The sequence below is a fragment of the Cytophagaceae bacterium genome, assembly GCA_016722655.1.
In the GTDB taxonomy this organism is placed as follows: domain Bacteria; phylum Bacteroidota; class Bacteroidia; order Cytophagales; family Spirosomataceae; genus Leadbetterella.
Genome location: JADKIR010000004.1, coordinates 1,499,461 through 1,557,131, shown reverse-complemented (window position 1 = coordinate 1,557,131; position 57,671 = coordinate 1,499,461). Strand labels below are relative to the sequence as shown.

At 36.4% G+C, this 57,671-nt stretch carries 44 protein-coding genes (2 of these 44 only partly in view); 19 read left to right on the top strand and 25 right to left on the bottom strand.

Going from position 1 to position 57,671, the window contains the following annotated elements:
• On the top strand, positions 1-1,786 hold the 3' portion of the coding sequence (locus IPP61_07165) for a hypothetical protein (GenBank protein MBL0324946.1). The gene continues 80 nt to the left of window position 1, outside the view; the window shows 1,786 of its 1,866 coding nt (coding positions 81-1,866); its start codon lies beyond the left edge, outside the window; the stop codon is at positions 1,784-1,786.
• Between the two features lie 69 nt (positions 1,787-1,855).
• Here IPP61_07165 and IPP61_07160 read toward each other — a convergent pair whose 3' ends face one another.
• The 5 genes from IPP61_07160 to IPP61_07140 all read right to left on the bottom strand — a co-directional run bounded on the left by IPP61_07160 (position 1,856) and on the right by IPP61_07140 (position 6,631).
• Complete coding sequence (locus IPP61_07160) at positions 1,856-2,236, bottom strand: hypothetical protein (GenBank protein MBL0324945.1); 381 nt, start codon at positions 2,234-2,236, stop codon at positions 1,856-1,858.
• 195 nt (positions 2,237-2,431) lie between these two features.
• The gene (locus IPP61_07155; protein ID MBL0324944.1) at positions 2,432-3,052 is read right to left on the bottom strand and encodes a cupin domain-containing protein; all 621 of its coding nucleotides are present in this window, start codon (positions 3,050-3,052) and stop codon (positions 2,432-2,434) included.
• A 72-nt stretch (positions 3,053-3,124) separates the two neighbouring features.
• Positions 3,125-3,970 carry a helix-turn-helix transcriptional regulator gene (locus IPP61_07150; GenBank protein ID MBL0324943.1) on the bottom strand — a complete coding sequence of 282 codons (846 nt, stop codon included), beginning with the start codon at positions 3,968-3,970 and terminating at the stop codon, positions 3,125-3,127.
• Positions 3,971-4,041: 71 nt separating this feature from the next.
• Positions 4,042-5,886: a sensor histidine kinase gene (locus IPP61_07145; GenBank protein ID MBL0324942.1), complete on the bottom strand. Its 1,845-nt coding sequence runs from the start codon at positions 5,884-5,886 to the stop codon at positions 4,042-4,044.
• Positions 5,887-5,977: 91 nt separating this feature from the next.
• Complete coding sequence (locus IPP61_07140; protein ID MBL0324941.1) at positions 5,978-6,631, bottom strand: response regulator transcription factor; 654 nt, start codon at positions 6,629-6,631, stop codon at positions 5,978-5,980.
• Between the two features lie 205 nt (positions 6,632-6,836).
• Here IPP61_07140 and IPP61_07135 point away from each other — a divergent pair, with 205 nt between their 5' ends.
• The 3 genes from IPP61_07135 to IPP61_07125 all read left to right on the top strand — a co-directional run bounded on the left by IPP61_07135 (position 6,837) and on the right by IPP61_07125 (position 9,819).
• On the top strand, positions 6,837-7,853 hold the full coding sequence (locus tag IPP61_07135; protein MBL0324940.1) for an RHS repeat protein: 1,017 nt from the start codon (positions 6,837-6,839) through the stop codon (positions 7,851-7,853).
• A gap of 517 nt (positions 7,854-8,370) precedes the next feature.
• Positions 8,371-9,345 carry a ThuA domain-containing protein gene (locus IPP61_07130; protein ID MBL0324939.1) on the top strand — a complete coding sequence of 325 codons (975 nt, stop codon included), beginning with the start codon at positions 8,371-8,373 and terminating at the stop codon, positions 9,343-9,345.
• 12 nt (positions 9,346-9,357) lie between these two features.
• The gene (locus tag IPP61_07125) at positions 9,358-9,819 is read left to right on the top strand and encodes a hypothetical protein (protein ID MBL0324938.1); all 462 of its coding nucleotides are present in this window, start codon (positions 9,358-9,360) and stop codon (positions 9,817-9,819) included.
• Here IPP61_07125 and IPP61_07120 read toward each other — a convergent pair.
• The 8 genes from IPP61_07120 to IPP61_07085 form a co-directional block, all read right to left on the bottom strand.
• Positions 9,813-11,951: a hypothetical protein gene (locus IPP61_07120; protein ID MBL0324937.1), complete on the bottom strand. Its 2,139-nt coding sequence runs from the start codon at positions 11,949-11,951 to the stop codon at positions 9,813-9,815. The two genes, IPP61_07125 and IPP61_07120, sit on opposite strands and share 7 nt — an antisense overlap.
• 192 nt (positions 11,952-12,143) lie before the next feature.
• Complete coding sequence (locus tag IPP61_07115; protein MBL0324936.1) at positions 12,144-12,776, bottom strand: peroxiredoxin; 633 nt, start codon at positions 12,774-12,776, stop codon at positions 12,144-12,146.
• A gap of 222 nt (positions 12,777-12,998) precedes the next feature.
• Entirely contained in the window at positions 12,999-13,547 is a 549-nt protein-coding gene (locus tag IPP61_07110; protein MBL0324935.1) for a hypothetical protein, read from the bottom strand.
• Between the two features lie 260 nt (positions 13,548-13,807).
• Positions 13,808-14,425 carry a hypothetical protein gene (locus IPP61_07105; protein MBL0324934.1) on the bottom strand — a complete coding sequence of 206 codons (618 nt, stop codon included), beginning with the start codon at positions 14,423-14,425 and terminating at the stop codon, positions 13,808-13,810.
• Positions 14,426-14,455: 30 nt separating this feature from the next.
• A complete protein-coding gene (locus tag IPP61_07100; GenBank protein ID MBL0324933.1) occupies positions 14,456-14,785 on the bottom strand; it encodes a DUF5615 family PIN-like protein in 330 nt (109 codons plus the stop codon).
• An 11-nt stretch (positions 14,786-14,796) separates the two neighbouring features.
• Positions 14,797-15,024, bottom strand: a complete 228-nt coding sequence (locus IPP61_07095; GenBank protein ID MBL0324932.1) for a DUF433 domain-containing protein — start codon at positions 15,022-15,024, stop codon at positions 14,797-14,799.
• Between the two features lie 113 nt (positions 15,025-15,137).
• A complete protein-coding gene (gene metG, locus IPP61_07090) occupies positions 15,138-17,204 on the bottom strand; it encodes a methionine--tRNA ligase (protein MBL0324931.1) in 2,067 nt (688 codons plus the stop codon).
• Positions 17,205-17,562: 358 nt separating this feature from the next.
• Positions 17,563-18,372 carry a PKD domain-containing protein gene (locus IPP61_07085; protein ID MBL0324930.1) on the bottom strand — a complete coding sequence of 270 codons (810 nt, stop codon included), beginning with the start codon at positions 18,370-18,372 and terminating at the stop codon, positions 17,563-17,565.
• Between the two features lie 494 nt (positions 18,373-18,866).
• Between IPP61_07085 and IPP61_07080 the strand changes: the two genes are divergently transcribed.
• Complete coding sequence (locus IPP61_07080; protein MBL0324929.1) at positions 18,867-21,944, top strand: hypothetical protein; 3,078 nt, start codon at positions 18,867-18,869, stop codon at positions 21,942-21,944.
• Between the two features lie 686 nt (positions 21,945-22,630).
• Positions 22,631-23,155, top strand: coding sequence for a hypothetical protein (locus IPP61_07075; protein MBL0324928.1), 525 nt, complete (start codon positions 22,631-22,633; stop codon positions 23,153-23,155).
• A gap of 75 nt (positions 23,156-23,230) precedes the next feature.
• On the opposite strand, the gene IPP61_07070 is transcribed toward IPP61_07075, so the two are convergent.
• On the bottom strand, positions 23,231-23,890 hold the full coding sequence (locus IPP61_07070; GenBank protein ID MBL0324927.1) for a phosphatidylserine decarboxylase family protein: 660 nt from the start codon (positions 23,888-23,890) through the stop codon (positions 23,231-23,233).
• 89 nt (positions 23,891-23,979) lie between these two features.
• Between IPP61_07070 and IPP61_07065 the strand changes: the two genes are divergently transcribed.
• The 3 genes from IPP61_07065 (at position 23,980) to IPP61_07055 (ending at position 29,367) form a co-directional block, all read left to right on the top strand.
• The gene (locus tag IPP61_07065) at positions 23,980-26,532 is read left to right on the top strand and encodes a hypothetical protein (GenBank protein MBL0324926.1); all 2,553 of its coding nucleotides are present in this window, start codon (positions 23,980-23,982) and stop codon (positions 26,530-26,532) included.
• A gap of 112 nt (positions 26,533-26,644) precedes the next feature.
• Complete coding sequence (gene dnaN / locus IPP61_07060) at positions 26,645-27,769, top strand: DNA polymerase III subunit beta (protein ID MBL0324925.1); 1,125 nt, start codon at positions 26,645-26,647, stop codon at positions 27,767-27,769.
• Positions 27,770-27,996: 227 nt separating this feature from the next.
• On the top strand, positions 27,997-29,367 hold the full coding sequence (locus tag IPP61_07055; protein ID MBL0324924.1) for a DEAD/DEAH box helicase: 1,371 nt from the start codon (positions 27,997-27,999) through the stop codon (positions 29,365-29,367).
• Between the two features lie 55 nt (positions 29,368-29,422).
• On the opposite strand, the gene IPP61_07050 is transcribed toward IPP61_07055, so the two are convergent.
• The 6 genes from IPP61_07050 to IPP61_07025 form a co-directional block, all read right to left on the bottom strand.
• The gene (locus IPP61_07050) at positions 29,423-30,544 is read right to left on the bottom strand and encodes an ATP-binding protein (protein ID MBL0324923.1); all 1,122 of its coding nucleotides are present in this window, start codon (positions 30,542-30,544) and stop codon (positions 29,423-29,425) included.
• A gap of 154 nt (positions 30,545-30,698) precedes the next feature.
• The gene (locus IPP61_07045) at positions 30,699-31,487 is read right to left on the bottom strand and encodes a 2,4-dihydroxyhept-2-ene-1,7-dioic acid aldolase (GenBank protein MBL0324922.1); all 789 of its coding nucleotides are present in this window, start codon (positions 31,485-31,487) and stop codon (positions 30,699-30,701) included.
• 1 nt (position 31,488) lies between these two features.
• Positions 31,489-32,985: a glycerol kinase GlpK gene (glpK, locus tag IPP61_07040; protein MBL0324921.1), complete on the bottom strand. Its 1,497-nt coding sequence runs from the start codon at positions 32,983-32,985 to the stop codon at positions 31,489-31,491.
• A gap of 92 nt (positions 32,986-33,077) precedes the next feature.
• Complete coding sequence (locus tag IPP61_07035; GenBank protein ID MBL0324920.1) at positions 33,078-33,494, bottom strand: putative toxin-antitoxin system toxin component, PIN family; 417 nt, start codon at positions 33,492-33,494, stop codon at positions 33,078-33,080.
• A complete protein-coding gene (locus IPP61_07030) occupies positions 33,478-33,729 on the bottom strand; it encodes a hypothetical protein (protein ID MBL0324919.1) in 252 nt (83 codons plus the stop codon). Before IPP61_07030 ends, IPP61_07035 begins: the two co-directional genes overlap by 17 nt.
• Positions 33,730-33,770: 41 nt before the next feature.
• Positions 33,771-34,616 (bottom strand): DUF1080 domain-containing protein, encoded by an 846-nt coding sequence (locus IPP61_07025; GenBank protein MBL0324918.1) that lies wholly within the window; start codon positions 34,614-34,616, stop codon positions 33,771-33,773.
• Positions 34,617-34,791: 175 nt separating this feature from the next.
• On the opposite strand from IPP61_07025, the gene IPP61_07020 reads away from it, so the two are divergent.
• A complete protein-coding gene (locus IPP61_07020) occupies positions 34,792-35,313 on the top strand; it encodes a gluconate 2-dehydrogenase subunit 3 family protein (GenBank protein ID MBL0324917.1) in 522 nt (173 codons plus the stop codon).
• Between the two features lie 2 nt (positions 35,314-35,315).
• Complete coding sequence (locus IPP61_07015; GenBank protein ID MBL0324916.1) at positions 35,316-37,022, top strand: GMC family oxidoreductase; 1,707 nt, start codon at positions 35,316-35,318, stop codon at positions 37,020-37,022.
• A gap of 81 nt (positions 37,023-37,103) precedes the next feature.
• Here the strand turns inward: IPP61_07015 and IPP61_07010 are convergent, their stop codons facing one another.
• Together IPP61_07010 and IPP61_07005 are read right to left on the bottom strand one after the other, a co-directional pair.
• Complete coding sequence (locus tag IPP61_07010) at positions 37,104-38,099, bottom strand: glycoside hydrolase family 43 protein (protein MBL0324915.1); 996 nt, start codon at positions 38,097-38,099, stop codon at positions 37,104-37,106.
• A gap of 169 nt (positions 38,100-38,268) precedes the next feature.
• A complete protein-coding gene (locus tag IPP61_07005) occupies positions 38,269-39,027 on the bottom strand; it encodes a hypothetical protein (GenBank protein ID MBL0324914.1) in 759 nt (252 codons plus the stop codon).
• 388 nt (positions 39,028-39,415) lie between these two features.
• Here IPP61_07005 and IPP61_07000 point away from each other — a divergent pair, with 388 nt between their 5' ends.
• The gene (locus IPP61_07000) at positions 39,416-39,889 is read left to right on the top strand and encodes a YkgJ family cysteine cluster protein (GenBank protein MBL0324913.1); all 474 of its coding nucleotides are present in this window, start codon (positions 39,416-39,418) and stop codon (positions 39,887-39,889) included.
• Between the two features lie 5 nt (positions 39,890-39,894).
• On the opposite strand, the gene IPP61_06995 is transcribed toward IPP61_07000, so the two are convergent.
• Together IPP61_06995 and IPP61_06990 are read right to left on the bottom strand one after the other, a co-directional pair.
• Complete coding sequence (locus IPP61_06995; GenBank protein MBL0324912.1) at positions 39,895-40,461, bottom strand: hypothetical protein; 567 nt, start codon at positions 40,459-40,461, stop codon at positions 39,895-39,897.
• 729 nt (positions 40,462-41,190) lie between these two features.
• Positions 41,191-42,252: an alpha/beta hydrolase gene (locus tag IPP61_06990; protein MBL0324911.1), complete on the bottom strand. Its 1,062-nt coding sequence runs from the start codon at positions 42,250-42,252 to the stop codon at positions 41,191-41,193.
• A 334-nt stretch (positions 42,253-42,586) separates the two neighbouring features.
• Here IPP61_06990 and IPP61_06985 point away from each other — a divergent pair, with 334 nt between their 5' ends.
• Entirely contained in the window at positions 42,587-42,931 is a 345-nt protein-coding gene (locus IPP61_06985) for a hypothetical protein (GenBank protein ID MBL0324910.1), read from the top strand.
• A gap of 176 nt (positions 42,932-43,107) precedes the next feature.
• Here the strand turns inward: IPP61_06985 and IPP61_06980 are convergent, their stop codons facing one another.
• On the bottom strand, positions 43,108-46,047 hold the full coding sequence (locus IPP61_06980; protein ID MBL0324909.1) for an FAD-binding protein: 2,940 nt from the start codon (positions 46,045-46,047) through the stop codon (positions 43,108-43,110).
• Positions 46,048-46,333: 286 nt separating this feature from the next.
• Between IPP61_06980 and IPP61_06975 the strand changes: the two genes are divergently transcribed.
• From IPP61_06975 to IPP61_06950, 6 genes are all read left to right on the top strand, one after another.
• A complete protein-coding gene (locus IPP61_06975; GenBank protein ID MBL0324908.1) occupies positions 46,334-49,357 on the top strand; it encodes a TonB-dependent receptor in 3,024 nt (1,007 codons plus the stop codon).
• Between the two features lie 27 nt (positions 49,358-49,384).
• Positions 49,385-50,923, top strand: a complete 1,539-nt coding sequence (locus IPP61_06970) for a RagB/SusD family nutrient uptake outer membrane protein (protein MBL0324907.1) — start codon at positions 49,385-49,387, stop codon at positions 50,921-50,923.
• A 199-nt stretch (positions 50,924-51,122) separates the two neighbouring features.
• Positions 51,123-51,662: a hypothetical protein gene (locus tag IPP61_06965; GenBank protein ID MBL0324906.1), complete on the top strand. Its 540-nt coding sequence runs from the start codon at positions 51,123-51,125 to the stop codon at positions 51,660-51,662.
• Positions 51,663-51,742: 80 nt separating this feature from the next.
• Positions 51,743-54,046, top strand: coding sequence for a TonB-dependent receptor (locus tag IPP61_06960; GenBank protein ID MBL0324905.1), 2,304 nt, complete (start codon positions 51,743-51,745; stop codon positions 54,044-54,046).
• Positions 54,047-54,056: 10 nt separating this feature from the next.
• Positions 54,057-55,199, top strand: a complete 1,143-nt coding sequence (locus tag IPP61_06955; GenBank protein ID MBL0324904.1) for a DUF4249 domain-containing protein — start codon at positions 54,057-54,059, stop codon at positions 55,197-55,199.
• 69 nt (positions 55,200-55,268) lie between these two features.
• Positions 55,269-57,671 carry the 5' portion of a VCBS repeat-containing protein gene (locus IPP61_06950; protein ID MBL0324903.1) on the top strand. The gene runs 816 nt beyond the window's last position, so 2,403 of the gene's 3,219 nt are visible here — the first part of the coding sequence; it begins with the start codon at positions 55,269-55,271; its stop codon lies beyond the right edge, outside the window.

Below are 57,671 nucleotides of genomic sequence, written 5' to 3'. Positions count from 1 at the left end.
GGTATTTTATGTAAAAGATTCCAATGCCAACTTCACGATTGATAGCCTGGAAGCAAAAAGTAAAGCGTTTAATGTTTTTGAAAACTCCCGGCTGAGCTATGGTCATGAAAATAAACCTCATTGGCTCAGGATTACAGTCACCAATACTGACACGATAGCTCAAAAGAAACTGCTTGAAGTGGATTATGCTTTTATTGAAGAAGTAAACTTGTTTTTGGTACAAAATGGCAAAATCATCTATAAATCAGATACCATCGGCTGGAAATATCCGTATCGGGACCGATTTTTCAAGCATCACAATCCTGTTTTTCCTATAAGTCTGGATGCCAAAAGCTCTCTGAATGTGTATGTTAGAATCTATCGAAGGTATATTTCGGTGATACCTCCGGTAAGGCTTTGGGATGAGCCGGATTTTTATCAAAACGAAATCAACCGGAAGTTTAATTGGGGAGTTTTTGCCGGCATTTTGCTGATTACCATCACCTTTGGATTTATCACTTTTCTGTTTTTAAAAGAAAGGGTTTACCTTTTGTTCTCTCTCTATGTCTTGATGGCATTGATTTATGCACTGATAGACAAGGGGTTTTTCTTTGAATATTATAATGACGGTTTTCTGGGTCTTTACAAAAAAAACGTGCGGCAGTTTTTCATGAATCTAAATATTCTTTTTACCCTTCTTTACGTAAAAGAGTATTTATTTCCCCGATACAAGTTTCGGTCCTGGTTGCTTTATATGTATAGGTTATGCATATTTTTATGTTTTTTGGCCATGTCATTTCTTTGGTATGAAAGATATGCTGCAGAAAACAACATTCCTATTACCGAACCCTCCAGTCTCATTTATCCTTTCTCCTTTTTATCGCCGATTATTTTCAGTTTCTTTCTGGTTTTTTATAGTTATTTCAAAAAAATCGACCGGGTTGCAAGCAAATTTTACATGATTGGAGCTACTCCTATCGTACTTTTTTCGGTTTTAACCAATGTCAGGCATTACGGATTAATTCCTAATTTCTGGTTTCTGGATACGGAGGGTGCCATGGTCTCTTTTGTTTTTGATGTAGTAATCTTATCGGTGGGTTTGGGTTACAGGTATAAAATTTTGAGGGTTGAAAAGGAAAAATTGCTGGATGAGAAAAAACAAAGTCAGCTTTTGGTGTTTGAAAAAGGGCTAGAATTGCAAAATCAGGAACGTAGCAGACTGGCCAAAGAATTGCACGACGGCCTGGGAATAGATATTTCCATCATAAAAATGAAACTGGAAGCCCTGGGCTTGGATCTGGAGAAAAAAGGCGTAAAGGCAAGAGCGTTTGACGAAACCATTGCCAATCTCGACAGCGTAGCCAGCAATGTCAGGAGTTTTTCACATAGCATAATGCCTCCTGATTTGGAAAAAAATGGGATTGTGTACGTGCTGGAAAGTCTGGTGCAAAGTCTGCAAAAGCTAAACACCAACATTGAGATTAACTTTACATCCAATATCACCAAAAAACTTAAGGATGACCTTTCTCAAAATCTGTATTTTATAGCTAAAGAATTGATAAACAATGCCATAAAACACTCTGGTGCGAGTATAATTGATGTGGAATTAATGCACGAAAATCTCCAGATTGAGTTGATTGTTTCTGATAATGGTGGCGGCTATGATTTTGACACTTCAATTATGAAAGATGGATTAGGATTGGAAAGTATCAAATCGAGGGTAAGTTTACTAAATGCGGCACTTACCGTGGTAAGAAAACCGGGAGGTGGAGTTATGCACAAAATCAGGATTTCTGAAAACATTTAAATTGAATTTAAAAAAATGACCCCGAAAATCACTTTCGGAGCCATTATTACCCTACCATTATAAAAAATATCATTTACAAATCTCCAGGTCCATTTTCACATTAAATGCACTCCAGTTCATTTTGAGAGAGGTTTCGGTATAACTCTCAATGTCATATTCCCAGCCTGTTTTTGACTTTTTGTTGTAGTCAAGCACATTCGTTAAAACTATTTTCTTTTTATTTGAAGAAATAGCCCATTTACCGGTATCGTTAAATTTCCCTCCTTTTGATCCTTGCTCCCAGGTGCCATCAGATTTGAAATATTGAGAAGCAATAGAACCGGTTCCGGCCTTGGCACACCACCATTTATCAGCAATTTGTGAGCTTGGGTCTGGGGTGCTTTCCTCTTTGCTGCATGCTGACATTGAAAGAATTAGAATAATGCTAAAAAGCTTAATTAGGGTTTTCATGAGGTTATTATTAAATTTAATTTGTTCAAAAAACGTAAAGAATTGAGCTTAAACAATTGAAATTTTATTAAAAGGAAAACATTTTTATTGAGAATAAACCAGTGGTTGATTTTAATAAAATGATTCACTTAAATTTGGAAATTATCAGATAAAAATTATATATTTTATTTATTATTAACAAGTTACGAACTAATTTTAGAGAAAGACATGTGCCGGTGGTTTCAAGATCCATCGAATGGCTTTTTGCGAAAACAATGGTGCATCAGCCAGCCAGGTATCAAAACTTGGTCCCAATCTGGCCAATTGAAAAAGCACTTTGGGCGATTTGGAACCATACTCATCAATAACCGGATACAACTGACTTAATCCATAGGCAAAATATGCAGGCATGGTGGGTTGCCTTTCATTTTTATCGTTTAGAATTACCTCCTGAGCGGTCTCATTAAAGGGTTTATGAGGCGTACCTTTCGGTATCAATATACTTTCCCCGGCTTTTAAAATTCGCTTTTGACCATTTATAAGTAAACTCAATGTTCCTTTTTCTATGACAAAATATTCATCAAAATTTTGGTGAATATGCTCAAGGGGACCTGCGGCAAATGGCTTTAGAGTTACCCTAAGATAAACATTGTCTTTACTGAGTTTTTTTACTTCAATCTCCATTCCTTCTTCCATACTAGAAAAGTGCTTGTTTTTTGAAAAATAGGATTGAAAATCAATGGTTTTTGCGGGAAGAAGCTCATTAAAAAGCAGGCCTCCTCCTATAAAGAAAATCAAAATACCGGCAGCAACGTAAAGGATAAATTTTTGAATCATGGCTATAAAATTGTAACTTTTATACTACAAAATTATGGCTCTTAATTGCTCAAATATTGTAAAAAATGAAACTCATAAATAAATAACTCTGGAGGTGATCGGTAGAGAAAGGTCTTTAAATTCCTTAGGAGTAAAGCCGGTCATTTTCTTTATTTGGTGTATAAAGTGCGGTTGATCAAAGTAATCTAAATCATGTGCCAGAGCCGCAAAATTTTCGATTTTTGAATCGCCCTGAAGCATTTTTATGGCCCGACTCACTTTGAATATAGTCTGCAGACTTTTTAAATTTACACCGGCATGAGCTCTTAAAATTTTGTTGACATATTGTTGAGAGTATCCTGTTTTATCAACCAGTTCATTGACCTTAAGGTTATTTCGGAATTTTATCAGATTTATAAAATCTTGAGGTAAGGTATGAAAATCAAATTTCGATTGCATTTCCAGAAATATTTTCTCCAGCATCATAATTCTACTCTCGCAGGAATCGGCCTCTCCCAACTGGTCATAAATTTTTTCAAAAACACTTTTATTGATTAATTCGGCATCTATAGCCTGGTTTTTAAATTCCTCAATGGGCATTCTTATAAATGGATAAGCTCCGCCAGGTTTAAAAATTACGCCTACCTGCTGGTGAATATCTTCAAAGGAGTCGTATTTCATAGAAATGAAGTTGGTAAATACCCCGGTAAATATGCAGCGTTTGACAGGTAAATGAAAATTGCCACTATTGCTCGACACGGGCTTTCCAAAGTTGAATAGCAAAAGGCAGGATCCATCTGGAATGATGCGTTCTTCTCTAAAGTCAGGATTGCCGTTGCTTGCCCAAAACAAATCTATGTACGAATCAAGCGATGGTGCGGGTTTCTTAACAAAGAAATCCATACCATTATTAATCCTTATTTTGGCGGGAAAATCCATTTTGCAATACTTTGAATTTCTGCAATTTAAGGGATTTTTATTTTTAGAAATTGTAAAAAATGAAACTCCGGTTAATATTCCTTAAAAATTTTAATAGCGGTACCTTCAGAGCCTGAAGAAATACTTAACTCGCCACCAATCTCTTCTGCACGGGTTTTCATGTTATTGAGACCATAAGATTCAGTGACTTTATTTTGCTGTAAATCAAAGCCTTGGCCATTGTCAGATATTTTCAATTGATAGTTTTTTTCAGAAAATTCACCTGTAATTTTAACTAAATTTGCTTGGGCGTACTTCTGCGTATTATTGAGTGCTTCCTGCAGAATTCGGAAAAGATTCAGGCCCTCAATCGGTGTTAAGACGGTATCATCACCACTGATTTCCATATCCACCTTAAAGCTGTTTTCATCAGTAAATTTCTTGACAAATTCCTGAATTCTGGATTTCAAATTAGCTACCGAAATTTCGGTGTTATAGGTAGCCCATATCGTATCTCGTAAACTCTGGGCAGCCAGCCGTACTTCCTCCGAGATGTTCTCTAATTTTTCAGGTTTAAGTTTTTGATTTTCAAATAAATAAAAGGCATTGTCGAGGCTGGTACTTACCACCGTTAGCTGACTTCCCACACTGTCGTGCAGTTCTTTTGCGATACGTTGGCGTTCTATTTCTTTAGCAGAAAGCAGTTTCTTCTGGTTTTCTATTTCAATGTTTTTGAGTTTTTCGGTTTCTGTTGCTTTCGATTTTATGGACGATATCCGCCACAAAAGTCCACCCGTTATAAGTATACCTAAAAAGCCCAAACTTAGTGCGATGATCCAGTTCTGTTTTTGTGCTATTTCCAATTGTGCTTCATTCAGTTTGGCTTCTTTTTCGGAGGTTTTAAATTTTGCTTCATACTCAGCCATTTTTAAATTGTTTTCGGCAGAATATAGCGAGTCACTCAATCGGTGACTTTCATTTTGATAAAAATCTCCTTTAAGAAACTCGTGTTTTGCAATATTATATCTAGATAAGGAGCTATTAACTAGCATTTTGGCATACCTGTCATTTATCCTATCAGCGTATTTTAATGCCTCGAATAAATAATATTCGGCTTTTTTATAATCTGCCTTTTCGGTATAAAGTAAGCCTAGGTATCTATTATTGTCTATTAAATTTTCATAATAATTGTTTTGTTTAGAAAGTTCAATAGATCTTTTAAGACTAGTTTCTGCTTCATTTACTAACCCTAATTTTTTTTGCAGATGACCTCGAATCATCAGGCTATACGCATAACGTCTTATTTCGTTAATTTTCAAATAGGCCTCTGGTAAATTCTTCGAATACCGATAAGCATTTTTTATGTCATTTAAAGCAATGTAATTATTTGACAATAAATCTTTAATATCAAGACTTTTCATACTTCCCTTTGGATAAAAGTCAATGATGGTCATCAATACTTCGTTTGACTTAGGGATATTACCCACTAAATAGTAAATAACAGCATGATGCCTTTTACAATCAGCAATACCAATCTCATTTTTAACTTTTTGGTAGTAAATCGTGGCACTATCTAAATAAGTCTTACCAGTCGTGAAATCGCTCAAAAAGCTATATTTTATCACGCCAATTTGCTTATAAACATTGGCTAGTTCTTCAAATTCTTTTAAGGACTTAAAACCAGTTTTGGCTTTTTCTAGTACAAAAATAGCTGAATCATACTGAGCTACGGCTGTATAATAAATAGAATAATAATAATCTGAAAGAGATACTTCATGACTTGTTTTGGCTGACTTTTTTAAGATTTGAAGCGAATTAATATTTTCGGGAAACTCCGAATTCTTAAGTCTTTCCACCTTACTGAGATTACTTGTGAAATCATTTTGACTCCAAACGTAATTGCTAATAAAAAACATTAGAAAAAGCTTCCATCTCATATCGATAATTACTTTTGAAGGATTAGATGTAAAAACGAAATTTAATTAATTCAATGATTATATATAATCTGCGATACATTATTGGCTCATATTATACCCACTTATTTTTTTGTGCCACAGCTACCGCTTCCAATTTTGAATGCACCTGAAGCTTGTGATATATATTTTCAATATGTTTTCTAGCAGTTTTAGCGGAGATAAAAAGCTGGTCGGCTATCTGGTTATAATTGTTGCCTGCTGCTACTTTCTCAAGTATTTCTATTTCTCTTTTCGACAAATTATAAGATTCGGGACTTAGATAAGATTCGGTTTTTTGACCCACAACTTCCTGACTACGAAGCATTTTAAGGGTTTTCATGGCTATAGTGGGTGACATCGGGGCTCCGCCTTCCATCAGTTCTTCTATGGCTGCTACTATTTTTGAGGGTTTCTCGTCTTTGGTCAAGTATCCAGATGCCCCTGCTTTTATGGCCTCAAATATTTTGTCTTCACGATCCAGCACGCTCAACATCATGATTTTGATACTTGGGAAAAGCTCTTTTATTCGCCTGGTGGTTTCAATGCCGTCAATTTCTGGCATTTCTATGTCCATCAGGAGCATATCAGGTTGGTGATTGTTGAGTTTATCCAATGCATCATGACCACTGTTGGCTTTAAACAATATCTGCACTTCATCAAATATCGAGAGATTTTGACTGATGTTTCGCAGCAAAGTAGGGTTGTCGTCAACCAGGCCGATAGTAATCATGGAATAAGTTTTTTACAAAAATACAAGATTACAAATATTACAATCAATAAGGCAAATGTCGTATTTAGAAATTTATCCAATGGTAACCAGTAACAAAAAAATAGGGCAAATGCCTTATTGAAGTGGTAGTTACGTAAAACTAATTTTGAAACCAAAATGAGATTAAGAAAATTTTCTAAACAACCAAATCTTGGATATAACCATGAAACAATTATTTAGCATAATTCGGAATGCCAAATTTTCTATTTATTCAGTTTGCCTTTTATTGGTTTTTTCTGCTTGCGAAGAAGAAGAAAAAACGCCTTTGAATACAAATGAGATTCCTGTTGTCAATACTGCTAAAGACCCATGCCAAGTTAGCATAGCGAAAAGTACCTCAATAATAAATGGAGTTGAAGGTGAGGTTGAAGAAACAGATTATGCATTTAATAAAGCAACCAACAAACTTACAGCCACAAAAAAAAGTAAAAAATTTGGTACCACGACGGCTACTACCTATAGTTTTGATGCTAAAAATCGACTAATCGAAGAAAATGGTGCTTTGGGTTATCGAAAATATTCTTACAATAATGACGGGAAGCTTTCGGAATTTGCTATTGATATGCAAGGAAGCGGTGGTTTGAAAATCTATAAGTATAATTATAAGAATGCCACAACTATCGAAAAACATGAATACGGGAATTCTGTAACAGATGCTAATTTGAAGCAAACATGGATTTTTACAATAGATGCAAATGATAACGCAACAAAAGTTGATTATTTAGTTTTTGCCAATGGGAAATACTCGAGAAGCTCTTTAAGTAATTACAATTATAATGACAAAGGGCAATTGCTTTCATATACCGTTCAGACTGGCCCCACAACTTCTTATTCCTATCGGTATGAATATGACGCCGCCGGGAATAACACCAAAGTATTTTCTAAATTAAATGATGCTGCTGAAATTATTACAGAGGAATACTCTGAATTTTCGAATATTCCTATACCAAAAGTGAGTTTTGCAGAATGGGAGTTATTAGTAAAAGAGCCATTTAGTTATGGCAAAATCCTTTCAAATACAGGTCTTATTATAAGTTATTCAAACGGTTTGAAAACCAGTGAGTTTTCAAGAAAATATGAATATAATTCCAATAATATTTTGATAAAAACTACCGAAAAATATACCTATAAAGGTGAGATAGAAGAAAAAATCAAAGAACGAACCATTAAGTGTCAATAAATAGAATTTGAAGTGAATTCTCAACAAATCCTTGAAAATTTAAACAAGGACAAATTAAATATCTGTTTGAGAACATTTTGATTGCCAGAATTGAATAATAAAGTAAAAATATTTTATAAAATCTTATTAATGAGCTTATTGTAGAAATGTTTATTAATCAATTTCAAAAAAAATATAGTTAAAATGAAAATAATTTTGCTCATATGTAGCGTAATTTTATTTACCTCCAGTGAGGAGTTCAAAAATATAGTTAAGCCCCATTGAAATGGCAGTCGAAATATTGATAAAAATACTAAGAGTCTAATTTTCAATTATAACATCTCTTCTTTCATTTTTGAAGACATCTTTCTTTTTTGCTTAATGGATTTTTTTAATAGAGCAATTACCAAAAAAAAGAACTTTTCAATAGATTTTTGAATTTTTACTGCGATTATAAAATTTCGTTTTAATCATTGAACAAGTTCGAATAAATTCTATATTGTAACTTTATTTCAACCAATTTTAAAAAACACTAACGATGAAAATCAAAATCTTCCTTTTCATTTTTGCATCCTTCTTCATATTAAATATTTCTAAGGCCCAAACCAAAAAAAAACCAATCAAAACCCTCATAGTTGACGGTCAAAACAACCATAATCATTGGCCAAAAATTACCTATATGATGAAAAAAGACCTGGAAAAAACCGGTCTTTTTAAAGTAGATGTGATGCGTAGTGCTTACACTTGGGGCGAAGATACATTGATGATAAAAGAATTTACAATAAATGGTATGCCTGCCACTGAACCCAACAAAAAGCCCATTCCGGATCCTAATTTTGCTCCTGATTTTTCTAGATATGACTTGGTAATCGTAAACTTCGGTTGGAATGCCGCTCCATGGCCCGATGCCACAAATAGACGTTTTGAAAGCTTTGTCAAAAAAGGAGGTGGCGTAGTGATCGTTCATGCCGCCGATAATTCATTTCCTGCATGGCCTGCCTACAACCAAATGATTGGCTTAGGAGGCTGGGGCGACCGTACCGAAAAAGATGGGCCTTATGTATATTATAATGACAAAGCCGAATTGGTAATAGACAACTCGCCGGGAAAAGCGGGTTCGCATGGTCCGCAACACGAATATACCATACAAATCAGAGACCCGGAGCATCCTGTCACCAAAGGAATGCCCACAAATTGGCTGCACGCCAAAGACGAATTGTACGACAAGCTTCGTGGTCCTGCCCAAAATATGAAGATTTTGGCCACAGCCTACTCTGGTAAAGAGCAAAAAGGCACAGGCCGGCACGAGCCCATGCTCATGGCCATCGACTATGGCAAGGGAAGGATTTTCCACACACCTATGGGTCATGCCGATTATTCGGTTGAATGTGTGGGTTTTATAACCTGTTTGCTGCGTGGCTCGCAATGGGCTGCAACTGGCAAGGTAAGCATACCCATTCCGTCTGATTTTCCAACAGAAACTAAAACAAGCTCGAAGGCTTTTGTGAAATAAATTAATAAAAAAATGGTATTTGACGACGACGATTTTGAAGAAATGGATGATGAGGAAATGGAAAGGGAAATGGAAGAAGAGCGAAATCGAAAAGCCAACCTGCCCATCGTAAAAAAAGCAAAAGAAATTTTCAGAACTGTTCATAGTCTGATTGCCACCATCGACTATGAAAAAGATACTATGGCTTACAGAGATATTTTGTTTGAAGACATTGCTATCATCAATGCAAAGATCTCCGGGGCTGAAGCCATGACCCTATATTCCTTGAAAATGGAAAATGCGGTTTTGATTAAAATACATGCCCGAAGTATCATTACGACCACTTCAGGAATGAAAATGATGAAATTGGGCCATGAAGACTATCTCAATGTATTACGGGGCGAAATGGAGGAATTTCGGAAACTGTTTGTAGAATGGATCAACACTTTTGACAAAACTAACGACATCCCTGATGATTGGGGGCTGTTTTATTGAAATTGTTTAGTTAAATTAATAAAATCCGGATCAGAAAGTAGTGATTCCCAATCTTTATCACTTAAAACATGGTTTATTGATACAATTTTGTTCCTAAATGACCTTTCTAGAAAATTTAGAGCATTTGATTTTTCATTTAATAATGCATAAACACAGGATAAATCATAGGTTTTTGTAGAGTCTAATTGGAATGCTTTTATACATTTATCAAGTGCTTGATTTAAAATGCTATTATCTTTAGTAAGATGAAATTTTGAAATTAATGCATATCCCCAAGTACCAAAAGTATCCGAATAATCTGGATTAATCTTTAGTGATTCTTTTATTAACTCAACGCATTCTTCAAACATTTTAACTTCTTGCTTATTTGTTGCCAAATTTGCCAAGGATGTTGCTAAATTATTCAAATAAATGGCGTTAATTGGATTGTTACTAATAAGTTTTTTAAAGTACTCAATACTCTGTTCAAAAAATATGTTCTCTTTTTTTAACAGACCTAATTCATTCAATGCTAAGCCTAAATTATTTAGACCGTCTCTGTATGAAGGGTTTACTTTTATTGTAATTTTGAATTTTTCAATACATTCAAATAAATAATCTTCTACTTTAGTCAATTTATATAAATTGAAAAGTGAAGCACCCCAATTTAAATTAATTGTAGGGTTATTAGGGAACCATACTGAAGCAGTTTTAAAATCTTCAATGCTTTCGAGGTATAAACTGGAATCAAGATTCATCTTTGCTATCCCAAATTTTGTAGTACCAATTCCACTTAGAGCTGATAAATTGTTTGGTTTTAGTTCAAGGGATTTTCGATGAAATGTAAATGCCATTTTAAAACTACTTAAACTAGAATCTAATTCACCGAGTTGACTCCAAACATTTCCAATGCCACTATAAGTTGGTGAACTATTTGGCGAAAGCTCTATTGCTATTTTGTATTTTTCTAACGATTTAAGATATTCATTTTTAGATCTTTTTTCTTTTCCCAATTGATAAAAATGATTTCCCCAATTATGATATAAATTCGCTATAGGCTCATTTAAAATAATTGCATTTAATACTTTAGATTTTTTTAGAAACTCCTCTGCTTTAGAAAAATCATTCTTTGCTATAGCCTCTAAAATCTCTTGCTCAAGTTTATTAACGGGTTCATTTTCAAGTATTAAAATAGCTTTCTCTACCATTTCTTTACTTTTGTCTAACCGTTCTCCTAAAAAGACAAATTTTTCTAAGTATTTTTCTTCTCTACCATATTCTTCTATGTCTTTTATTTTTAACATCATCGTTTTTATAAAAGAAAATGGTTTGTTAAATATTTGAGGTGTTTCTAAATTTAATCCTGAGTGCAATTCAAGAAAAAAGGCATCGGAATCATACCCAGAAACAGTGAAAGCGTTCTTTAACTCTACATCTAAGAGATTTTGTTTGACTTTTTCAATAGGTTCGGTATTTTTATTTGTAACCCAATATAAATCATTATCAAAACTTTCAAATTTCGAAATTTCATCAAGTATTTCATCTGAACCACTATACCCAACTATTATCCATGTTCTTTTGTTACATACTCTGTTAAAAAGTTTTGGCAAAATATCCTTAGTTTTTGCCAACTCTCCTTTGGCATTTAATAACCATTGACCATGATGCTGTCCATGTAAATAGGTAATTGAACCCTTTTGAAAATCAGTTGTAGTGAAATCATTTAAGTTTGATAAATCATAAATTGGGGGAATTTTATTAAACAAGGCACATGCCTTTATTAATAAATCATCAAAATTGGGAGTAAAAACGAAATCAACATAATCTTCGATTAGTAATTGGGCAAGATAAATATGTGAAAGATTGATTTTAACCCTATCATGGTTATTATAAAAGGAAAAAATGCCCCTCCTTTCATCAGCGGAAAGAGCATCCATTAGGGTGTAATAGTCTTTTTTGCCAGCTTCGTCCAGATTTCTAATGGATGGTTTTTCGCTAAAATCTTCTAAAATTTTTTCTACAATGGAATTAGTTCCAGGAATACCTGCAGTAATAGAGACCCCAGCTCCTATAAGAATTATAGGTTTAGGTAGATTATTTTTTTTAGCATTTTCAATAATATATACAATATCTTCAATACTTCTGTGCTTCATTGTCTTATTATAAATATTTTACAAAAATATGTATTGTAAAGACTTTATCAAGTAAATGTTTTATTAGTCTTTTGAAGCCTATATTTAATAATACCCGACCAAAGAGGGCTGTTTTATTGATACATTTCAAAAAAAAGAGACCGAACGTTCTGAGTTCAGTCTCTTAAAAAATCTATTTTGTTAATTTCCCTTTCAGTTTTGAGAAAAATAGCTCGCAACCCCCTCATTGGTAGCTGTCATGGCCAGTTCACCCTCTTTCCAGTTGGCAGGGCACACTTCGCCGTATTCTTCTACATGCTGAAGTGCATCCAATAGTCTCAAATATTCATCTACGCTACGACCCAATGGCAGATCGTTGATCGATTCGTGCCGTACAACTCCTTCTTTATCAATCAAAAAAGTACCTCTGAAAGCAATTGGATTTCCCTCAAATGACCACGATTTTGTTTCAGCATTGAATACATATTCGCCACCCAACACTCCAAAATTCATTGAGATGGTTTTTGCGGTATCAGCAACAATCGGGTATTTCACACCTTCGATTCCTCCCTTTTTCTTTGGAGTAGTCAACCAGGCAAGATGAGTTTCTTCGGTGTCAGTCGAACAAGCTACCACAGCACAATTTCTTTTTTCAAATTCTTCCAGTTTAGCCTGGAAAGCGTGAAGCTCAGTAGGGCATACAAATGTGAAATCCTTTGGATAAAAGAAGAAAATCACATGTTTTTCTCCCAAATATTGGTCTAAACTAAAGTTCTCAACGATTTCGTAACCTTTTACTACTGCTCCCGCTGAGAATGATGGATATTTTTTTCCTACCAGTGACATTTTATATTATTTTTAATTGATGTATTCTTATTTAAATACAAAAATACGAATTGTTTGGGTAGATTTTTTTATTCTAAAAATGTTATAAAAAATTCTTTAAATATTTCAATAACATTGTTTTAGCTCAAAATAAAATTCAAACCTATACTTTCGAAAGAATTGGAAAAATACAAGAAACGGGAAATGTTAAAACTTCTATTTTAACAAATAACCAGAAGAAAATTATCGAATTCTAACACCCACTTTCAGTCCCCAAGTACCAATTTTAGAAGTAATTTTTTGGCCTAAGGCAGGATACGAAGCAATTGCATATTCTGCTTTTGCAAAGAATCTTTTTCCAAACTTTGCCCCACCATCAAAACGAGTTTCGTGGCCAATTACGCGGCCTTCTGTGTCTTGTTTGATCACTTGATTAAACAACAAACTATAGCCAATGAAAGGAATTATCTTTTGGTCTCTTTTGAGTTCGTGGGTAATATGAACGCCATAATAAGATATTCCGTAATTTTTCGTACCTGTTTTTATTGGTGGAATTGCCGTATAACCAATTGGAAATGAAATAAATGCAGCTGGCTTTTTCTTAAATCCCGATACCTGCCATCCATAATCAAACGCAAATGCAAACCCAGTCTTAGAAATATCAGTAAAATTAGATTTTCGTACGCCAGTGTAACCCATCTCAAAAGTCAACCTTTTGGGAGATTTTTCCAAATCTTGAGCAAGTGCAGAAATAGGAATGACGCTGAAAATTATCAGCAAAGCTTTTTTCATCAATTAGTGTTTAGAATTAAACCACAAATATCCGACAATTGGACGAATTGCGAAATTTTATTTGGGATTTTGTGGAGGATTTGGTTGGAACTTTAAAATAAAAAGTATCTAACCGACAGCTTTTATACATCTATTCTTTAGCGATACTTTGAGAAATGTGGTTTAGAAACTTAGATTTCTCCAACTAAAGTATCATTATTTATTTACAAGTATCAGTAAATTAGTGTTTTATATAATTTAGAAAAACAATACTCACGAAATTATTTTTTCTTCAAACTTCCTCTGAATCGGGAATTCATCATTTCTATGTATTCTTCAATGGGAGGAAGTCCCATTTCCAATCGCCTCTGATTGAGATTCTTAGGATCTATACATTTCTTTGGTTGATAAGAAGTCTCATCTTCATTTAATTCCATTTGAGTGCCATAAACCTGTTGTTGTTGTGTGTTTACTTTTACTCTATCAGTTAAATATGCAAAATTGACTTTTGAGGCATTTTCTTTTTTGACCTCATTCTCCATTAAATCCAAAACAAGAATCTGAAAATCAGGATGCTGATCTTGATGTTGCATTAATATCCAAAAACCGCCAGAGCCTTCTTTTCCGACCAAATCAAACCCAGGAAAACCAAACTGCTCTATGATTTTCTTTAATTCAAAATAGTTGGAACTATCAACCTGGGCTGATTTTGCTATGATTTGATCCAACGTAAGATTGGTAGAAACCGCTTCACCGTTTTGAAGCTTTGTAAGTTCATTTCTCCAAAACTGGTCTACTTTTTTGAGGCTGTCTAAGCGAGAAATTAAATTTCCATTTAAGGGTTTCTGTGAGAAAGTTGAAAATGTGATTAGTGTAAAAAAGAGAGTAAATCCTTTCATAAAACCGTGTTTTAAGTTTGAAATAGTAAATCAAAACAACTCTAAAACCCCAAATTCAGATTGGCTCCAAAATTCCCTAATTAAATCTTGTTTTTTTACCAATAAGTTGGCCAGATACTGGGTACTTTGGTTACCTGTTTTCAGAGCTATAACCTTTGGGGGAAAACCATATATGCTTACCAAATCAATAAAATCTTCGTCATTAGTAATAATCGAAAATTGTTTTTCTTTAGCATAATCCCAAATTTCTTGATCTTTTGCTGGTTTGTTTAATTTTGTTTTTGATATATGAAGAAATTCAAAACCATTCAGATTATTTAGTTTTGAAACTATTCTCCAAGAAATATTTTCATCAATCAAGAACTTCATTATTAAGAAACTATTGTCCTTATCATAGATTCACGATTCGCAGAAAAAGCAAGAGCGGCAAAAATGGATTGCTCCGTAAGTTGGGGAAAATCTTCTAATATTTCGCCAGTAGTCATACCTGACGCCAACCAATTGAGTACATCAGAAACTGCAATCCGAGTTCCAGAAATGCATGGTTTCCCAAACCTTATTTGTGGGTCAATACTTATCAAATTTGAGTTTGCTACCATATTGAAAAATATATTTAATCAAATATAAATGTATTTTTTTACCTTTTCATTACTTCGAAAATTAAAATCAAAGATGAAAATAATTAAGGTATTGGAATATCACCAATTCCCCCTCAACTCACCCCAGCACCATTCCAAACCTCCTTATGAGGCTGTAAAAGGCTAAGCGATCCATCTTTGTCTTCAGCCATCAGAATCATGCCTTGCGACTCTATGCCCATCATCATTCTTGGGGCAAGGTTGGCTATAAAAGTTACTTGTTTGCCTACCATTTCTTCTGGCGTAAAATGTTCTGCTATGCCGCTCAAAATCGTGCGTTTTTCAAGGCCGTCATCAATCAAAAACTTAAGCAATTTCTTACTTTTTTTCACTGCCTCGGCTTCCAAAATAGTACCTATTCTGATATCTAGCTTAGCAAAATCATCAAATTGAATATTCTCTTTCAGTGGAGCTACGGTTTTTCCTTCCAGTTCGTTCATGCGTTTAGCGTCCAGTAATTTTTGTACTTGTTTGTCTATCGTTTCGTCTTCTATTTTCTCAAAAAGCAGTGCTCCTGGGCCTATTTCTAGTCCTGCTGGTACCAAATCTGCGTTTCCGGCATCAATCCATTCGTGTTTCGGACCGTTCAAATTCCATTCTGAAAGCTTCAGTTGCTCAAACAATTTCTCCGAAGTAAACGGCAAAAACGGCTCAGCAACCAAGGCCAAAGTAGCCGTAATCTGCATAGCAATGTTCATAATGGTTTTTACACGTTCCGGGTCTTCCTTTATAGCTTTCCATGGCTCGGTTTCAGCCAGATATTTATTGCCTAGTCTGGCTATTTCCATCATGCTGGCCAAGGCATCTCTAAACTTATAATTTTTTATTGCATCCGACACATCGCATGGCAACTGTTTCAGTGCGTCAAGTGTCTGTTGGTCAATATCTTGCAATGCACCTTTTTCGGGTACTTTTCCTTCGTAAAACTTCTGCGTAAGCACCACCGTACGATTTACAAAATTGCCGAAAATCCCAACTAACTCCGAGTTGTTTTTGGTCTGGAAATCCTTCCAAGTAAAGTCATTGTCTTTGCTTTCAGGTGCATTGGCCGCCAAAGCATAACGCAACACATCCTGCTTGCCCGGAAACTCCTCCAGGTATTCATGCAACCACACTGCCCAGTTTCGAGAAGTCGAAATCTTGTCATTTTCCAAGTTCATAAACTCGTTGGCAGGTACATTATCCGGTAAAATAAAGCTTCCTTCCGCCATCAATGTCGCCGGGAAAATAATACAGTGAAACACGATATTATCCTTTCCTATAAAATGCACCAACTTCGTGTCTTCATTTTTCCAATATTCCTCCCAGTTTTTCCCATTGGCTGCTGCCCACTCTTTGGTCATTGAAATGTAGCCAATTGGAGCATCAAACCAAACATATAGCACCTTGCCTTCGGTATCTGGCAATGGTACTTTCACACCCCAATCCAAGTCGCGGGTCATGGCACGCGGTTGCAAACCTTGCTTCAACCACGACTGACACTGCCCAAACACGTTCGGCTTCCATTCTGGGTGGCTGTTTACATATTTTTCTATCTCAGGCTGCATTCTGTCCAGTGGCAGATACCAGTTTTTAGTAGCTTTCATCACTGGTTTATTACCCGAAAGCGAAGACCTAGGATTAATCAAATCCGTAGGCGATAGCGTTGAGCCACATTTTTCACATTGGTCGCCATATGCATCCGGATTATGGCAATTCGGACATTCGCCCACAATATATCTATCTGCCAAAAATGTCTGTGCCGATTCGTCAAAATACTGCTCCGTTTCTACTTCGTCAAAATACCCTTTGTCATAAAGCGTCTTAAAAATCTCCTGCGAGGTCTCATGATGCACAGGATTCGAGGTGCGAGAATAGATGTCAAACGAAATCCCAAACTGCTCAAACGAGTCCTTGATGATTCCATAATACTTGTCTACCACCGCTTGCGGTGTAGTGCCCTCCTTCTTGGCTTTGATTGTAATTGGCACGCCATGCTCATCGGTTCCACTTATAAACGCCACATTTTTGCCCTTCAGCCTCAAATAACGCACATAAATATCAGCAGGTAAGTAGCAACCAGCCAAATGACCAATGTGGATGGGCCCGTTGGCATAAATCAAAGCGGCTGTAACAGTATATCTTTTCGGATTGTTCTTCATCTTGTTTTCTCAAAAAATTCCCACCCAAATCCTTTTCAGGGTGCTTTCGGCTGCAAATTTAGTGAATAATTCTGACAAATAATTTGGGCATGCCCCCGCCACATTCCGCTATCACTACATGTGTCGGGGTCGGGCTCTTTGCTCCCGCTCCACGCTTAGGCGTGGGAGCTCCGCGACGATCCCTCATGCGGAAGGAAATAGAAAGAATTATTTAGGTCAGTACCCCAGGTAAGTCAGGTTAAAAATCATTTAGTAACCAATGTCAAAATCGAAAAACAAAGATTAAGAAAATACTGTAAATATCCCTCTTAGATGGCAAAAAAGGAAATTCATAGGCTTGTTAGTTTTTTGAAATTTCTTATGGTTCTATCGAAAAAAAAAGATTCTCCAATTTTATTTTTACTTTATAATTAGTCCCATCATCAGATCTGAACAAGCCATCATATTCTGCATTTAACCTGTTTTTCGAAAATGAGAATATTTTCCAGTTACCATAGGATTCAAAAATATTTATTAGTTCATTATTTATTATTAAATGAGCTGAAATAAATTTTGGCGAAATATTTAATATTGATTTCTTACTAATTTGAGATTTAATAGGCTTTGGTGCGAAATACACCCTCTCCTTTATATTATATTTTTCATTTTTTTGGTCTATCCAATACGCAAGGCTTATTTCATTTTCTGAGATTGAAATTCTAGGTTTGGATTCAGTTGGATAAGTTGCACCCTTGATGTCATTTATTTCATACCTTATTATCCCAGCTCCCGAAGTTTCGACACTTAAAGGTTTAGAAAAGACACCAGTATATGGGAACATCGATTGGTATTTTGAATTATCAACCAAATCGTTAGAATTTTCAATTACAACTTCTTTGGAAAAAATACTCTTTTTGTTTTCACTCCAACCTGTCAAGGTAACAATATAGGTTTTATTAATAAAGAAATTATGCTCTGGGGACACTTGGCTTGAACTTTCACCATCACCAAAATCCCATAAATATTCCTTCACATTTTTACTTTCATTGATAAAAACAACATCACCATTCTCTCCAATTGTATAAGAAAAAGAAATTTCAGGTTCAGGCATTGAATCATATTTGGAACATCCCAGATTGTGAACTATTACAGAAAAGAAGATAAAGTAAATTGTAAATTTGGATTTCATATTGTAATAGATTTTACTTAAATTAATTCAAACCCTAAAAAACAACCTGTTTAATTTTATTCCCCCCTTAACCAGCAATGTTTCAGATTGTTTACAATTGCAAATTTAGTGAATAATTCTGACAAATATCTTGGGCATGCCCACGCTTTGGCGTGGTCGGGCTCTCTGCTCCCGCTCCACGCTAAGGCATGGGAGCTCCGCGACGATCCCATATGCGGCTTTGTATAAAGTAAAGAAATGTTAAATTGGTAAATCAAAAAGCCATAGTGATTAATAGAAAAATTTCTCTGCAACGAAGGTCAGGCCAGTAATTAAAATAACTGGGGGTTAAGTTAAACTCAAATGCACTGCAATCTAAACCATTTAAAAATTTCACAAATTATTGTATTATAATAATAATGAAACTTCTATATAGACATTAACAAAGCCTTTTTATTTTAAAATCTTTTTTTCAACGTCAAGGATAAGTTAATTTGCGAAAAAAAATTTCACAAATGAGAATTCTCACTTTTGCTTTAATTCTATTTTCTATTAATATTGTTTACAGTCAAACTTTATTAAAAGACATAAATCCAGGGGATGGTAATACTTTTCTAAAACAAACCATCACCACTTCAGATAGAATTTATATCATTCCAGAGTCATCAACTTATCCGGCAAAATGTCATATTTACAATATTGCACAAGATAGTTTATCTTCGGTTCTTTTACCGAATTTTAGAAATAATAATAGTATTTTCATATTTAAGAATGAGGTATATGTACTTGGTTTTCAGAACTTTCAGAATACTATACTGTACAAGATAGATACAGTAGACTATTCTTTGGATGTAGTATATAATTTCGGAACTGAGTCAACCAATCGTGAGATATCAGAAGTAATTGTGGGAGAAAATGTAGTGTATATGCTTTTTGCTTCGCCAAATCAACAATGGGTCACCAAAGGCACCTCTGGAACGACCTCATTAATAGATAGTCACACAAATAGCAACATAAAATTCAAAAAACTAGTCGGCAATAAATTATTCTATGCCCTCCAGACAAGCTGGTATTACAGTTTAATAGGTCTTTATGAGGATACCTATTGGAGTCACTTTTACGGTAATTTTAAACTAGGCTCATTTAATAATATGGAGTCCTTAAATGGGGAGTTGTTTTTCTCAGGATCTTTGGAAACTGAAGGAAACAATTTTGAGCCATGGAAGACTTCACTGAATACTGTGGCTCGAATGCAAGAATTATCCTCCGGGAGTTCTGGTAGTTATCCTTTTAATTTCAGGAAATTTGGAAATAAAGTGCTATTTAATGCAAATGGTAATGAACTTTATGCCACAGATGGTTCAACTACTGATTTTCTTGCGAATGTCACGATGTCTGGTGAGGGTAGTGAAAATAATGGTATTTTCTATTTTAGTGGAAATCAATCCTCTAGTGGGTTTGAACCATGGAAAACTAACGGTAATTCAGCAGGTACGCAACTAATTCAGGAGTTAAAAGTTGGTACTGATAGTGGTATTGAGAATCTTACATTTCCTAAGTCAACTTTTTCATCTGTTGGCGATAAAGCTATATTTAGAGGTGTAAGTGCCATAAATGGGAAGGAGTTATTTCTTACAGACGGTTCTATAGTAAATTTATTAAAAGAATTTAGCCCAGGAACTGCAAATTCTTTTATTGGGGAATTTTATAATATTGGGAATAAAGTTATTTTTCTTGCTGCAAATAGCTTAGAAGAAAACAGGGAGTTATATGTTTCTGATGGAACACCCAATGGAACAGTTCCACTAGCTTCTCTATTCACCTCATTTCCAATTTCCCAAACCTACCCAATCAAAAAGGGAAGCAATTATTTTTTATTTCAAGCATTCAACAACACGATTGGCTATGAACTTTTCATTTATTTCCTTAATACCAACTCCGTTAAACTTTTAAAAAATGTTAATATTAACAAAAGAGGAATAAGCTATAATCCTACAAATCAGAGTTTTGCATTTAAAATTGGTCAGAAGCAGTTATTCTTTGCCAATGATTCGGAGCACGGAAATGAACTTTGGGTAACTGACGGGGATTCCTCTAATACATTTTTATTGAAGGACTTTACCAAACAAGCTTACAAACTTAATGGCCAATTTTTAGAACTTACAGGGGATTATCGAACCAATACTTTCGTCAATTCAATTTATGCTGACGATAATTTTGCAATTTTAGTGATTAATGGAAACGAAGTTTGGAAAATAAACAATAATTTAACTTTAGAAAATTTGTATAAATCTGATATTTTTTCTTCCCCTTTTTTTGAGAATAATAATCCTATTTTTAAAGATAATGGACGATTCTTTTTTCTATTAAACAACAACAATTGGTATACAACAGACGGAACAGCATTGGGTACATATGCCATCGCTAATCAATTTACCGTAAAAAGAATTTTGGGAAAATTAGGCAATGATTTGATTTTTTATGCAAATGATAATTTGGTAGGTGATGAGGTGTTCAAACTAGATTTGACAACACTCGGTATAACTTTGCTAAAAGACATAAATCCTGGTTGGCAATCATCTATTTCCTTCAATTCTTACTCTTCAACTATTGGAAATTCAATAGTTTTCATAGCATTTAACGACACCTATGGACATGAGTTTTGGGTTACTGATGGAACAATTTCTGGAACGCAATTATTGAAAGATATCAATAACTTATCCCAATCTTCTATGGATCAGGGTTTTGTATATGGCCGAATAGGAAATGCAATAATATTCTCAGCCAATACTGAAAATGGACTATCACTTTGGCGAACAGATGGTACTACTAATGGAACATTTATCCTAAAAGATTTAAATTCCACATCAACTTATGAAATATTCAGTTACGTAAATTATAATCTTGATTCTACACACATTATTTTTTTAGCAAATGACTATACTAATGGATATGAGCCATTTATAACAGATGGCACAAGTGAAGGCACTAAAATGATATCTAATTATAGTTCTGGACCAAATTCATCCGAATTGAGTTTTAACAATAATGCGGTAAAGGTTCAAAACGACATATATTTTGTCATAAGCGGAAACAAATTGGTTAGATACAATACAATCACCTCAAGTATTTACACATTCAATACTAACTTCCATTATCCCTTGTATTTTTTTAAAAACAACAATCAGGTTTATGTCATGATAGCTGAGAATTTGATTTACCCAACGCGAATTATTAAACTTTATAAAATCACGGGGAATACATTGGAGCTTGTGAGTTCTGACCAGCTTAATACTTCTGTTAATTACATTCCGGTGGTTAAACCTTTTTTTAACCAAAAGGATAAATTCTTTTTTGCTTTGGATGCGGATAATAATGAAGAAATTTACTTCTATAAATTCTGTAGGGATATTCTTGATATAAATATGTCAAATATAAGTATACAAAATTCTGCCAACGAATATATCACTTCAGGGATGGTTTTGACACAGACTTTAGTAAATTTCTCTGCTGGGAAAGCCATAGATTTAAGTCCTGGTTTCCAAACCAGTATGTCGGGAGTTTTTAAGGCTGAAATAAAAGGGTGTCAATAAAGTTGACATGCCCCGCCCCATTCCGCTATCACTACATGTGGCGGGGTCGGGCTCTCTGCTCCCGCTCCACGCTTAGGCGTGGGAGCTCCGCGACGATCCCTCATGCGGTTTTGATGTTTCATAATTTAATCAAAGTAACATATCTAAAAAAATATAAATTCAGTTCATTTCATTACAATCACTTGATAGTCAAATAAATATACAACGGTTAGATTTGATATAAATAAATAAAAAAAAGTTTGGAATTCTCCCCTCCCCCTACATATTTTGTACCGAAATTATGATTTCGAAATCAATTACACAGGGGCAAATCTGTCCATACAGATAGGTAAATAGCTATTCCACCTGAAAGAGAGTGCTACTAAATTTTTAACAATACTTTCTAAAAAAATGGCATATTTTAAGGTCCTCAATATTTTCTGGAATTTCATGCCAAACACCAAATGGTAATTAATACTCAGTTAATGAATCTAACTCAAGACTCATTGATAAATACACTTTTGATGATATATGTCAAGAACAAATAGATTATATAAATTCAAAACGGGACTTGTTACATTCCAAAAATATTGATTAACATACATATGAGTAATTTCAGAATATGGGCTAGATTATATTGCCGAATGTTGTGGTTTTTGTAATTGTTTTGTCCAGATGGTTGTTCAAGAATAATTTAATAATTCAAAATGAAGTCATTAATTATCATCCCATTTATGATTTTTTCAATGCCTTTGACTTATGGCCAAGGAAAAGTCAATAAAAACGAAATAGGTTTTTCAATATTTGGATCAAGTCTGAGAAATTCTGAAAATAGATTTTTAATCCTGAGTTTTCAAGGAGAAAGAAAGACGAAAATCTTCAAAAACAAACTTGGACTAGGGCTTTCTATTCACAATGTTCAAAACAGACACGATGGAAACAAGGATTTTGCTATAGGACCAACTTCCAATTATCATTTTCTTAAATCAGGAAAACTTGATCCTTATTTGGGACTTAGTGTAATGTATTCAAATCGAGCAGGTGAGAATAATTATACTAGTACCAATGTTCATTTGAAATACCAATATGGAATTCGTTACTTTTTTAATAAAAATTTTGGTTTTTCTTTTGAATTGTCGAACTATAAATTTGATGGAGGCTTATTTCCCACAAATCGACAAAAAAGGACTAGTGGAGTTTATCCTACTCTTGGTCTCAGAGTAAAACTATAAACTTTATCCGGTTTTGAATTTTTAAAACCGGATTTTTTATTTTAGAAATTTCATAATTTAAATTATAGTATATCCTTACACCAGCTCGGCAATCACCATCTCGCCACCACGGGTCTTATCTTCAAGATTTACCAGGATTTTGGCATCCAATGGCAAGAAAATATCAATCCTTGAGCCAAATTTGATAAATCCAAACTCCTCGCCCTGTGTAACTTTCTGACCTTCTGATACATACCATACTATCCTACGGGCCATGGCTCCGGCTATTTGGCGGAAGAGTACTTCGGTGCCGTTTTCGTGGCGGGTCACTACAGTGGTGCGTTCGTTTTCGGTGCTGCTTTTGGGGTGCCAGGCTACCAGATATTTGCCAGGATGATATTTGAAATAAGCAATCACACCCGAAAGGGGGTTAAAGTTGATGTGTACATTGAAAGGAGACATGAATATTGAAATCTGCTTTCTGGGGCCTTTAAAATATTCGGTTTCAACCACCTCTTCAATCACCACTACCTTGCCGTCAGCCGGTGCGATGATGTGCTTTGGGTTTATTGAGGTTTTTCTAGTAGGTTTGCGAAAAAATTGCAGTACAATTAAAAATAAAACGAGGCAAACCACAAATAATAAGGTGTGAACCACGTTCTGACCCGGGGTAAAGTACTTAACAAGACTAAACACCAGAGCAAGCGTAATGGTCGAAACCAACAGTGTTCCAGTACCTTCTTTATGTAATGTCATTCGATTATTTTCAAAAAATTGTTCAAATATACGTCAATTTTTGATTACTTAAAAAAACGGGGCTGACCCACATATTCTGAACTGAGCTTATGAATGAAAATATTAATTTTTGGAGAGTATGGGAAAACAAAGAAAAACTACCCCTTTTCTTTGCATTTTCGGTACTTTTATTAGCGATTGGTGCCACTGTATATGTATATTTCTTTGGCCGGGAAATGGTTTTTGGCTGGAACACAGTGAGTGAATTAAACGAGAAAATAGTGAGTCTTCCAACCTATTTTTTCGGTGATTTCGGTTTTTCTTCTTCCACTCCTGTCTGGTATATCAAAGAACGGTATTTACCTGCTATTGCCCAGATCCCGGTATGGGTTTACTATTTGCTTTTTGCTCAAATATTAACTGGCCTGTCATTTTTGCTTACTGGTTTTGCCCGATTACGTGGAGCGTGGTTTTTGGCTGGGGCTTTGGTGCTTGGAGGCTTTCTGATTAGTTTCAGACTCGAAAACCTTTACCTTTCCAACTCAAATGGACCATTTTTGATATCGTTTGTGGTTTTAGGCGGGGTCTATTATTTAAGTAATTTTTTTGGTACACGACTTCGTCCTTTCCAAATATTGGCTGGTTGGTTATTATCCTGGGCCCTTTTCTGGCTCGTTTCTCTCAAATTTTCGGCAATAAATGCCCCTATCGCCGCCATGGTAGCTTATGCTTTAATCGCCATGGTAGTCATTACGATAATTTTTACGTTTATTTCTTCTCATGAAATCTTCGCCGGATTGGTATGGTTGGTTTCAAAAAACGCTCAAAAAGGAAAAAATTCACTGCCACAATATTTTCTTATTTCGGCTATCTTTTTTGCAAATATTATCTTGATTTATCTCGAAAACTCCAACCGTATCGATGACACGGGATTTTTACTGGCACCAGTTTTTATTTTTATTATCAATGGTTTACTTGGAATCTGGGGTTTTAAACAATTATCTGAGCAAAGACAGTGGTTCAGTTTTCGTCAAACCGGACTTTATATTTATTTCGGTTTATTTTTTATTGGTTTGGCAACTTATGGATTTGCCTATGCTACCGCAAGCGATTCACTGATTGAGCTACTCAATGACCTGGTGAGTATTAGTACTTTGGCATCGAGTGTGAGCTTTTTTGTATATGTGCTTATCAATTTTAATCAGTTGTTTAAAGCCGGTCTTGATGTTCACAAAGTACTCTATAAATCACCTTTTAATCGTCTGATATTTGCCCGTACTGCAGCCGTATTTATTATACTTATATTGTTTTCTTTCAAAAATTATTTCTCCTATTTTCAATTACAATCGGCCTTATCAAGTAGTATCGGGGATTTTTACAAAACCGAAGGAGACCTGAAAACGGCAGAAACTTATTACAAAAACGCTACACATTACGAGCTTTACAATCAGAAAGCCAACCTTTCACTTGCCAGCCTGGCTGCCAGCCAAAACGACAAAATCAACGCGGCTTTTTTTTATAACCAATCATTACAAAAAACTCCGTCTGAGCAAGCATATCTGGGCCTGAGTGCCAATCTTGAAAATGAAAATATGTATTTCGATGCCCTTTTTGCATTGAAGAATGGCCAAAAGGAGTTTCCGGGTTCAAGCAGAATTTTCACAAATATCGCTTACCTACAGGCCAAAGCTAAGGTAACTGACAGTGTATTGCTCAATCTTGACCAGGCTCTGAAATCCTGTAAAAAATGTGATGTAGAAGCCACAAATTTTCTGGCTTTTTGGATAGAAAACGGTAAGTCTGAAAAGCTTCAGGAAATGGTGGATCTCGGAGAAAAGTCAAAGTCAGTATCCTATCTGGCTAATTTGTCAGCAATTGACCGGATAATTTTGAAAAGTTCTGTTGATAATAAGCCGCTTTTACAAAAAGATTCGATATTGAATATGTCAACGGCAGCATTGGTTTTTAATCAATCCGGTAATGCTAAAGTTAAAGCGGAACACAGCCTTTTGGCAAAAGAAATTTCAGGATTACAAAAGCAAAACGCCAATGACCCGGTATTTGAAGAGCTAAGTTGGTCATATGCCAATCAGCAATTCTTGCGGGAATCAAAATTGGCCGGTATTAAACAACTGACCGCCCTTGCCGGAGCCAAAACCAGGTTTAAAAATATTTATAACCAAAATCTGGCACTATGGTTATTGCAGGAAGGTCTTGTAAATCAGGCTATTGAGAGACTAAAAATAGCAGGTGACGAAACCTCAGTTAAAATGCTTTTAGGTTCAGACATCCGCCCAAAAATGGAAAAATCTCAGCAAGAACAAGCCATTAAACTTTCCAAAAATCTAACCCTATCAAACTATACCGAAATTCTGAACAAAGCTCCACTTAACCCTTATTTATTGGTAAAAATCGCAGATTTACTGACCAGCAAAAAGAAAGATTCGGAAGCTTATAATTTGCTATTTTATGCTACCGAAATCAACAATGATTCGCCGGTAATATGGAAGGCTTATATCAAAAAAGCATTGGATTTGAGTCTATGGGAATATGCCACCGATGGCTTAACAAATTTGAAACCCCTTGTGCCAAATTCAGAGTATTTAGCCTTTCAAAACTTGATATCCCAAAGAAAACAAAAAATGATTTCCGGAGATTTTTGATTAAAAATAACCTCAGGATTAATATATTTTTGGCAAAAAAATCAAATTTTAGTGAATTTCACTAACTTTGCCTACTTTTGTATAAAACCAAAATTTTCTAAAATTAAGAGAAATGAAATTAGTTGTTTCGTCGTCAGAACTTGTAAAAAACCTTTCAAATATAAGTGGGGTGATTGCCCCCAACCCGTTGGTCCCCATACTCGAAAATTTCCTTTTCGAACTTGAAAAATCTTCACTGACTATCACTGCTTCTGACATGCAGACAGTTATGGTTTCTGAGGTTACCGTTGATTCTTCTGATACAGTTTCGGTGGCTATCCCTGCCAAACTTTTGATGGACACACTCCGCAGTTTGCCAGATCAGCCAATTACTATCAATATCAGCAAAGATACTTTTGGTGTAGAAATAACCACCAGCAACGGTCGCTTCAAAATTGCCGGTGAAAATCCTTTGGACTTCCCGAAGGCACCACAGGTAAACCGTAATTTCAATATTGAGCTGGACTCACATACATTGGCCTCAGCCATTAATAATACGCTTTTTGCCACCAGTACCGACGACCTCCGTCCGGCTATGACAGGTGTGTTTGTTGATATTCAGGAAGATAGCACCACTTTTGTAGCTACTGACGGTCACAGGTTGATCCGTTATCGCAGAGAAGATATTAAGTCGGCCACGCCCACTACCATGATTCTTCCTCGTAAAGCTCTTAACCTTATCAAGTCGTCGTTGCCTTCTGAGAATGTGCCTGTGGTGACTGAATTCAGCAATTCCAACGCCTTTTTTAGCTTTGGAAATATCAAATTGATTTGCCGTCTGATTGACGAAAGATATCCGGATTACGAAAACGTTATTCCGAAGGCCAATCCTAACAAGATGACGATAGAAAGATCGAAGTTCCTGAGTTCGCTGAAAAGGATTGCGATTTTCTCTAATAAAACAACTCATCAGATCAGACTAAAAATTGCTGCCACTGAGTTGACTATCTCTGCTGAGGATTTGGATTATTCTAACGAGGCCGTAGAAAAAATTGACTGTGAGTTTGTTGGAGAAGATATGGAGATAGGCTTCAACGCCAAGTTTTTGGCTGAAATGTTGAGCAATCTGGGCTCTTCCACCGTTACGCTTGAGCTCTCGATGCCTAACCGTGCCGGTTTGATTATCCCTGCCGACAAAGAAGAAAACGAAGACATCCTGATGCTCGTGATGCCTGTGATGTTGAATTCTTATTCTTAATAAAATTAAAGTATTTTGAAATAATAAAAGCCACTCGAAAGGGTGGCTTTTATGCTTTTTGGTGCATCAACCAAATAGTTTTTTTATTATCCAAAAAAAGTCTAATCTAATAATTCATAACCTTTACCCTAGAAAAAATATATCTCATCCCATCTCTTTTATGTTGAAAATTATGATTTTTAAACAAATAGGCCTTCTCAGCTGTATCTTTGCCAATTATTTAGAATATGGAAGAGAATCCTTTTAAGATATTTGACCTCAACAAACAGCTGCTTATGGCAGTGGAGGAGTTGGGTTATACCGAGCCTACCGAAATCCAGACCAAGGCTATTCCGCTGATTCTTCAGGGACACGATGTGCTGGGAATAGCCCAAACAGGAACCGGGAAAACCGCCGCCTATGCTTTACCTATCTTGATGAAAGTCAAATATGCTCAGGGTCAAAATGCCCGTTGCATGGTCTTTGCTCCTACGCGTGAGCTGGTGATACAGATTGATGCGGCTTTCAGAGAATTAGGTAAATATACTGACCTTCGTTTTGTAGCACTCTATGGTGGTCTGGGGCCGAAAACCCAAATTGAAAACCTCAAAAAGGGAGTTGATATTATTATTGCCACTCCCGGGAGGTTTATGGATTTGTATTTGTTGGGTGAAATCCCCACCAAAAGCCTTCAATATCTTGTGCTAGACGAAGCCGACAAGATGATGGACATGGGATTTATGCCACAAATCCGTAAAATATTGGAGGTGATACCCCGAAAAAGGAAAAATCTTTTATTTTCGGCTACTTTCCAACCCAGAGTTGAGAAACTTTCCGAGGAGTTTTTGGAGGCTCCTTTGAAAATCGAAATTACGCCATCTGCAACTGCAGCAAGCACTATAAGTCAGAAACTATATAAAGTACCCAATTTCAGGACCAAGATTAATCTATTGGGTCACCTGCTTGATTCTGAGGAAATTACCAGAGCAATGGTGTTTTGCAGAACCAAAACCGTAGCCGACAACGTGTTTAAGTTTTTGGAAAGAAAAGTTTTGGGCTCTACACAGGTGCGGGTGATTCACGCCAACAAAGGCCAAAATACCCGTATGAACTCTGTGGATGATTTCAGGGCTGGAAATATCAGGGTGCTTGTGGCAACTGATGTAGCCTCGAGAGGGATTGATATTACAGCGGTATCACATGTGATAAATTTTGATTTGCCGCTGATTTATGAAGACTATATTCACCGTATTGGCCGTACCGGCAGGGCCAAAATGGAGGGGGAAGCTATCACGTTTTTGTTGCCTTCGGAAGATTATCATCTGGAAAAAATACAAAAGATTATCAGGAGCACGATTCCGGTTTTAGAGATTCCTGAAAATGTAAAAATTGAAGAAACTCCTTACGAAGAACAGCAGCAAATGCTGAAAGAACTTGACGACCAACGCAAGAAAGAAGACCCCACTTTCCAGGGAGCTTTTCATGAAAAATCAGAAAGAAATCAACGCATTCTGAAAATGAAAATTGAGGCTTCAGAAAAGAAAAAGGCACTCAGAGAAAAGCGAAACGTCAGGAAACCGAAGGCACAGAAGGGGAAAGTTGGGAAGAAAAAATATTAATTTGGTGATTATAATCACCAAATTAATATAAAAACGGAGGATATAATCCCTGAATTTAAAGAAAAGTATTAAAGTTTTCCCTGTGTATCACTTCAGATTTGGAGGGAGAGTACTCATTTTTAAATGGAAGTGGAAACTTAGTTTTTGCTTTAGGATTCCACTTGAATTCGAATGCCTGCAACTGGCCGTTTGATTCCTCTACATAGTCGATTTCCTGTTGTGCATGTGTACGCCAGAAATAGTTTGACACGATTCGTCTTTCATACTGATTCTTTTTCATTCTTTCGCTAATCAAGAAATTCTCCCATAGTGCCCCGGTATCATTTCTTAGATTTAAAACATTATAGTTTTGAATGATAGCGTTTCTTATTCCATTATCATAAAAATATATCTTTCGACTCGAAGTAATTTCATTTCTTAGATTACGGCTAAATGGTTGTAGTCTAAATATAACAAATGCTTTTTCGAGAAGATCCAGATAGTTTTCTACAGTTGCTTTATCGATTTCCAACATTCTGCCAAGTTCATTCAGTGATACTTCATTGCCTAGTTGTAATGCAAGAGCCTTGAGCAGTTTTTCAAGAATTTGTGGTTTTCTAATACCCGAATATGAAAGTAAATCTTTATAAAGATAAGAAGTGTTGAGCTCAGTCAATATCTCTTCTTCATTACCCTTTTGATTGATGACATCGGGATACATACCATAAATCATGCGATTCTCCAATTGATCGAGTGCTTGCAAATACCCAGTATTTTCCACAAGTTCAGCCCAGCTTACAGGATACATCTTAAATTCAATTTTCCTGCCAGTCAATGGCTCATTTATATCATTGGCCAGCTCAAATGCTGATGAGCCCGTCGCCAGCACCTGCACCTCCGGGAAATTGTCATGCATGATTTTCAGGGTAAGACCTATATTTTTGATTCGTTGAGCTTCATCAATCACCACCAGTCTGTTTGTGCCAATTGTGGCACCAATTTGCTCAAAACCCGCATTGGAAAGCCCTTCTCTAATTATAGGCAGGTCAGCATTTAGGTAAATCCCTTGAACATTAGTCGTTCTGAGAATTTCATTCAAAAGTGTAGTTTTTCCTACTTGCCTTGGGCCAAATATCAGCAAAGTTTTACCTTGAAACAGACGATTTTTTATCAAGCCTTCTATTTTTCTTGTTATCATCCCATAATTTTTTTTGCAAATATATAAAAACGGAGATTATAATCCCCAAATTAATATAAAAACAGAGAATACAATCCCTAAATTTATAAAAAATAAAACAAAAAATATTTTCGAAATGATTTTATCTCTTGTAACTGGCTAATTTTCAAATATATTAATACCCGCTCAATTTGCTTTTTCCATCGTTATTATGAAACTCATCCAAAGTATTTTTTGCAATGGTTTTTAAGGCCGAGGAGTCATTAAACATCGTAAGGAATTTGAATCCCAGGTCAGCAAATAATCTTGCATTTTTTGGGTTTCCGGCATGAATCCCTGTGATGAGATGGTTTTCTTCGGCTACTGCCAATATTTCTTTGAGAATTTTAAGGAAGCCCGGGTCTTCAAAATCAGCCAATTTCTTATAACCCAGAGATGCACTTAAGTCCCATGGACCTATATAAAAACCATTCAGATGTTCAACTTTGGCCATTTCCCGCATATTTTTGAGAGCATCAGGCGTCTCTATCATGGCGAATGTGATGGTGTGCTGGTTGGCGGTTTGCATATAATTTTCTCCAAAAACCACACTGGCTCGGGTTGGACCTATACTTCTATTGCCTTCCGGGTAATATTTGGTTGCTCTCACAAAAGCCTCAGTTTCCTCGGCAGTATTGAGCATAGGGCATATCAACCCTTCTACACCGGCATCTAGCATACGCATAATGTAAGCGGGGTCGTTGGCCGGGAGCCTTACAAATGAAGTGGCTGAGGATGCCTTCATGACCTGAAGCATTTGCACCATAGTGTTGAGGTCTGAGGCAAGGCCATGTTGAGCGTCGATAGTGATTGCATCAAAGCTCGTAGTGGCCAGAATTTCGACATTCCAGGCCGAGGGCGAACTCACCCAGGCATTGGTTACCGGTTGCCCTTCAGCCCATTTCTTTTTTAAGGTATTTTGCATTTTAATCTTCCCAGTTTCGCGAACGTTCTATTGCCTTTTTCCAGCCTTTATGATAGGTTGCTCTTTTCGTTTCATCCATTTGAGGTTGCCATTGTTTATCTACACCCCAGTTTTCTACCAAATCTTCAAGATTTGACCAGAATCCCACTGCCAGGCCTGCAGCATACGCAGCACCAAGTGCGGTGGTTTCAATCATTTCGGGTCTTATTACAGGTACTTTAAGCATGTCAGACTGAAACTGCATGAGCATCTCGTTGACCACCATACCTCCATCAACTCTCAACGAAGAAAGCGAAAGTCCGGCGTCTTTTTCCATCGCTTCCAATACATCAAGAGTCTGATAAGCAGTGGCTTCCAATACCGCTCTCGCAATGTGGCCCTTGTTGACAAATCGGGTAAGGCCTGCGATCACTCCTCGGGCTGAATTCTCCCAATAAGGTGCGTACAGACCGGAGAATGCCGGAACAAAATACGTTCCGCCATTATCCTCAACAGTTGCTGCCAGCCTCTGTACATCTGCTGAGTTTTTTATGATTCCGAGGTTGTCCCTGAGCCATTGAACCAAAGCCCCGGCAATAGCAACGGATCCTTCTAAGGCATAATGAACAGGCTGGTTTTCAAACTGGTAAGCAACAGTTGTCAAGAGTCCAAATTTCGAAGGGATGGGCTTCGGGCCTGTATTCAATAGCATAAAGCAACCGGTACCATAAGTGTTTTTAGCTTCCCCAGGTTTAAAGCAGGTTTGTCCAACCAATGCAGCCTGTTGGTCACCCAAAATTCCGGCAAGTGGTACTCCAGCTAATGGTTCTGACTTAATCTCTCCATATTTCATGCTGCTCGGTTTGATTTCGGGCAACATGGCTTTGGGGATGTTTAGTAAAGTGAGAATTTCATCGTCCCAGGTTTGGGTTTCAAGGTTCATGAGTTGGGTACGTGAAGCGTTGGTCACATCGGTAATGTGGAGGCCTCCGTTGATTCCTCCGGTCAGATGCCAGGCCACAAATGTATCCATGTTACCAAAAATCGCCGTACCATTTTCGGCATCTTCCCGCAAACTCTCCACATTTTCAAGCAGCCATTGAATTTTCAAACCACTGAAATAAGTGGCTAGAGGAAGACCGGTTTTATCACGAAACCATTGGCTTCCGGTGGTTCTTTCGAGTTCGTCGACACGTTTCCCTACACGGGTATCTTGCCACACGAGGGCATTGTAATAGGGCTTTCCTGTGCGGCGGTTCCAAACGACGGTGGTTTCCCTTTGGTTGGTGATACCACAAGCCAAAATATTCTCGATTTTGATCTGTTGTTTGATACGGGCGTTGGCAATTACTTCCTGGGTATTTCGCCAGATTTCCTCGGGGTTGTGTTCTACCCAGCCGGGCTGAGGAAAAATCTGCTCATGCTCTTTTTGAGCGACAGATATTATTTTTCCTTTTTTATCAAAAAAAATACAACGGGTACTGGTAGTCCCCTGGTCTATTGAGGCAATGTAATTCATTTTTTAAGGCTGAAATTTTAAAATTCTAAGTTAGTAGAAAGATGGTAATAAAAAGTTTATTGAAAAGAAAAAAGTTTTACCAAAAAAGACCTCTAACTGGGTTTTTTTATAAAATCCAACAATTGTTTTATGGTTAGGATTTTAATATTTTCCACAGAATTTAAGATTAAAAGGTCTTTATCGCCTGTTATTAAAATTTCAGATTCGGAATCTATTGCAAGATTAATTAAATAATCATCATTCAGGTCTCTACAAAAAGTATTTTTTGAATGTGAAATAAAAGAAGATGTATGATTTTCAAGGATATCGAACAACAAAATCACTCTATCTTTAGAAAGATAGTTCCGAATTTTTTCTTTTTCTAGAGTTGCTACAATTTCATCTATAAGTCCTTCACATACAATGAATTCTATATTTGTTGAATTTAATAATTCGAAAAAATCGTATGTAATAGATTTGCTTCCAATCGCAAGGCTTACCCAAATATTGGTATCAACTACGACTTTCATTTCGTTTTTTTCTGACTTCTTTTATTTCCGTTATTATTTCTTCAAGCGAAATTTCCGGGTCTGACTTGGGAAGACTCTCTAAAAGGGATTTTAGCTTAAATTGTAGCGATATATTTTGTGCTTTTTCTTCCACAGGAACAACAGTAACTTCAAACTCTTTTTGAGTAAAGTCCTTTGGCAACTCAATTGTAAGCAAACCATTCCGGGGTTTAAGAGTTTTCCTTATCGCATTCATTTTTAAATAATTTTAAACAAATCTAACAAAAATACTTCTATTTAGTATTTACACTTCTTATTATCAGCTTTTTGATAATAGTTTTTAAAGTTTTTAGCTTTGGGGTCCATGCAACCTTCAAGCTCAAGGAGTTCGACCTTTCTAAACTCTATCGCGTGGCTTTCACTCTGCAATGAAATACTTCCATGGCTGAGAGCCTGACCATCGGGCTTGATTTTTGGATCATATCCACTTACTACTCCGCCTCCTATTACCGGCTTTTCGTAGGTCATTACCAGCTCGTTATTTATAAAATGTCTGATTAAAGAATCTCCCAAAACCTCCACTTCGGCTCTTACCCATTGGTCACCATCAAATGTTTTTGAAGTAGAATTGATGCAGTGTCGGGTGTCAAATTTGTTTTCATAAGTTACGTGCGTTCCCGGTGTACAAAGGTTACAGTTGGTTCTGGGTTTGCCGTCTCCTTTTCCACCAAGCAGCTGTACCTCTATGGAAACCGGAAAATCCTGGTCTTTGAGCATAGTATTGGCAGGTTGACCATGAATCATGATGCCACTGTTTCGCCAGGCCCAATCTTCTCCGCCTTTGGCTTGCTCACCTACAAAACGGTACTCAACAGCTATTTTGTAATAAGAAAAATCACCTTTGTAAAACATGTGCCCATAGCGGTAGTTAAATGGGTCGTAAGCATCGGTATTGACCACTATTTTTTTGTCTTTTACCGAAAAAGTATTTCCGAAATTATCATTAAGATCATAATTTCTGATTTTTATATCCCAGTTTTTCAGGTCTTTGCCATTGAAGAGTTGCTTCCATTCTTTTGGGGGGGCTGTGATTTGACCAAATGAATTGGCGGTTATGAAAATAAACCAAAGGACTTTTTTCATTGATAAAAATTTAAGAATTGCCTAAAGCAAAAGGTTGAAAACTGTGCAATTTATTATAAAACTGCGATTTTGGGTTTTTTTGTAAGAAAATTTAATGCAAATTGAATTTTAGAAGCAATAGAATCGAATTATTTAATAATTTTAAAAATTAATATCGACCTTAATTGAAAATTGGATGAAACGACGCGAAGTTTTTTCGAGCCTGACCCTTGGTATTGTCGGTGCGGTTAGTCTCCCTTCCTGGGCAAATAACTGGACAGCCAAAAATCTTAAACCTGACAGTTTAGAACTTAACACTTCAGAGGAAGACCTCCTCGAGGCCATTTGTGAAGCAATAATTCCCGAAACCGATACTCCAGGTTCCAGAACATTACAAATACCCAAATTTGTAAAACTCATGGTGACAGATATGCATAAGGTGGCTGACCAGGACAAGTTTAAAAAGGGACTGGCAAAGGTAAACGAACTCTCAATTTCTCTTTTCGGAAAATCTTTTGAAGGTTCAAATACTCAGCAGAAGCTTCACTTATTGCAGGGCTTTGGGATGAGTTCTGACGAAAACCTGAGGTTTTTTATGGATGCCACCAAACGATATGCCGTGCGAGCGTATACTACTTCAGAATATTATCAGGTCAACATTGAGAAATTTGAATTTGCTCCTGCCCGTTATCATGGCTGTGTGCCTTTAAATCAGTAATTATGAACTTAATAAATAAAGAAAAAAGAACCTTTGATGCCATTGTGATTGGTTCGGGAATCAGTGGGGGATGGGCAGCGAAAGAGCTTACTGGTAAGGGCTTGAAAACCTTGGTTCTGGAAAGAGGAAAAGATGTGCCTCATATCACGGGATATCCTACCACACTCTATCAACCATGGGATTTTGAGCACAGAAACCAATTGCCCCTGGCCATAAGAGAAGAAAACCCGACTGTAAGTAAATGTTACGCTTTCTATGAAGGCACTGAGCAGTTTTTTGTAAAAGACAAAGAGCATCCTTATGTGCAGGAGAAACCATTTGACTGGATTCGGGGGTATCAGGTAGGTGGAAAGTCTCTCCTATGGGCACGACAAACTCAACGCTGGAGTAAATATGACTTTGAAGGGCCCACCCGCGATGGTTTTGCCGTGGAATGGCCTATTAGCTACGACGATTTAGCTCCATGGTATAGCTATGTAGAGAAGTTTGCCGGAATTTCGGGTAACAAAGACGGACTCGACCAACTGCCCGATGGGGAGTTTTTAGCTCCGCATGAGTTTAATTGTGTTGAGGATTATTTCAGTAAAAAAGTAGCTGAAAAATACAAAGGCAGCCGGCATGTAATCATGGGGAGATGTGCCCACCTTACTACCCCAAAGCAGATTCACTTCGATCAGGGTAGAGCTCAGTGCCAGCATCGCACTATCTGCGAGCGGGGCTGTCCTTATGGTGGATATTTCAGCAGCAATGCTTCCACCCTGCCGTGGGCCATGAAAACGGGAAAAATGTCACTCAGGCCGCATAGTGTGGTGCATAGTATCATTTATGATGATGCCAAACAAAAGGCAAGTGGCGTGAAAGTTATTGATGCCCTTACGGGAGAAATGACTGAGTTCTATGCAAAAATAATTTTTGTCAACGCTGCTGCCTTAAATTCTAACCTCATTTTGCTTAATTCTGTCTCTAATCGTTTCCCAAACGGTCTTGGAAATGATAGCGGGGTTTTGGGAAAATATGTAGCTTTCCATAATTACAGGGCAAGAGTATGGGGTGAATATGACGGATTTTTGGATAAAACCACCGAAGGAAACCGACCTAACAGCCCGTACATCCCCCGGTTCAGGAATGTCCTTAAGCAGGAAACCGACTTTTTGCGTGGCTATGCAGCGGGTTTTGGTGCGGGAAGAATGAGTCATAATAGCCAGGAAGGATTAGGTGAAACACTTAAAAATAATCTCCATAAAACTATCAATGATGGCTGGTATGTGGGCTCGCACATGATGGGTGAAACTATCCCGAAAGAAAGCAATTATGTAGCATTGGACAAAAACCTCAAGGATCCTTTTGGTATTCCTCAACTCAAAATATCCGTAGCCTATGATGACAACGATGATAAAATGGTGAAGGATTACATTGAGCAAATGACTGAAATGTTTGAAATGGCTGGCTTTAAGAATGTAAAATCGGCTGATAGTAAGCAGGCTGCCGGGCTCGATATTCATGAGATGGGAGGAGTACGTATGGGTAAAGACCCCCAAACTTCCATGTTAAACGCCTTCAACCAGCTGCATGCATGTAAAAATGTATTCGTGACTGACGGTGCCAGCATGACCTCAACCTCAACCCAAAACCCATCGCTCACCTATATGGCTCTTACGGCTCGTGCAGCAGACTATGCAGTGAAGGAGATGAAGAAGGGGAATTTGTAAGAATTAAAATATCTGTAATTGAATGCCTCGATTATAAATAATTGAGGCATTTTCTTTTATTTGGGTTATTTCACAATCTTCTCAATAACTGATTTCAATCCCCACCCCATATTTCACCGGTGAACCAAAATCCGGCTTCCCATTTTTCCAGGAAAAAGGTTGGATATTTACCTGTCTGTCCCATCCGGCACCTTTGTGGCGAGCGGAATGATAAATGATATAATTCTGATTCTTAATCTTAATAAATGAACAATGGCCGGGACTAGTCACATATTCATTACTTTCAAAAACAGGTTGAGACGCCTTTTTCCATTTTCCGGCATCTATTGGGTTTTTACCTTGCAACTCCAACATTCCCAGGCAATAATGATCTGACCAGCTGCCCGCTGCAGAATAAATCAGGAACAGATTTCCGTCTTTTTCAAGGATTTCCGGACCTTCATTAATAGTAGGAAGACCCTTGCCTGAGCCCCTTTTTTCCCATTCGTATTCCGGTTTTGAGAGCAGAATTCTTTCTGATTTTATTTTTGTTGGACTATCCATTTCGGCTATGTAGATGTTCTGCTGTACATTCACATCCCCGTCCCATCCACTCCAAACATAATACATCTTGCCATTAAAAATAAATGGAGACCCATCAATTGCCCACTTGTCAGATTTGTCAGTAAGTTTTCCCAAGTAAATGAAATTCGAATTGATAGATTCATTTTCAGAAGCTATTACGTGCATTCGGTGGTTGTCATTTTTGCCATCATCTGCTGCAACATATATATACCATCGATTGTCAAAATGATGGAGTTCGGGAGCCCATACTTCCTTTGAATAATTGGTGGTCTTTAGTGGTATCCAAAGGATTCTTTCTACTGCGTTTTTTAGTTCAGAAATTCTGTTTACTGATTTCAGAAAAATGGTATCTTTTCTAACATAACAATAGTGAAAAGTTTTACCTTCCCGTATAATCCATGGATCGGCACCATGTGATAGGATAGGGTTGGTAACTGTTTCAATGTCAAAGTTTTGTGCTTGTAAAGTACTCAAGTTCACAAAGAATATCAGAACAGAAAAGTATCTAATCATTATCTGTTTAAAATTTTTCTTACAAATTACTGACAATAAGAGTTTGAAAAGATAAGACAGTTGAAGTTTTTCTACTAAAGATTTAGAATATATTAAAATCCAGCAATTTTTCTTCTCTTAATTCTGATGACTGAAATTTGGAGTTTTTATTTTGAATAAATAATAGCTACTAATCAATTTCTCTAATCATACTAATTGGCATGGGATATTGGAGGCGTTTATTAAAAGCTGACCTCGATCTCCAGAATCCTAGACCTAACAGGAAATTCCCAATAGAGATTAATAAAATACTAATAATGAAATATTTATCAAGTTGTGTGTTGTAAAAATTTAACCCTCCAAATGAATCATGAAGCATAATTAAAATAACTCCCAATTTGATATAAATATGGTTTTTCTTGAGGTTATTTAAATATAAAATAAAGGTTGCTAGCAAAGCTTCTAATTCAGCCATAACAATAATCAAAATTGCCATTTCTGTATCGAGACTTCCATGATTATAAAATAAGTAAGCTAGTGAAAATGAAACTATCTGAGGACCTAATATTTTTAAATAATCTGATTTTGTCAAAAGCCGTATATCAGAGTGATGATGGTCCAGAATAAATAGAATTGTAATTTTTGAAAGTATGAAAAAGGCAGTTCCAAGTTTTAAGAAAAATAGATTATTATAATAAATAATTGTAGCCTGACCCAAAAAAACAAGTCCAAAATAAAGTTTGTATTTTGTATTTTGGTCAAAAACACCTTTTCGTTGAAAAGGCTTGACAAGAAAATAATTCAAAATAAGCAAAAGAAATACTTGAATTTCTTTTAAGTCTATTATTTGAAAAAAGGCTTTTAAAAAACAAAGCAATATGTAGTATACGAAAATTCGGGTATCTTGGTAAACAGTCAGTCTGCCTACACTTTTAAAATATTTTTTCATGGCTATTTTTAATAAAAAAAGAATATTAAAAATTGCTTAATTTGGAAATCAAACAACCTTAATTCTTTTGGTAATGCTTATTTTCTTATTTTTTAATAACCATAGTGATATTTCCTCTGCAAAGATTTGCAAAAATCTGCAATTTTTAAAGTTTTTGAGGGTCAATTACAGGTTTTTTTTTGCATTTTGAACGATAAAATTATCAAACGGTAGCATAATTAAATATTTTCGTGAAACACAGGTAAAAAAATGCAAACTTTTGCAAATTTGATGCTTAGAAATTTAAAACAGTTTTATTTTTTTGATACCATTAAGGTTGGATGAAATTGAGCCATTATTTTCTCAGACCATTGTATATTAGTTTTTACCTATTTAAAAAATCAGGAATTTGACGGAAGAAATATCAAAATTATGTGTCACCTGTGGAATGTGTTGTGATGGAAGCTTGTTTCGTCATGGGCACCTGTTTGATCAGGAAGATATAGATTTGGCAAAAGGATTGGGCCTGGAAGTTGTAGAAAATGAGGGCTTTAAAATGCCCTGCAAGTTTTTTGATGGAAAATGTTCCATTTGGACCTCTGAGAAACCAAAAATATGCGAAAAGTACTTTTGCAAACCCTTAAAAAGATATCTTAATGGCGATATTGATTTTGATGAAGCCAGTATAAAAGTGAAAAATCTTATTACTGTCAAAGAAAAAATGTTGATTGAATCTAGGCAATTTGAGGAGTTTAATGGCTTTACTCTCGTGCAAGTATGTGATAAATTGGACAATTGTAACCCTGAAAATCTTAAGAAATATGGGTTCCTTCATTTAATCAGGCTGGATTTGAACACCAAACTGAGGAATTTCTTTGATTAAATTCTCTATAAATAATTGAAAATAGATTCAGGACATTTTTCGCAATAGTTGTCCTTTTTAGAATCAGGTTTATCAATACTAAAAACCGACCTCTTTTTTTTACCGTAAATCACAGATTCTAAAAACGATTTCTTTGCAAATTCAACACTCAAAAACCAGTTGACAGAAGAGTTTGTTTCATGATTTTTGTATAATTCTTTACGAGAACTCCATAATCCTAATCCCAGTAAATAATTTCCGGCAATTATTAATGAATAGGTCAAAATAAAATAAGTATCGAATTTATGATGGAAGAAATTGAATCCTCCTATCGAGTCATGAAATAAAAGCAAAATCAATCCCAGTTTGATATATAGCTGATTTCTCAGATTATTTAAATATAAAATATAGGTCAAAAGTAATGCTCCTAATTGAGAGTATAAAATAACTAAAATCGAGGTGAAAGAGTCTAATTTTGAGTCGTTATATAACAGATAAGCCAATCCAAAGGATGCCACTTGTGGTCCGAGAATCTTCCAGTAATCTTGTCGGGTTTTGAATCCGATTTCTTTATGCTGATGGTCTAGAATCAATAAAATTATGATTTTCGATAAAATGTAAAAGACCATACCCAGCTTAAGAAACTCCGGTTTATTATAAAAAATAATGATTGATTGACCCAGAAACAAAAATGTAAAAAAGAAAAGAATCTTTTTATCGTATCCGGGTTGATTATTTTTTATAAAAGGTAAAACAAGAAGCAGATTCGATAAAAATAAAAATATCGTTTGAATTAAATAATTCTCAAGGTACTGTCCATAAATCTTTAAAATACTGAATATTAGATAAATGGCTAAAATAGAGTAACTTTTGTAAACTGATAAGTTTAGTAATTCATTTTTTAGGTTTTTCATGGTTATAATAATTGAAAACAGCTAAACCAGCATTATTGCTATTTCAAATTGAAAAATTGTTGATATTCAGGCTAATTGAAATATCGAATCTTTTAAAAGATATATTCTACCAAAAGGAAAATTCCTTTTTTATTGGTATAAAATTTCCAAAAAAAATCAGTTTGAATATTTTGGATGGAGAATTGTTTCTTCAGGCTATTTATTCATACAAATATGAGCAAAAATTATACCCTATAAATAATGATATTTTGTCTTTTTATTATACTATTTTGAAGATGAGGATTTTCTTTTTTAGTGATTTTTTTTAAAATATAATATTTAGAAAACTTTAGGGTTAGATAATTGTCCGTAAAATGGATACTTGAATGTTATATTTCTGCTCTTAGGTAAGTTTAAAGAGCAAAAAAATTAGCAAAATAGCCAATCCAAAGCTTTAGGAAACTCCTGCCCCCACCGTTTTTCATTGTGTTGCCCTTCGGGGTCAAGTTCAGCTTTGATTTGTATTTTATTAGATTCAAAGCCTTGACCTTCAATGGTTTCTTTTAGTTTTTCTATATTGGGAAGCATACTTTCGCTTTCTTTTCCTCCACCATAAAGGTATATTTTGGTATCTAGTGGATTAAAAAATTCTACGGCATCAAAGTATATTTTTGGTGAAGTCCACAACGAAGGTGAAAATACCATCAAGCGACCGATGGCCTCAGGATACATCATGCCCGTATAAATACTGATCAATCCACCCATTGAGCTGCCACCAATGCCCGTAAACTGTCTTTCAGGACGTGTACGGTAATGGTTATCAATATGTTGTTTCAGGGTTCTGACTATAAATGTAGCATAACGCATGCCCTGGCCTTTAACTTCATTTTTGTAGGGTGAAAACTCCACCTGACGGTCTTCTTCACCATGGTTTATAGCCACTATAATCACATCAGTTTTATCCTGTTTTTTCAACAAAGACAATCGCTTGTCGATTTCCCAATTGCCGTAAACCGACCCCTCGCCAAACAGGTTCTGGGCGTCATGCATGTACACCACCGGATATTTTTTTTCAGGATTTTTGTAATAATCGGCAGGTAGAATCACACTGATTACCCTGTGTTTTTTAAGCTGGGGGATTTCAATTTCAAATGATTCCACCAGAGGCATAAATTCTGAAAAATAAGGTGTAAACCCATTTTTACGCCACAAAGGCACATGGTCAATGTTGGGTTCGAAGGTAGGCAAAAACGTACGGTTTTTGCTGGTATTACCAAAAATATCCAACTCTACATGGTCCCAGCCACCTTTGGTGTATTTATACTGCAAAGATTGGTCAAATGTAAAATCTTTTTCGAGTTCCAGCCGATATTTTCCTTCTCCTACTTTATGCATTAAGAAACGCTCATCGCGGGGATTCCAGTTGCAGAAATCTCCCGAAATAAATACCGGACGGTCGTCGTTTGCGATGGTTTTAAGTTCTAAATACATTCTTCCTCGTTCAGGTCCTCTTATTTTTTACTTTTTTGGTTTACAAAAATAAGGCTATTGTACCCTGACGGCAATATTAAGGTCTATGTATCAGAAGTATTATTGGAAATATTATATTTAAAAAAGAATTTATCTTGATAAAATACAAAAGTAGTGTAGATAATCTCAAATTTTGGGTTTGTTTAGCTTCACAAAATTAAGTTTGCTTTGATTCAAAAGGATTTCAATTAATCGGTAAAAAAATACCGTTTAACGATATTTTTGTCCACACCACCGATTTCAGTTACTATTGACCTGTTTTCAATAATAATTTTGACAAAAAATAAAAAACGATATGAGAAAGCATAGAAGAACTTCGTCTGTAATTTGGTCGGTTATTTTAATTGCCTTGGGTGGAATTTTCCTCATGGACAACTTTGAAATGTTAAATTTTCACATTCCTGAACATTGGTTGAGCTGGAAATTAATTTTCGTTTTTATTGCAATCAACCATTTAGCTAAAGGCAAAATTTTTGGAAGTATTTTCTGGGGATTTGTAGCCTATGTGTTGTATTTTCCGGTCTTTTTAGATCAACTTTCAGTAAATTCGATCATCGATTTGTGGCCACTACTTTTGATTGGAATCGGACTGGATATGATTGCCAGAAAATACCGATCAGACTCAGATGAGTGTTATTGATAAAAAAAACCATAATTTGCCGGTAAGGGGTGGAGCATTGTAATTGCCTGATGATGAGTATTTTTGGTTGGCATTTTCAGTAGATTACTATTTCTGAACAGAACAGATAAAGGAAGGTATAGGAATTTTATCCACTCCAGGTCTGTCCACCTGCCTCTTTTAGGATTCTCTGCGGCCTAATTTTTCAAAGCATCAAACAAAATTTCAATGGGGTGCAAAGCTTTCCTTTGGGTGCCATCATGAATCTGGTGGCGACAGCTGGTTCCGGGAGCAGCTATTATCACATCATCGGGTTGTTGACGCACTGTAGGAAAAAGTACCATTTCGCCTATTTTCATTGATAAGTCATAATGTTCTTTTTCGTAGCCAAAAGATCCCGCCATGCCACAACACCCACTCGGAATCAGCTGTACTTCGTAGCCTTTAGGCAGGCTCAGCATTTTTTTGGTTGGTACTACTGAGGCCACAGATTTTTGCTGGCAATGTCCATGGAGTTTTATGAGTTTTTTTTCAGTCTTAAAAAGGCTTAGATCTATGCGTTTTTGATCGGACTCACGGACGATAAATTCGTCAAACATCAATACATTTTTCGACAATTCTACAGCTTTTTGAGCCAAAGTATGGGTAACCAACTCAGGGTATTCATCTCGGAAAGTCAGAATGGCACTGGGCTCTATTCCTACCAGTGGGGTTGATTCAGAAATGATTTCAGCCAAAAGAGCCACATTTTGATCGGCAAGATTTTTGGCCTGATCAAGCATGCCTTTTGAAAGGTATGAACGCCCCGAATCCACATGTTGAGGTACATGAATTTCGTAACCTAGTTTCAGCAACAAATCCACAGCTTTCTGGCCGATAGGCAGGTCATTATAGTTAGTAAATTCATCAATAAACAGGTAAACTTTTTTATCTGATTTTCCCGCAACTGTTCCGTGGTTTTTCCTGAACCAGGCCTTCAAAGTGTCGCTATGCAAAAGCGGCATGCTACGATCAGGATGGAAACCAACTACCTTATTGGAAATTTTTCTTAATGGTTTGTTTTTGAAAATAAAATTATAAGCCCAGGGTACAGTAGCCACAAAACGATTGAGTTTTGGATAGTTTCCTATTAGCCACGACCTCAAAGGCACACCATTCGTTTTTTGATATTGATACAGAAACTCCATTTTGAGTTTAGCCATGTCAACATTCGACGGGCATTCAGACTTGCAGGCTTTACATACCAAACATAGATCCAAAACTTCTTTAATTTCTTTAGAATCAAATCGATTGAGGTTGTCTGACTGTGTCAATGTTTCTCTCAAAATGTTTGCCCTGGCCCGTGTAGTGTCTTTTTCGCTTTTGGTGGCCATATAACTGGGGCACATTGTACCTCCACTTAAGTGAGATTTCCGGCAATCGCCTGAGCCATTACACTGCTCGGCATGTTGCAAAATATCCTGATCTTTAAACCTGAACATAGTTTTGAATTCAGGAGTTTTCTGTCCCGGTGTATATCTCAAAAACTCATCCATTGGTGGTGTATCCACTATTTTATGAGCATTGAAAATATTCTGTGGATCCCAAATTTTTTTGAGTTCTTTTATGAGTTGATAGTTTTTTTCGCCAATCTGTTGACGGATAAACTCACCCCTCAGACGACCATCACCGTGCTCACCCGAAAGCGAGCCTTTGTATTTTTTTACCAAAGTAGAAATCTCCTCTGCAATCATTCTGAATTGTGCCTTTCCCTCATGGGTTTTCAGATTGATAATGGGTCGCAAATGAAGCTCCCCAGTACTTGCATGAGCATAATGCACGCTGTACATGCCGTTTTTGCCTAGAATCTCATTAAACTCCCTGATGAAATCAGGTAAGTCGTTGACATCAACTGCAGTATCTTCAATTACAGCTACTGCTTTTTCATCGCCGGGAAGGTTGGATAATAAGCCCAGTCCGGCCTTTCGGAGCGTCCATACTTTTTTAATATCGTCGCCAAAAAGCACAGGAAAATGGTATCCCAAGCCTGCCGTACGCATTTCTGCTTCCATTTCGGCAGCAAGTTTTTCTACTTCTTCCCTGGAATCCCTCGAAATCTCAACACACAACAATGCCCCGGGGTCACCTTTTACAAAAAACCTGTTGGCCATTTGTTGCTTGTTGGCTTTAGTACATTCCAAAATATAGTGATCCATCAATTCAACGGCACTAGGCTGATACTTTAGGGCTATCAGATTGGCCCTCAAAGATTCATCTATGCTATTGCAATGCACTGCTACCACGCCTTGATGAGCCGGAGGCAATGAATTTACATGAAGTTTAAGTTCAGTTATAAAAATAAGAGTACCTTCTGAGCCGGCAATCAGCTTACAAAAATTAAAGCTTTCCTTAGATTCCGGATTAAAAACTTCAGTTTCGAGCAACTCATCAATGGCATAGCCGGTATTTCTTCTGGGGATGCTTCTTTTAGGAAACTCCTTTCTGATTTCTGTCTGATTTTCCGGGTCAGTTAGGATATCATTTGTAAACAAATACAACCTTTCTTCGAGGCTTAAGTCGCTGTCTTTCTTATTTTTATATTCCGAAATTCTATTTTCAAATTCTTCTTTTGTGATATCAGAAAATGTAACAAAACTGCCATCACTGAGGTATCCGCTCACTTGCATCAGGTGGTCACGGGCACTACCATAAATCACCGAATTGGAGCCACAGGAATTATTGCCCACCATGCCACCCACCATTGCACGGTTAGCGGTTGAGGTCTCGGGACCGAAGAACAGACCGTGTTTTTTTAAGGTCATATTCAGCTCATCTCTTACTACTCCCGGCTGTAGTCTTACCCAGGATTGAGTTTGATTTATTTCAATGATTTCGTTGTATGTTCTGGAAATATCAACAATAATTCCGTTTCCAACTACCTGTCCGGCCAAAGAAGTTCCTGCAGCCCTTGGGATAAGCGTTACTTTGTTTTTTTTGGCAAAGTCAATAAGGCTTTCTATGTCTTGATTATTTTTTGGGAAAGCCACCGCAACGGGCATTTCGCGGTAAGCCGAAGCATCAGTGGCATATAAGGTTTTCATCACTTTACTGTCATGAAATTCCCCTTCAAATTTTCCTTTCAGGTCTTCCAGATTCATTACGGATTCTACGCTATTTGATAATTTTTACAAAGATAGTCTATGTGCAAAATAATATTCTTAAAAATATCTTATTTGCCATCAAAATCGCCCCTATAAGTGTCAAAATGACATTTTTTAATTTAAAAAACATCAATTTCTTTTCTTTTTTTATTTGGACTTTAGAAATTTCTTTTTGTAGTTTTGTGAGTTGGTTCTTCAAATCATTCAATATAAAATTTGAATGGTTAAAGTTTTGAATCGACAGACCAAATTACTTTAATAATTTTTAAACAATTAACCTATGATGAACAAATTCTACCTTAGGGGTCGGAATGTTTCCGGCTTTGGGTTAGACTTTAAACAAAGCACAAGCTTGTTTTCTGTTCTTTTCTCACTGTTTTTATCTGTTTCAGTTTTTGCCCAGGATCTGAATGTTTCCGGTAAAGTTACTGATGGTTCAGGTTCTGGTCTTCCAGGAGCTACCGTTCAAGTAAAAGGTACCAACAAAGGAACTTCCACAGATGTTGATGGTAACTACAAACTTGCCGGCGTAGCCTCCAATGCTACTTTGGTGATTAGTTCAGTTGGTATGGCTACTCAAGAATTAGCCGTTGACGGTCGCACAGTTATCAATGTATCTTTGAAAGATGACGCTGCTCTACTTGAAGAAGTGGTTGTAGTGGGTTATGGTACTCAAAAAGTGAAAGATGCAACCGGTGCAATTGCATCAATTGGGTCTAAAGACTTTAACAAAGGTATCATCAATTCACCTGACCAAATGTTGGCAGGTCGTGTTGCCGGTGTACAGGTTACTCCTAACTCTGGTGATCCGGGTGCTGGGGTTAACATTACGATTCGAGGTACTGCATCATTGAGAGGTAATAACACTCCATTGTATGTGGTTGATGGTGTTCCATTAGATGGTGGAAATGTTACTCCAACAAATGGTGGAAACGGTGGTGTAGGATCAGTAGCACCAAGGAATCCATTAAACTTCCTTAACCCTGCTGATATCGAGAATATCTCGATTTTGAAAGATGCCTCTGCTGCAGCTATTTATGGTTCAAGAGGTGCAAATGGTGTAGTTTTGATAACTACAAAAAGAGGAAAAAGTGGAGCTGGAACTTTCAACTTCTCGGCTAACACTGCAGTTTCTACTCCGGCACAGAAGTATCAAATGCTTGATAAAACAGAATTCTTGGCTCAGTTAGGAAAAGCAGGACTTGATTTATCTTCAAAATTAAATAATGGAGGTAATGACAATGACTGGCAAAAAGAGATTTATCGTACTGGTATCACTCAAAGTTACAACATGAGCTTTGGTGGTGGTTCTGATAAAACTTCTTATTATTTCTCTTTGGCTTATCAGGATCAACAGGGAATTATCAAAAATTCTTCTCAGAACAGATTGCAAGGAAGAATTAATGCTTCGCACAAATTATTTGATAATAAAGTAGTAGTTGGTGTTAATTTAACAACAGCTAACATTAATGACGAATATGCCCCTATTTCAGGAGATATCGGTTATGAAGGTAACCTGGTAGCCAGAGCGATCTCTACCAATCCTACTTTTCCAATATTGAATCCTGATGGAAGTTACTATACAACTGGTACAGTTTCATTCCGTAATCCTGTTTCAATGTTGAACCAAATAAACATTTATGGTCCTACCAATCGTACTATGTTTAACCCATATGCTACCTGGAATATCATTAAAGGCTTAACTTACAAAGTAAGCTTCGGTATGGACAATTCTACATCAACTTTGAACAGAAGTATTGATGTTGGTACTCCTGGTTTTAACAATACTACTAATGGTGGAAAAGGTTTTGCAAGCATAGTAAACCTTAATAAAGTAGGTACTACCCTGGAACACACTTTAAATTATATCAAAACTTTTGGAAAATCGAATCTTGATTTATTGGGAGGTTTTGCTTATTACAAATATGAGAATGTTGGAAGTGGTTTAGATGCTAACTTCTTTATTGCACCTGCAGGTTTTCCTTTACTTAATAACCTTGGATTTGTAGACAATACTGGTTCAAATAAGGCTTACAGTGGTGGTTCATATAAAAACTTGTCTGAATTGCAATCATTCTTTGGAAGAGCTCAGTATAATTTTGCTGACAAATATTACCTTACAGCTACTGTACGTGCTGATGGTTCCTCAAAATTTGGTGCCAACAACAAATATGGTATTTTCCCTGCATTTAATGGTGCGTGGAGAATTGCCGGCGAAGAATTCTTCAAAAAAGGTGGTTTGGTTAGCGATTTGAAATTGAGAGCTGGTTGGGGTGTAACAGGAAACTCTGAAGGTTTCCCTGCTAACCAAACAATCAATACATATGTACCTGATGGTAACGGTGGTATCAGAAAAGAAAACGTTGCTAACCCTGATTTGAAATGGGAAAGTACTGTATCTTCAAACATCGGACTTGACTGGGCTATGTTATCAGGTCGTTTGTCTGGATCATTTGATTATTTCCAGAAATCAACAAAAGATTTGTTATTTGCACTTCCTGCAATGCAGCCTGATGTTGCGACAACAAGCTGGAGCAATATTGATGCTGATATTCGTAATCAAGGTCTTGAGGTTTTGGTAAATTATGATGTTTTATCTGGTAAGAAGTTGAGTTGGGATATTAGCCTGAATTCAACTTTCCTTAAAAACGAGGTTAAATCATTGGCAATTACTACTGCTAGAACTGGAGCTATTTATGGTCAAGGTCTTTCAGGTGCATTTGCTCAGCCAATTACAGTTGGATATCCTTTATATTCATTCTTTGTTCCTGAGTTTTTAGGATATGATGACAAAGGATTAACCAAATTAGGACAAACTAAAAACTTTGGAAGTCCGTTCCCTAAAGCTATTTGGGGTTTAACCAATAATTTTGCTTATGGCAATTGGTTTGCAAGCATATTTGTTAACGGTCAAAAAGGAGGCTATGTTTTGAATAACACAGCTTTAGCTCTGATGGGTGCTCCTGCAATTAAACAAGGTAATAACAGTGATTCAAGATGGATGGATGCAAAACAGTCTTATTCTGATGGTCTTACTGTTTCAAGTAAGTATGTTGAAAAATCTGACTTTGTTAGATTGAGTAACCTTGTAATCGGATATAATTTCAAAGTTAAAAGTAATTATATCAATAGCTTAGGTTTGAGTTTGACTGGTCAAAACTTGTTGTTGTTAACTAAATACAAAGGACTTGACCCTGAAATTACCAACCCTTCAGCTTCAATGGATGGTATTCCATCTAATGGTATCGATTATATATCATATCCTAAAAACAAAACATTTAGCCTTGGATTAAATGTTGGATTTTAATTTTTGAAATTTTAAATTGAGAAAACAATGAATACAAATAAATTAAGAAATAAAGTTAGACCTGCCCTATTTATTGGCGTGTTGAGCTTTGCATCTTTCAGTTGTACAAATCTGGAAGATGTCGCTCTTGATAAACTTGATAAATCAGGTGCATCAGCATCCGCCCAGTTAACTTCTGCTTTTAACCAATTAGGAGCATTTACTGATCAGGCAAATATTTACGCTTTGCAAGAGCATTCTACTGACGAAATGCAAGGACCAACCCGTGGAACTGACTGGGATGATGCCGGTAGATGGAGAAATATACATACACATACATGGAATGGACAAAGTTCTGATGTCGTTGGAGCATGGGATGGATTAAACAGAGGTCATGCTCTTGCTAACGAAGTAGTTTTTGCAAGTGGTGTTGATAAGGCCAGCTTAGCTCAAGCCCTTTTCATACGTTCTTTCTATGTTTTCCATATCATGGATTTATTTGGACAAGTACCATTTAAGGATAATTCTGGTGGAACTATTGAAAACAAAGTGTTATCTCGCAAAGAAGCTGCTGCAAAAATTATTGCTGATTTAACTGCTGCTTTACCTGATTTACCGGCTGCTACTACTACCAATACAGGTAGAGGTACAAAAGCTGCTGCTCAGGCTCTTATAGCTAAAGTTCAGTTGAATATGGGTGTATATAATGCTGACCCTAAAACTCCAGGTACTATTGTTGCTCCTACGGCAGCTGAGTTGGATGCTGTAATTGCCAATTGTGATGCTATCATCAATTCTGGTACTTATAAATTGACTCCAAATTATTTTGATAACTTCTCACCTCAGAATACTGAGAAATCAACTGAATTGATTTTTGCAATCGCAAGTACTACTGGTCAAAGTTTAAATGCCGGTTCTTCAGTAAGAAACCGTTATTATATGACTACTCACTATAACCAAAACCCTTCAGGTTGGAATGGTTTCACTACTCTTTCTGATTTCTATAACAGCTTTGAAGAAGGCGATTCAAGAAAAGGTGGAAGTGTGATTGATGCTTCAGCTTCAGGTTTAAGATATGGTTGGTTAGCAGGAATTCAGTATGATAAAGACGGAAAAGTATTAACTGACCGTCAGGGAAGTCCACTTAACTTTACTGCCGATTGTAGCTTGGCAACAGCGGGAGAAAAAGAAGGTATCAGAGGTATTAAATATGCACCAGATTTTGGTAACGTTGATGCCCCTGGTAATGACTACGTGTTCTTCCGTTATGCTGATGTAGTAATGATGAAAGCAGAAGCTCTCTTTCGTAAAAATGACAAGCCGGGTGCTCTTGCTTTGGTTAATCAGGTAAGAACTACCAGAGGAGCTAAAGCATTAACTGACCTTACTGATGCTGCCTTGTTGGCTGAAAGAGGTCGTGAGTTTTACTGGGAAGGATGGAGAAGAAATGACCAGATCAGATTTGGTAAATTCAACGATCCTGTAGTAAACAGATCAGCCAAATCAGATGGCTATAGAGTATTGTATCCGATTCCTCAAAAAGAAATCGAGATCAATCCTAACCTTAAGCAAAACGCTGGATACTAAGATTTTTTTTGTATCTAAAAATAATAATAGAAACACCTCATTCTAAATAAGAGTGAGGTGTTTTTTTCAACTTCCATTTAAATTTTGGTTTGGATTCAATTTGTTTGGTTATATCTAAATCTTATTGTTCGGATTTTTGTTGATGATTAAGAGACTTTAGAGTTTTCGGAATACATTTAACTATTATAATACTTTCCCTATGAAATTACTTTACTATTTTTTGCCATTTCTATTTCTTTTTTCTTCTTGTGAGAAAGACATTGATGTGAATAAGCAATTTGAGCTTACTAAAGATAAACAGACAAGATTTATTCTTTCGGTTGAGGGAAAAGACTTTTATGAAGAGGATGCTGTTTTCAGTGGCCATCTTGAAGCAAAAGAGAATTATTTTGTGATGAATTTTTTAAACCAGAATGGGGGAAATTTCATATTGAACCTAAGTGGAAATGGTTGGTATAACGAGAAATTTATCGAAGGAAGAATTTATGGAGCAGCTTCTTCTAATCTGATGTTTGGAAGAGTAGTTGATGCAAAAATCAATAAAGGGGAAGGATACCTTTTTTCTTCCGGAAAAATTGAACCACTTTCAGTATCTAAATCAAAGTTGATTTTTAAATTAACAGGAGAGGCCAAAAAGTACCCTAATGTTTCTGAAACAGACCCCTCATATTCCATTGAAGGATTAATTATTTCTAAAAATCCGGAATTTCAAGAGTTTTCGATAACAAATTCAAAATGAATTGTCTTTGGAAAGGGAAAGTTTTTGTTTTTTTTGTAGCAATATTTTTTGCCCAAAATACTTTCTCTCAAGAAAATAAATTGATTTTTAATATAACTGGTGTGGTTCGTGATTCCTACTCAGGAAAACCACTTGCAGGTGTAAATATTTCAGTGAATTCGAAAAAAAATTTGGGTTCATCCACTGATTCGTCAGGAAGATTTCATCTGTTTTTCCCTAAAGGAAACTATTCTTTCAGATTTTCTTCAATTGGTTATAGTCTTCAGAATTTTGAAATTACAATAGAAAAAGATACGACTTTGGACATCAGGTTGAAAGATGAATCAAAGCAATTGGACGAGGTGGTTATTTCAGCGACATCCAATACCCAATTGACCCGATCACCCTCAATAGGAGTCACTTATCTCAATATAAAAGGCATTAAAAAATTACCAGCCATGCTGGGAGAGGTTGATTTACTTCGTAGTATTCAGACGCTCCCGGGCGTGTCGTCGGTGGGAGAAGGTGCCAATGGCATCAATATCCGTGGAGGTAATGTGGATCAGAATTTTGTTCTGGTTGATGAAGCCCCAATTTTCAACCCCACCCATTTATTTGGGCTTTTCTCGGTTTTGACTACAGATGCAATCCGGAATCTGGAATTATACAAAGGCGGAATCCCAGCCAGGTTTGGTGGCAGAGTGGCTTCGGTTTTAGACATAAAAATGATAGAAGCGAATACTGACAGCATTTCATTTCAGGGTGGTATAGGGCCGATCTCCAATAAATTTTTGGCTGAAATCCCGCTCATTAAAAACAAACTATCTCTGCTTTCAGCTTCCCGGTTTTCATTTAATGATTTTTGGTTCAGAATTTTTGCTCCTGTAAAAATGAAGAATACCAGAGCCAACTTTCTTGATTTGACCAATAAACTTTTCTTTAAAATTAACTCCAGGAACAGCCTTTCGGTATCCACTTATTTTAGCAAAGATTATTACAGAATGGACTCCCTTTTCAGCTTGAGAGGGGTGATTGCAAAGCAAACTGCATTTAATTATGGACAGAACAACATTTCATTAAAATGGAATAAATATGTTTCTGAAAAATTGAATTTTGAACTTTCAACGGTACATAGTTTATATAAAACCAGAACCCAGTCGCCAGATTCGGTAAATGCTTTTGTGCTTGATAATTATATAAAGTATCAGGGAGTAAAATTTATGGTCGGAATAAGTCCTGGCAAAAATCAGATCATCAATGCAGGAATCAATGCGGTTTTTTATGAAATTATGCCCGGTGAATTAAATAAAGAAATTGAATCGGCTGTAAATCCACTCCTTTTGGATAAAGAAAAAGCTGCTGAGCTTTCGGCTTTTTTGGAGGAAGAATGGACGCTTTCGCCTCGATTAGCCGTAAGATTAGGCGTAAGAGGTGTTGAATACAGGCTTTTGGGACCAGCCAAAGTAAGAGAATATTCTGCCGATTTTCAGCCATCTAACAACACATTGCTTTCTGTAAATACTTTAAATGGAACGGTAAACAGATTTTTTAATTTTGAACCACGGGCTTCGGTAAAAATTCAATTGAGTGAAAATGAGAACCTTAAGATAGGCTATAACCGAATGGGGCAATTTTTGCAATTGATTTCGAATAATACCACTCCACTTCCTACTGCCCGTTGGAAACTATCAGACAACAATATAAAACCGCAAATCAGCAATTTCATCTCTGCCGGTTATTTCAGAGAATTGTCCAACGGAATATGGGAGGCCTCGGCAGAAATGTATTTCCGACATACAAAAAATGTATTTGATTATGTTTCAGGAGCCGATTTGCAGCTGAATCCTGCCATAGAAACGCAGCTGGTTGCCGGTAAGGCCCGCTCGTATGGATTGGAATTGATGTTTACCAAAAGACGTGGCAGAAATACCGGTTGGTTGGGATATACTTATTCCAGAACATTTCAAAAATCCTATAATGGTAGCTTTGGAAATGATTGGTACCCATCATTTTATGATCGGCCACATGCTCTAAATTTTACATTGAATACCGTTTCCAATGAGCACAATGCCGTAGGATTGGTTTTTACTGTCAATTCAGGTAGACCTTTTACCTCACCAACAGGCACTTATGTTTTAAATCAACAGTCATTTCCTTTGTATAGCAAAAGAAATAATGACCGTTTGCCGGTATATCACAGGCTGGATTTTTCCTGGACCATTACAAATCCCGGAATGAAAGTTCGAAGATATGAGGACAATTGGGTTTTTGCGGTGTATAATCTTTACGGAAGAAAAAATGTGTATTCCATTTATTTTAAAAATGCCGACGCAGGCATAAAAGCATATTCATTGGGCGTTTTTTCGGCTCCAATAATTTCATTAACTTATAATTTTAAGTTTTAAATATTTGAAAGTGAGGATATTAGGTATTGCATTTTTCTTGTTATTTTTATTTGGCTGTGAAGAAGAGTTGAGAGACTTTCGTCAGGCCGAACAAGAAACTTTTGTGACTATCGAAGCCACTTTTTCCAATATCGAACAATTCCACAAAATATATCTGAACGAATCTTCTCCATATATTTCTGGTGATACTTCTCCAAAAGCCATTTCAGGAGCAGAAATCCAAATCGTCGATAGCCTGGGTGGGGAATTTACTTTTTCAGAGATTGGTGAAGGGGTGTATCAGTCAGATCTGAAAGTCGGTGCCAAACAAGGGCATTCTTACAGGCTGGGTATTAAGCTCAAAAACGGAAAACGATATGAGTCTGACTTTCAGGAACTTTTGCCTCCGCCCGTAATTGGTGATATAATGGATGAATTTGTTTTGAGAAATAATTTTCCAGAAAACAATGCCCAGAGATACGGATTCAATGTCACTGTTGATTTTGAAGATAACAAGAGAACCGGGCAATATTACCAATGGGACTGGATTCATTATGAAAGGGTTATGTTTTGTGCCTCCTGCAACAATGGATATGATTACGGGAAAAGTGATTGCAGTAGAACTGACGAAAATCTTCCCTATTATGAAAAATACAATTCAGATCGGCCTATAAATTACCGGTGTGGGAACAACTGCTTTGATATATCAAGGCCACCACAGTTTGTTTTGTTTGCGGATAATCTTCTGAATGGTCAAAAAATCAATGATTTTCCTGTTGCAAAAATACCTTATGATGGTGCCACAGATTATTATTTTGAACTGGAAATGAGAACCATTCAACCTGAGGTATTCAATTACCTCAATCAGTTGAAAGAAACTACTCAGTCAAACGGAAGTTTGTTTGACATTCCGGCCAATACTCCGTTCAGTCCAAATATCAGATGTGTTACAGAAACCAGGGATAAAGTATTGGGTGTGTTTTCGGTTTTTGGTGCCCAAAAAAAACTAATATACATCAAACGAAACAATTTACCCTCTGACGTAAGGCCGATTTTTCCAATATATCTGGGGCGAGAAGCAATGGCACCTCCGGGTTCTTCGATTTTGCCAACGGTACCTTGCAAAGAAGCCAAATATAGAACCAAACAAGAGCCTGAAAACTGGCACGATTGAAGACATAATACCTAAAAAGACATTATTTTTGTAAATAATTAATTGAAAATAAAGACTCAAAATATTACAATTTTACCTTTGTCTGGCTTGAAATCAGCCATAATAATTTTGTTGGTTATTTCCACAACTTTTTCATGCAATTTTTTCGAAAAACCATTGTTTATTGCACTTGAATCCAATCAAACCTATATAGATTTCAATAACTCACTCAAAGAAACAGAGACCGAAAACGTACTCTCGTACGAATATTTCTATAATGGTGGGGGAGTAGGTGCCAGTGATTTTAACAATGACGGATTGGTAGATTTGTTTTTTACCGGAAACCAGGTCGGGAATGAATTGTATCTGAATAAAGGTGAGTTGAAATTTGAAAAAATTACAAAAAAAGCAGGAGTATCGAAACCCAACGGTGCCTGGGCGACCGGTGTGAGTGTAGTGGATATCAATGCCGATGGCTGGCTCGATATTTATGTTTGTTATTCAGGTTTGAGAGGTGATCTATTGCGAAAAAATCAACTTTTCATCAACAAAGGTTTACAAAATGTTTCCCCTGAGTTTACCGAACAAGCCGAGGCTTACGGTCTGGCAGACAGCGGTTATTCTTCTCAGGCTATTTTTTTGGATTATGACCGCGACGGTGATCTTGACTGCTTTTTAGTAAACCACAATCTGGCAGGATACGAACGAAAAGAGGCCCATGTAATGCGTGCCGCTTATGACTATAATGCCGGTGACAAGCTTTTCCGCAATAACGGCAATAATACATTTACCGATGTTACCCTTCTGGCAGGCATAAAAGCCAATCCCTTGGGTTTCGGACTCGGAGTGACTTTTTCTGATATCAATAATGATGGATATCCGGATATTTTTGTGGCCAATGATTTTGTAGAAGACGACTATCTGTACATCAACCAGCAAAATGGCACTTTCAAGGATCAGATGAGGGGAAATCTTGAACACACTTCATATTCTTCAATGGGTGTCGATATCGCCGATATCAATAATGACCTTTTGCCCGATATCCTGACCACTGATATGCTGCCAGAGGACAATGCCCGACAGAAGCTACTTGTTTGGCCCGACAACTGGAACGTTTATCAGGCACAGCTTAATAATGGTTTTTGGCATGGAAATATGCGTAATATGCTGCAAATCAACAATGGAAACGGGACTTTCAGTGAGATTGGTCAACTAGCCGGTATATCCAATACCGACTGGAGCTGGGCCGGATTGATTCAGGATTTTGATTTGGATAAAAATAAAGATATTTTCGTGAGCAATGGTATCGGTCGAGATTTTACCAATATCGATTTTATAAAATATTCCAGCGAAATACACCGTCCCACGGGAAAGCTTTTGGAAGAATTGAAGAAAATGACCGAAAGCAAAACGGGCAATTATATTTTCCGAAACAATGGAAATACTACTTTTTCAGATGCCAGAAAAGACTGGGGATTTGAAGATTTGACCATTTCAAACGGTGCCATCACGGCCGACCTTGACAATGACGGAGATTTCGAAATTATCACCAACAATCTAAATCAGGCTGCCAGAATCTATAAAAACAATCTTCAGGAAAATAAACCCGTCAATTTTGTAAAAATCAGATTGAAGGGGAATACAAAAAATACTTTTGGCGTAGGGGCTAAAGTAATTTTAAGAGAAAATGGCTCTCAGCAAGTGTTGGAATTTAACCCTGCAAGAGGTTATCTTTCAAGTAGTTATTCTGATTTGGTTATTGGTTGTGGAGAAAAAAATCCAACAATAGAAGTCATTTGGCCCAATGGAAATATTAAAACTTACAACCTTAAAATCAATCAGTTAAACCTCGTTGAAGAGAATTTAGGGCAAAATGCGAAAATGCCTGACTCACAACAAAATACGATTTTTGAGTATGATTCTACCTTACTCAACTTTAAAGTAGAAACAGGATATCATAATGATTTCGAAAAGCAGCTTTTGATTCCACAACACTATTCATATTTTGGGCCAAAACTATGTAAATCAGACGTAAATCTTGATGGATATGAAGACCTGTTGGTGGCCGGAACGGAGTTTACACCATCTGCTTTATTTTTGGGAAGTAAAAAAGGTGACTTCCTGAAAAGCAACAATGTGTCTTTCGAAAAAGCCAATATTCAGGATATAAAAACTGCTGATTTTAACGGTGACCAATACCCTGACTTATATTTTGCAATAGGAGATTATTCAGAAACCAATCCCGATCTTCAGAATGATCAGATATGGCTTAACGATGGCAAAGGGGGTTTTAAGAAAAAAATTATTCTGAATGACGGGATCCATAACAGGACCGTAGAAATCGTTGATTTTGACAAAAATGGCAAGCCTGATGTGTTTTTGGGTGGGTTTGTGAAGCCATTTACCTATCCGGTTGCCCAACCTTCTATGGTGTATTTCAACAAAGGAAACGGTGTATTTGAAAGCAAAAAAGTGGCTTTTGAAGGTTTGGTA

Bases quoted from the DNA above. Each gene is read 5' to 3' on its own strand.
- IPP61_07150 (MBL0324943.1), bottom strand. From the start codon at position 3,970: ATGGATTTTCCCGCCAAAATAAGGATTAATAATGGTATGGATTTCTTT.
- IPP61_07010 (MBL0324915.1), bottom strand. From the start codon at position 38,099: ATGATTAGATACTTTTCTGTTCTGATATTCTTTGTGAACTTGAGTACT.
- IPP61_07075 (MBL0324928.1), top strand. From the start codon at position 22,631: ATGAAGTCATTAATTATCATCCCATTTATGATTTTTTCAATGCCTTTG.
- IPP61_07065 (MBL0324926.1), top strand. From the start codon at position 23,980: ATGAATGAAAATATTAATTTTTGGAGAGTATGGGAAAACAAAGAAAAA.
- IPP61_06975 (MBL0324908.1), top strand. From the start codon at position 46,334: ATGAACAAATTCTACCTTAGGGGTCGGAATGTTTCCGGCTTTGGGTTA.
- IPP61_07005 (MBL0324914.1), bottom strand. From the start codon at position 39,027: ATGAAAAAATATTTTAAAAGTGTAGGCAGACTGACTGTTTACCAAGAT.
- IPP61_07095 (MBL0324932.1), bottom strand. From the start codon at position 15,024: ATGGTAGCAAACTCAAATTTGATAAGTATTGACCCACAAATAAGGTTT.
- IPP61_07020 (MBL0324917.1), top strand. From the start codon at position 34,792: ATGAAACGACGCGAAGTTTTTTCGAGCCTGACCCTTGGTATTGTCGGT.
- IPP61_06985 (MBL0324910.1), top strand. From the start codon at position 42,587: ATGAGAAAGCATAGAAGAACTTCGTCTGTAATTTGGTCGGTTATTTTA.
- IPP61_07120 (MBL0324937.1), bottom strand. From the start codon at position 11,951: ATGAAGCACAGAAGTATTGAAGATATTGTATATATTATTGAAAATGCT.
- IPP61_07110 (MBL0324935.1), bottom strand. From the start codon at position 13,547: ATGAAAAAAGCTTTGCTGATAATTTTCAGCGTCATTCCTATTTCTGCA.
- dnaN (MBL0324925.1), top strand. From the start codon at position 26,645: ATGAAATTAGTTGTTTCGTCGTCAGAACTTGTAAAAAACCTTTCAAAT.
- IPP61_07125 (MBL0324938.1), top strand. From the start codon at position 9,358: ATGGTATTTGACGACGACGATTTTGAAGAAATGGATGATGAGGAAATG.
- metG (MBL0324931.1), bottom strand. From the start codon at position 17,204: ATGAAGAACAATCCGAAAAGATATACTGTTACAGCCGCTTTGATTTAT.
- IPP61_07025 (MBL0324918.1), bottom strand. From the start codon at position 34,616: ATGAAAAAAGTCCTTTGGTTTATTTTCATAACCGCCAATTCATTTGGT.
- IPP61_06970 (MBL0324907.1), top strand. From the start codon at position 49,385: ATGAATACAAATAAATTAAGAAATAAAGTTAGACCTGCCCTATTTATT.
- IPP61_07045 (MBL0324922.1), bottom strand. From the start codon at position 31,487: ATGCAAAATACCTTAAAAAAGAAATGGGCTGAAGGGCAACCGGTAACC.
- IPP61_06965 (MBL0324906.1), top strand. From the start codon at position 51,123: ATGAAATTACTTTACTATTTTTTGCCATTTCTATTTCTTTTTTCTTCT.
- glpK (MBL0324921.1), bottom strand. From the start codon at position 32,985: ATGAATTACATTGCCTCAATAGACCAGGGGACTACCAGTACCCGTTGT.
- IPP61_07130 (MBL0324939.1), top strand. From the start codon at position 8,371: ATGAAAATCAAAATCTTCCTTTTCATTTTTGCATCCTTCTTCATATTA.
- IPP61_07085 (MBL0324930.1), bottom strand. From the start codon at position 18,372: ATGAAATCCAAATTTACAATTTACTTTATCTTCTTTTCTGTAATAGTT.
- IPP61_07050 (MBL0324923.1), bottom strand. From the start codon at position 30,544: ATGATAACAAGAAAAATAGAAGGCTTGATAAAAAATCGTCTGTTTCAA.
- IPP61_07030 (MBL0324919.1), bottom strand. From the start codon at position 33,729: ATGAATGCGATAAGGAAAACTCTTAAACCCCGGAATGGTTTGCTTACA.
- IPP61_07015 (MBL0324916.1), top strand. From the start codon at position 35,316: ATGAACTTAATAAATAAAGAAAAAAGAACCTTTGATGCCATTGTGATT.
- IPP61_07135 (MBL0324940.1), top strand. From the start codon at position 6,837: ATGAAACAATTATTTAGCATAATTCGGAATGCCAAATTTTCTATTTAT.
- IPP61_07145 (MBL0324942.1), bottom strand. From the start codon at position 5,886: ATGAGATGGAAGCTTTTTCTAATGTTTTTTATTAGCAATTACGTTTGG.
- IPP61_07115 (MBL0324936.1), bottom strand. From the start codon at position 12,776: ATGTCACTGGTAGGAAAAAAATATCCATCATTCTCAGCGGGAGCAGTA.
- IPP61_06980 (MBL0324909.1), bottom strand. From the start codon at position 46,047: ATGAATCTGGAAGACCTGAAAGGAAAATTTGAAGGGGAATTTCATGAC.
- IPP61_06990 (MBL0324911.1), bottom strand. From the start codon at position 42,252: ATGTATTTAGAACTTAAAACCATCGCAAACGACGACCGTCCGGTATTT.
- IPP61_07155 (MBL0324944.1), bottom strand. From the start codon at position 3,052: ATGATTCAAAAATTTATCCTTTACGTTGCTGCCGGTATTTTGATTTTC.
- IPP61_07055 (MBL0324924.1), top strand. From the start codon at position 27,997: ATGGAAGAGAATCCTTTTAAGATATTTGACCTCAACAAACAGCTGCTT.
- IPP61_07070 (MBL0324927.1), bottom strand. From the start codon at position 23,890: ATGACATTACATAAAGAAGGTACTGGAACACTGTTGGTTTCGACCATT.
- IPP61_07080 (MBL0324929.1), top strand. From the start codon at position 18,867: ATGAGAATTCTCACTTTTGCTTTAATTCTATTTTCTATTAATATTGTT.
- IPP61_07160 (MBL0324945.1), bottom strand. From the start codon at position 2,236: ATGAAAACCCTAATTAAGCTTTTTAGCATTATTCTAATTCTTTCAATG.
- IPP61_07105 (MBL0324934.1), bottom strand. From the start codon at position 14,425: ATGAAAGGATTTACTCTCTTTTTTACACTAATCACATTTTCAACTTTC.
- IPP61_07035 (MBL0324920.1), bottom strand. From the start codon at position 33,494: ATGAAAGTCGTAGTTGATACCAATATTTGGGTAAGCCTTGCGATTGGA.